At 63.5% G+C, this 57,671-nt stretch carries 37 protein-coding genes, 6 tRNA genes, 3 rRNA genes and 2 pseudogenes (2 of these 48 only partly in view); 31 read left to right on the top strand and 17 right to left on the bottom strand.

Features of this window, described 5'->3' with window-relative positions; translation table 11 throughout:
• Window positions 1-1,601: the 3' portion of a mechanosensitive ion channel family protein gene (locus tag ACN9M1_RS15000; protein ID WP_426395542.1), read on the top strand. It extends 670 nt beyond the left edge of the window; only the last 1,601 of its 2,271 coding nucleotides appear in the window; the start codon falls outside the window, past its left edge; the stop codon is at window positions 1,599-1,601.
• A gap of 281 nt (window positions 1,602-1,882) precedes the next feature.
• On the opposite strand, the gene ACN9M1_RS14995 is transcribed toward ACN9M1_RS15000, so the two are convergent.
• Window positions 1,883-2,932 (bottom strand): porin, encoded by a 1,050-nt coding sequence (locus ACN9M1_RS14995; RefSeq protein WP_426395540.1) that lies wholly within the window; start codon window positions 2,930-2,932, stop codon window positions 1,883-1,885.
• 265 nt (window positions 2,933-3,197) lie between these two features.
• Between ACN9M1_RS14995 and ACN9M1_RS14990 the strand changes: the two genes are divergently transcribed.
• On the top strand, window positions 3,198-4,061 hold the full coding sequence (locus tag ACN9M1_RS14990) for a MurR/RpiR family transcriptional regulator (protein WP_426395538.1): 864 nt from the start codon (window positions 3,198-3,200) through the stop codon (window positions 4,059-4,061).
• Between the two features lie 117 nt (window positions 4,062-4,178).
• Here the strand turns inward: ACN9M1_RS14990 and ACN9M1_RS14985 are convergent, their stop codons facing one another.
• Window positions 4,179-4,931, bottom strand: a complete 753-nt coding sequence (locus ACN9M1_RS14985; protein ID WP_426395536.1) for a PepSY-associated TM helix domain-containing protein — start codon at window positions 4,929-4,931, stop codon at window positions 4,179-4,181.
• Between the two features lie 90 nt (window positions 4,932-5,021).
• Window positions 5,022-5,921 (bottom strand): helix-turn-helix domain-containing protein, encoded by a 900-nt coding sequence (locus ACN9M1_RS14980; protein WP_426398880.1) that lies wholly within the window; start codon window positions 5,919-5,921, stop codon window positions 5,022-5,024.
• A 137-nt stretch (window positions 5,922-6,058) separates the two neighbouring features.
• Here ACN9M1_RS14980 and ACN9M1_RS14975 point away from each other — a divergent pair, with 137 nt between their 5' ends.
• Window positions 6,059-7,003 carry a serine aminopeptidase domain-containing protein gene (locus tag ACN9M1_RS14975; RefSeq protein ID WP_426395534.1) on the top strand — a complete coding sequence of 315 codons (945 nt, stop codon included), beginning with the start codon at window positions 6,059-6,061 and terminating at the stop codon, window positions 7,001-7,003.
• Here the strand turns inward: ACN9M1_RS14975 and ACN9M1_RS14970 are convergent.
• The gene (locus ACN9M1_RS14970; protein ID WP_426395532.1) at window positions 6,991-7,800 is read right to left on the bottom strand and encodes a MipA/OmpV family protein; all 810 of its coding nucleotides are present in this window, start codon (window positions 7,798-7,800) and stop codon (window positions 6,991-6,993) included. The genes ACN9M1_RS14975 and ACN9M1_RS14970 overlap by 13 nt on opposite strands.
• Before the next feature lie 202 nt (window positions 7,801-8,002).
• Here ACN9M1_RS14970 and ACN9M1_RS14965 point away from each other — a divergent pair, with 202 nt between their 5' ends.
• Window positions 8,003-8,734: a response regulator gene (locus ACN9M1_RS14965; protein WP_426398879.1), complete on the top strand. Its 732-nt coding sequence runs from the start codon at window positions 8,003-8,005 to the stop codon at window positions 8,732-8,734.
• A gap of 3 nt (window positions 8,735-8,737) precedes the next feature.
• On the top strand, window positions 8,738-10,036 hold the full coding sequence (locus ACN9M1_RS14960; RefSeq protein ID WP_426395530.1) for an ATP-binding protein: 1,299 nt from the start codon (window positions 8,738-8,740) through the stop codon (window positions 10,034-10,036).
• Here ACN9M1_RS14960 and ACN9M1_RS14955 read toward each other — a convergent pair.
• Window positions 10,022-10,846 (bottom strand): AraC family transcriptional regulator, encoded by an 825-nt coding sequence (locus ACN9M1_RS14955; RefSeq protein ID WP_426395527.1) that lies wholly within the window; start codon window positions 10,844-10,846, stop codon window positions 10,022-10,024. The two genes, ACN9M1_RS14960 and ACN9M1_RS14955, sit on opposite strands and share 15 nt — an antisense overlap.
• A gap of 219 nt (window positions 10,847-11,065) precedes the next feature.
• On the opposite strand from ACN9M1_RS14955, the gene ACN9M1_RS14950 reads away from it, so the two are divergent.
• The gene (locus tag ACN9M1_RS14950) at window positions 11,066-12,229 is read left to right on the top strand and encodes an ABC transporter substrate-binding protein (RefSeq protein WP_426395526.1); all 1,164 of its coding nucleotides are present in this window, start codon (window positions 11,066-11,068) and stop codon (window positions 12,227-12,229) included.
• Between the two features lie 665 nt (window positions 12,230-12,894).
• Here the strand turns inward: ACN9M1_RS14950 and ACN9M1_RS14945 are convergent.
• Both ACN9M1_RS14945 and ACN9M1_RS14940 read right to left on the bottom strand, forming a co-directional pair.
• Window positions 12,895-14,196 (bottom strand): MFS transporter, encoded by a 1,302-nt coding sequence (locus ACN9M1_RS14945; protein ID WP_426395524.1) that lies wholly within the window; start codon window positions 14,194-14,196, stop codon window positions 12,895-12,897.
• A gap of 8 nt (window positions 14,197-14,204) precedes the next feature.
• Window positions 14,205-15,459, bottom strand: a pseudogene (locus ACN9M1_RS14940) (AGE family epimerase/isomerase).
• A gap of 215 nt (window positions 15,460-15,674) precedes the next feature.
• Between ACN9M1_RS14940 and ACN9M1_RS14935 the strand changes: the two are divergent.
• On the top strand, window positions 15,675-17,300 hold the full coding sequence (locus ACN9M1_RS14935) for a glucan biosynthesis protein (RefSeq protein WP_426395522.1): 1,626 nt from the start codon (window positions 15,675-15,677) through the stop codon (window positions 17,298-17,300).
• Window positions 17,301-17,578: 278 nt separating this feature from the next.
• On the opposite strand, the gene ACN9M1_RS14930 is transcribed toward ACN9M1_RS14935, so the two are convergent.
• Window positions 17,579-18,205, bottom strand: a complete 627-nt coding sequence (locus ACN9M1_RS14930; RefSeq protein WP_426395521.1) for a DUF1415 domain-containing protein — start codon at window positions 18,203-18,205, stop codon at window positions 17,579-17,581.
• Between the two features lie 196 nt (window positions 18,206-18,401).
• Between ACN9M1_RS14930 and ACN9M1_RS14925 the strand changes: the two genes are divergently transcribed.
• Window positions 18,402-18,767: a hypothetical protein gene (locus ACN9M1_RS14925; protein ID WP_426395519.1), complete on the top strand. Its 366-nt coding sequence runs from the start codon at window positions 18,402-18,404 to the stop codon at window positions 18,765-18,767.
• A 67-nt stretch (window positions 18,768-18,834) separates the two neighbouring features.
• On the opposite strand, the gene glpK is transcribed toward ACN9M1_RS14925, so the two are convergent.
• From glpK to glpD, 8 genes are all read right to left on the bottom strand, one after another.
• Window positions 18,835-20,331 carry a glycerol kinase GlpK gene (gene glpK, locus ACN9M1_RS14920; protein ID WP_426395517.1) on the bottom strand — a complete coding sequence of 499 codons (1,497 nt, stop codon included), beginning with the start codon at window positions 20,329-20,331 and terminating at the stop codon, window positions 18,835-18,837.
• 109 nt (window positions 20,332-20,440) lie between these two features.
• Window positions 20,441-22,183 carry an ABC transporter substrate-binding protein gene (locus tag ACN9M1_RS14915; RefSeq protein WP_426395515.1) on the bottom strand — a complete coding sequence of 581 codons (1,743 nt, stop codon included), beginning with the start codon at window positions 22,181-22,183 and terminating at the stop codon, window positions 20,441-20,443.
• Between the two features lie 192 nt (window positions 22,184-22,375).
• The gene (locus tag ACN9M1_RS14910; protein ID WP_426395514.1) at window positions 22,376-22,657 is read right to left on the bottom strand and encodes a DUF2160 domain-containing protein; all 282 of its coding nucleotides are present in this window, start codon (window positions 22,655-22,657) and stop codon (window positions 22,376-22,378) included.
• A 28-nt stretch (window positions 22,658-22,685) separates the two neighbouring features.
• Window positions 22,686-23,513 carry a carbohydrate ABC transporter permease gene (locus ACN9M1_RS14905; protein WP_426395512.1) on the bottom strand — a complete coding sequence of 276 codons (828 nt, stop codon included), beginning with the start codon at window positions 23,511-23,513 and terminating at the stop codon, window positions 22,686-22,688.
• Window positions 23,506-24,396, bottom strand: coding sequence for a carbohydrate ABC transporter permease (locus tag ACN9M1_RS14900; RefSeq protein ID WP_426395510.1), 891 nt, complete (start codon window positions 24,394-24,396; stop codon window positions 23,506-23,508). The genes ACN9M1_RS14905 and ACN9M1_RS14900 overlap by 8 nt, the downstream gene beginning before the upstream one ends.
• Window positions 24,393-25,502: an ABC transporter ATP-binding protein gene (locus ACN9M1_RS14895; RefSeq protein ID WP_426395509.1), complete on the bottom strand. Its 1,110-nt coding sequence runs from the start codon at window positions 25,500-25,502 to the stop codon at window positions 24,393-24,395. Before ACN9M1_RS14895 ends, ACN9M1_RS14900 begins: the two co-directional genes overlap by 4 nt.
• Complete coding sequence (locus ACN9M1_RS14890; RefSeq protein WP_426395505.1) at window positions 25,489-26,607, bottom strand: ABC transporter ATP-binding protein; 1,119 nt, start codon at window positions 26,605-26,607, stop codon at window positions 25,489-25,491. The genes ACN9M1_RS14895 and ACN9M1_RS14890 overlap by 14 nt, the downstream gene beginning before the upstream one ends.
• Before the next feature lie 86 nt (window positions 26,608-26,693).
• On the bottom strand, window positions 26,694-28,271 hold the full coding sequence (gene glpD / locus ACN9M1_RS14885; protein WP_426395503.1) for a glycerol-3-phosphate dehydrogenase: 1,578 nt from the start codon (window positions 28,269-28,271) through the stop codon (window positions 26,694-26,696).
• 141 nt (window positions 28,272-28,412) lie between these two features.
• Between glpD and ACN9M1_RS14880 the strand changes: the two genes are divergently transcribed.
• From ACN9M1_RS14880 to rrf, 7 genes are all read left to right on the top strand, one after another.
• Entirely contained in the window at window positions 28,413-29,177 is a 765-nt protein-coding gene (locus tag ACN9M1_RS14880; protein ID WP_426395501.1) for a DeoR/GlpR family DNA-binding transcription regulator, read from the top strand.
• A 106-nt stretch (window positions 29,178-29,283) separates the two neighbouring features.
• A complete protein-coding gene (locus ACN9M1_RS14875) occupies window positions 29,284-30,144 on the top strand; it encodes a CHAD domain-containing protein (RefSeq protein WP_426398878.1) in 861 nt (286 codons plus the stop codon).
• Between the two features lie 498 nt (window positions 30,145-30,642).
• Window positions 30,643-32,180: ribosomal RNA gene (locus tag ACN9M1_RS14870) — 16S ribosomal RNA — on the top strand.
• A 60-nt stretch (window positions 32,181-32,240) separates the two neighbouring features.
• Window positions 32,241-32,317: transfer RNA gene (locus ACN9M1_RS14865), tRNA-Ile, on the top strand.
• Between the two features lie 34 nt (window positions 32,318-32,351).
• A tRNA-Ala gene (locus ACN9M1_RS14860) sits at window positions 32,352-32,427 on the top strand.
• Window positions 32,428-32,691: 264 nt separating this feature from the next.
• Window positions 32,692-35,570, top strand: a 23S ribosomal RNA gene (locus ACN9M1_RS14855).
• A gap of 116 nt (window positions 35,571-35,686) precedes the next feature.
• Window positions 35,687-35,799: ribosomal RNA gene (gene rrf, locus ACN9M1_RS14850) — 5S ribosomal RNA — on the top strand.
• The 16S, 23S and 5S rRNA genes sit together here with 2 tRNA genes alongside, the layout of an rRNA operon.
• 149 nt (window positions 35,800-35,948) lie before the next feature.
• Here rrf and ACN9M1_RS14845 read toward each other — a convergent pair.
• Window positions 35,949-36,158 (bottom strand): annotated as a pseudogene (locus tag ACN9M1_RS14845) (amidohydrolase); the annotation flags it as partial.
• Between the two features lie 214 nt (window positions 36,159-36,372).
• Here ACN9M1_RS14845 and ACN9M1_RS14840 point away from each other — a divergent pair.
• The 16 genes from ACN9M1_RS14840 to ACN9M1_RS14765 form a co-directional block, all read left to right on the top strand.
• Window positions 36,373-36,458: transfer RNA gene (locus ACN9M1_RS14840), tRNA-Tyr, on the top strand.
• Between the two features lie 60 nt (window positions 36,459-36,518).
• Window positions 36,519-36,592: transfer RNA gene (locus ACN9M1_RS14835), tRNA-Gly, on the top strand.
• A gap of 19 nt (window positions 36,593-36,611) precedes the next feature.
• Window positions 36,612-36,686, top strand: a tRNA-Thr gene (locus tag ACN9M1_RS14830).
• Between the two features lie 43 nt (window positions 36,687-36,729).
• Window positions 36,730-37,938: an elongation factor Tu gene (gene tuf, locus ACN9M1_RS14825; RefSeq protein WP_104658052.1), complete on the top strand. Its 1,209-nt coding sequence runs from the start codon at window positions 36,730-36,732 to the stop codon at window positions 37,936-37,938.
• Window positions 37,939-38,027: 89 nt separating this feature from the next.
• Window positions 38,028-38,103, top strand: a tRNA-Trp gene (locus ACN9M1_RS14820).
• Between the two features lie 59 nt (window positions 38,104-38,162).
• On the top strand, window positions 38,163-38,543 hold the full coding sequence (gene secE, locus ACN9M1_RS14815) for a preprotein translocase subunit SecE (RefSeq protein ID WP_426395499.1): 381 nt from the start codon (window positions 38,163-38,165) through the stop codon (window positions 38,541-38,543).
• Between the two features lie 12 nt (window positions 38,544-38,555).
• Window positions 38,556-39,140 (top strand): transcription termination/antitermination protein NusG, encoded by a 585-nt coding sequence (nusG, locus tag ACN9M1_RS14810; RefSeq protein ID WP_426395497.1) that lies wholly within the window; start codon window positions 38,556-38,558, stop codon window positions 39,138-39,140.
• A gap of 184 nt (window positions 39,141-39,324) precedes the next feature.
• Window positions 39,325-39,756 (top strand): 50S ribosomal protein L11, encoded by a 432-nt coding sequence (gene rplK, locus ACN9M1_RS14805; protein ID WP_004634453.1) that lies wholly within the window; start codon window positions 39,325-39,327, stop codon window positions 39,754-39,756.
• A gap of 2 nt (window positions 39,757-39,758) precedes the next feature.
• Window positions 39,759-40,454 (top strand): 50S ribosomal protein L1, encoded by a 696-nt coding sequence (gene rplA, locus ACN9M1_RS14800; RefSeq protein WP_039599765.1) that lies wholly within the window; start codon window positions 39,759-39,761, stop codon window positions 40,452-40,454.
• 372 nt (window positions 40,455-40,826) lie between these two features.
• Entirely contained in the window at window positions 40,827-41,333 is a 507-nt protein-coding gene (gene rplJ / locus ACN9M1_RS14795) for a 50S ribosomal protein L10 (protein ID WP_426395495.1), read from the top strand.
• A 75-nt stretch (window positions 41,334-41,408) separates the two neighbouring features.
• Window positions 41,409-41,783, top strand: coding sequence for a 50S ribosomal protein L7/L12 (gene rplL / locus ACN9M1_RS14790; protein ID WP_426395494.1), 375 nt, complete (start codon window positions 41,409-41,411; stop codon window positions 41,781-41,783).
• A 459-nt stretch (window positions 41,784-42,242) separates the two neighbouring features.
• Window positions 42,243-46,349 (top strand): DNA-directed RNA polymerase subunit beta, encoded by a 4,107-nt coding sequence (gene rpoB / locus ACN9M1_RS14785; RefSeq protein WP_426395492.1) that lies wholly within the window; start codon window positions 42,243-42,245, stop codon window positions 46,347-46,349.
• 130 nt (window positions 46,350-46,479) lie between these two features.
• Window positions 46,480-50,715, top strand: a complete 4,236-nt coding sequence (rpoC, locus tag ACN9M1_RS14780) for a DNA-directed RNA polymerase subunit beta' (RefSeq protein WP_426395490.1) — start codon at window positions 46,480-46,482, stop codon at window positions 50,713-50,715.
• A gap of 226 nt (window positions 50,716-50,941) precedes the next feature.
• Entirely contained in the window at window positions 50,942-52,786 is a 1,845-nt protein-coding gene (locus tag ACN9M1_RS14775) for a DUF2138 domain-containing protein (RefSeq protein ID WP_426395488.1), read from the top strand.
• Window positions 52,783-53,487, top strand: a complete 705-nt coding sequence (locus ACN9M1_RS14770) for a DUF1175 domain-containing protein (protein WP_426395486.1) — start codon at window positions 52,783-52,785, stop codon at window positions 53,485-53,487. Before ACN9M1_RS14775 ends, ACN9M1_RS14770 begins: the two co-directional genes overlap by 4 nt.
• A gap of 8 nt (window positions 53,488-53,495) precedes the next feature.
• On the top strand, window positions 53,496-57,671 hold the 5' portion of the coding sequence (locus ACN9M1_RS14765; protein WP_426398877.1) for an alpha-2-macroglobulin family protein. 588 nt of this gene lie beyond the right edge of the window; only the first 4,176 of its 4,764 coding nucleotides appear in the window; it begins with the start codon at window positions 53,496-53,498; the stop codon falls past the right edge of the window.

Genomic DNA, 57,671 nt, shown 5'->3' with positions numbered 1-57,671 from the left:
TTGTGCTGGCGCTGGTGCTGGCCTACGCCATCGTGTGGGGGGCGATCATCACCGCGGCGGTGGCGATGCTGTTCTCGTTGTTTGCCGGCAGCGCGCACCGGCGTGTGGCGGTGGAGTACCTGCTCAAGCACGGCATGTGGCCGATCTTCCTGACCGCCACACTCGGCGCGTGCGGCGACGCGCTGCTGGACCCGCGCGTTGCGCTGGTGCTTGGCGGTTCGCTCAGCCTGTTGCTCTCTACGGTGTGCAATGCGGTCTCGTCGATGATGCTGGCGGTGGGTGCGCTGTGGGCGCGTCGCCCGGTCGGCCAGTTGATTGCCAATCGGCCGCTGGAGACGCGCCAGGGTGAGCATGCCGGCAACCAGGTGCGCCATGTGATTGCCGCGCTGTGGCCGGTGCCGGTGCTGGTATTGGCGGGCGTGACGGTGCTGGCCACATTGACCATGCCGGACAACGTCGACGTGGTGTCGCGCCGCGCGGTGATGACCTCGCTGCTGCTGGTGGCGGCGCTCTTTCTGACGGCGGTGGTGCGGCCGCGCAAGAGCTGGCGCCGGCATTTGCGGCTCGCGCGCAGCTCGCCGTACGTGGAGCGGCTCAAGCATTTCTTCACGGCGCTGGTGCAGCTCGGCATCTGGGTCGTCTTTGTCGAGCTGGTGCTACGCGTGTGGGGCCATACGCTGGTGGAGGTCACGCACAGCTCCGTCAACGGCAAGCGCATTGCCGATGCGCTGGTCGGCCTGATCAGCACCGTGTTTGCCACGTGGCTGGTGTGGATCCTGCTGGACACGGCGATCCTGCGGGCGCTGTCGCCGGCCTCGGCGCGCGCGCAGCCGAGCACGCGTGCGCTCACCATCCTGCCGCTGCTGCGCAATGGCCTGAAGGTGACGCTGGTGGTGACGGCCAGCATCGGCGTGCTCGCCAATCTGGGCGTCAATGTGACCCCGCTGGTGGCGGGCGCCGGGGTGGTGGGCCTGGCGGTGGGGTTTGGCGCGCAGTCGCTGGCGCAGGATCTGATTACCGGCATCTTCATCCTGATGGAAGACACCATCAGCGTGGGCGATACGGTGGATGTGGGTGTGGCGACCGGTACGGTGGTCAACCTGACCATCCGCACGGTGCGGCTGCGTGACGGCACGGGGGCAGTGCTGTCGATTCCGTTCAGCCAGATCAAGACGGTGCGGAACCTCTCGCGCGATTACTCGTTTGCCGATTTTGAGGTGCGGGTGGCGATGGATGCTGAGCCGCAGCGGGCGATTGATCTCGTGCGCACGGCCGCCGACCAGGTTGCCAGCGAGCCGCGTTTCATGGCGACGCTGCTGGGCAGCGCGGAGGTGTTTGGGCTGGATCGCTTTGAGGGTGGGGCGATGGTGGTCAAGGGGCGGTTCCGGACGCGGCCGCAGAAGCAGGCGGATGTGCTGCGGACGTTCAATGTTGTGTTGAAGGATGCGTTTGATCAGGCGGGTGTGCCGCTGGCGACGCCGGGGACGGTGTTGCGGACTTCTGCGGCGTTTGAGGAATGGATGACGCGGGTTTCGCCGGGTGGGGAGAAGGCTCAGGACGTATCGCCGTCGGGCGAGCCGCCTGGGGCTGCGCCTGCTTAGGAGCGTTGATGGTTTGCTGATGTTTCGTCCCCTGCCGGGGCCGACTCAATTTCTCTGTCTCGCCAGAGAAAGTAAGCAAAGAGAGGCGCGCCCGAGATGGCGAAAGCCTCCTTGAATTTCTGTCGCAGAGAGGGGAAGGGGAAAACTCGCTGCGCTCAAACAGTTCCCCTTCCTTTTTCCTCTCTGCAACAGAAATTCAAGGCGCCATCTAGGGCAGGGTACGGCCACACCGTCTGAGCGCGGGTCTTTGCGCCCAGTGTTGGGGTGGCCGTATTGCCTGCTCAGAACCCGTGGCGCATGCCGACCATGACGCCGGTCTGCGACGATTTCGGCAATGCGGCGGCCAGGACGGTGCCGGCGTCTTTCTGGTGCGTATAGTCCATGCCGACGTATAGCCACGTGCGCTTGCTGACGACGTAATTCATGATCGCGTAGCCGGTGTAGCGCAGGCCATCGGGGTCACGCTGGCGGGTGGCCATGCCGCCGACCACCAGGTTGTATTGGCTGCTGAAGTCGTACTTCACGCCGCCGAGGATAAGGTCGTTTTTGGTGGGGGTGCCGTCGCGGTAATTGATGTAGCCGAGCATCAGCTTGGCGGGGCCCAGTTGTACGCTGCCGCCTGTGGTCCATGTGCGGGTGCCGACGGATTGCAGGTCTTTCTGCTGTTCCCATGCGCCGCCGAAGGTGAACGGGCCGTTGGCGTAGTTGAGCGATAGCGCACTGTAGTTGCCCGCGGAGAACGCGCCGGCCTGTTCGCCCATGCCGACCATCACACCGGGGCGCCAGCCGTTGAAATCGCCCACGTACTTGATCGCGTTGTCGATGCGCACGCCGGTGGCGGTGACGTGCCAGGCGGTGGCGCCCAGGTTGCCGATGGAAAGCGCGTCGTACTGGCCGGCGGTGTTGAAGACGAGGTTCTCTTGCCGGCCGAACGTCAGCGCGCCGAAGCCGCCTTCCAGGCCAACGTACGCCTGACGACCGAACAGGCGTGACGAAGCGGCCGTGGTGGGCTTGTAGCCGCCCAGGCCCATGTCGTTGGTAGAGCCCACCCCGGTGTCTGGCGCGAAGCCGCTGACGAGGTGAAACACGGCCTTCAGCCCGTTGCCGAGATCTTCCGAGCCGCGCAGGCCGAAACGGCTGCCGCTGTAGTAACCGCCGGCCATCTCGGCCTTGCCGTGGCCGGCGGCGTCATTGTTGGTGCTGTAGCGCAGGCCGGTTTCCATCACGCCGTATAGCGTAACGCTTGATTGCGCGTGGGCCGCGCTGCAGGCAAGCAGTGCCGCCAGCGCAGCGACTGACGGTGGAATGGAACGGATCGAAACGGTGGTCATGTGGCTCCCCTCTTGTCGTAATGGCCGGAATGGGTTTCCGGGATGGCTCGGGGGCGACTGTCGATCAACTCGTGCGTGTAAGGGTTGAAGTTACGCGTGCACCGGTAAAGCGCCGAGCACGCCGCGCTGGACCGGGTGGCGCACGCGGCCGGTGCATCAAGCGTAAACCGCGCACTTACAGTTTCTTGGGGGTTTTCCCTCGGCCGGCGCGGCGGGAGGGCGCCGCTACACTGGCGGACGCTCCTGACTGTCATCCGTCGCCGCCATGCCTTCGCCTTCCGTTCCTGTGCTCAACGCCTTGCGTGACAAGTTGCCCGCGCTCTCGCCGGCGCAGCAGGGCGTGGCGCGGCTGATCCTGGAGGCGCCGGAGTTGTCGCTTGAGCAATCGGTCGAGACGCTGGCCGTGCGTGCCGGTGTGTCGATGCCGACCATCGTGCGGATGTGCCAGGCGCTCGGCTTCGAGGGCCTGCGTGAGTTCAAGGCCACGCTGGCTGCGGAGTTGGCGCACGCGCAGCCGACCTTGCCGGGCCATGTCGGCCGGGCGGACCCGCCGGCGCTGGTGGCCAGCAAGGTTATCGACGGTGCGACACGGGCGCTGGCCAAGCTGCGCGAATCCTTGTCGACCACGCAGGTTGATGCGGCCGCCGAGCGCATCGCCCGCGCACGGCGGGTCGATTGTTACGCGGCGGGCGCGGCCTCTTCGTTCATGGCGAACGACATGCAGGCGCGGTTGATGCGGCTCGGGCTGGCGTCCAACGCCTACTTTGATGCGCACCTGCAGCTCGTCTCGGCGGCGATGCTCGGTGCGTCGGACGTGGTGGTGGCGTTCTCGCACGTGGGGCGCATGCCGTATCTGCTGGAGTCGATTGGCTATGCGGCGGAGCAGGGCGCTTGCGTGATCGCCATCACCCAGGCGGGCACGCCGCTGGCCGAGCGGGCACATGTCGCGCTCACGGTGGATGTGCCCGAAGATGCGGTGATGCGCGTGGGCACCGAGGCGTACCTGGTGCACCTGACCGTCATCGAGATCCTGATGACGTGCGTGGCGCAGCGCCGCGACGAGATGGTGCGCTCGCGCATGCGGGCGATCCAGCGGCTGCTCACCGAGCGCAGCGTCGACCGCCCATAGAAACGCGATCAGGACGATTCTGGCGGTCCGGCGACGCCTTGCCGTACGACTTGTAATGTCTGCGGCGCCGCCAAACCGCCAGAACCGCTGCGCTTCGCCCTGATCGCGTTTCTGAAATCAGAGCCGCGAGACCGCCAACCCGATCGCCAGCAGACTCCCCAGCCCAAAGATCGTCCAGCCGACCGTGCGGCGCTTGGTGGTCATGACCCACAGGCCCAGACCCGAGAGCGACAGGAAGATCAGACAGCCGGCCAGCGTATCCACCAGCAGAATCCACGGCACCGTCATGCCGGTGCCCTTGTGCAGGTTCATCAGCGTGCCGAGGAAACCGCTATCCGTTTGCCGGATCGACACCGAGCGGTTGCCGGCCCAGTACTCGGCCTGGATCTGCCGGGTGGGGCCGCCAAAGTTGAAGGTCCACTGCTCGGGTTGCATCAGGGGCTTGGCGTTGCCTGCTTCGCCTTTCTCGTTGCTCTTCTCCTCGCCCTTGGCGGGGCGTTCGGCCCACGCGACCGGTTTGGCTTTTTCCACGCGCACGCGGTTGGCGGGTTCGGGCAGGCTCAACGCCTGCTGCAGCCAGGTGTTCATGGCCTCGGGCGTGGCGGGCAGTGGATCGGGCAGGACGATCTGCGTGTTGGTGCGCTCTTGTGCCACGGGCAGCTTCAGCACCGCGCGATGGTTCAGCCAGATGCCCGACACACCAAAGATCAGCCCCATCACCGCGCCCCACAGGCCGAACCAGCCGTGCGTCTTGCGCAGCCACCGCACTGCTGTGGCACGGCGGTTGACCGGGTGCTGGGCAGGGGCTCGCGCAGGGCGAGCGGGTGTGGCGGGCTCGGCTGAACGTGGGGGCTGGGACAGGTCGGTCATGAAGCACAAGGCGGCGCAGCGGCCGCGGCTGGAGGGCAAATCGACCGGCCAATATAGATGAGAATAATTCTCGTTGCAACGAAGGGGCCGTTACAACGTAATACGCTCCAGCGCCGCGCGTGACGCCTCATCCGCCGGATAGAAGCACTCGATGCGCATCTCCTGCAGCCCGGCATCACGCGGGGTACCCAAGGTGGTGATGGTGGTGAACAGCGAGATCGTCACGCCATCGCGCTGCAGCGTCACGGGCAGGAACGGAGGCGGATCGTCCGCCTCGTGCGCCGACGTGGGGCGCGCGGCCAGTTCACTGGTGTCGAACAACGTGGGCTGCAACGCACGAATATCCTGCAGCAACCGCTGCGTGGCTGGATCGATGGCGTACAGGGCCAGTTCCTGCCGTACGCGCCGGGCCAGGTAGCGGCCGACGGCATCGCGGTTGACGATCGCAGGCCACAGCCCGGTCGGATCGAACACCAGCTTCATCATGTTGACGGCGCCTGGCGTTCCTTCGGCGCGATCATCGCCGATAGCCCAGCGCATCAGCCGGCGGTGCGCGGCATTGGCATCGAGCACATGCCAGAAGCGATCGAGCACGATGGCCGGATAGGGCGCCTGCTTGTCGAGGATCAGCTTGACCGCATGGCGCACGGCCTGCCGCATGGGCGAGCCCTCGTCGGTCGGCGCACTCAAGCCCTGCTCGGGGTACGCGGGGGCAAAGCCGGCGGCCAGCAGCATCTGGTTGCGGTGGCGCAGCGGCACGCCCAGCTCTTCGGCCAGCTGCAGGATCATGTTGCGGCTCGGCGCGGCGCGTGCCGACTCCAGAAAACTCACGTGCCGCTGCGACACGCCCGCTGCCAGTGCCAGGGCCAACTGGCTGTAACCCCGGCGCGTGCGCCAGAAGCGCAGCAATTGCGGGAAGCGGGCAATGGGCGGGACGGCGGCTTCGGGCGGTTCACCTGCCACCTGGGTGGTATCGGCTTCATCAAGCATGGTCATCCGTCACGTCATCGATCACGTCATCTATTGAAGCAGAGCGAGGTAGGTGCGGCGATTACCTGTGGCGTTATTGTGAGCCCGCCGGCCGCCGCCAATACTGCCTCCATCCCGACACCGGAGCGGAGTGCCTCATGCAGCGCGAGCCGATCGACTACCCCGCCGACGCCCTTCCCACCCGCGAAGACCATGTCCGTACCGCCGACGGCTGGACGCTGCCCGTCACGGTCACCAGCCCTGGCCTGGGCTCGCACGGCACGGTGGTGATCTGTTCGGCGCTGGGCGTGCCGCGCCAGTTCTACGCCGCCTTTGCGCGGGCGCTGTGCCTAGCGGGCTGGCGCACCGTCACGTTCGACTATCGCGGCATTGGCGAGGCACAGGCCAGCGGCCCGGGCACCCCGCGCTTTGCCAACTGGGGCCGGCAGGACATCGACGCGGTGCTGAAGTGGGTCCACGACACGCTCGTCCCCGAAGGTTGCGACGGCCGCAAGCTGGTGGCGCTCGGTCACAGCGCGGGCGGGCAACTGGCCGGCCTGGCGCCGCATATCGTGCATGCGGATGCGCTGGTGCAGGTGGCCTCGCCGCTGGCGAACGTCCGTGGCTGGCCGTGGCAGGGCGCCTTGGGGCGGCTGCCGTTTGCGTGGCTGCTGCACGTGCGGATTCCCCTGGCGGTCGCACGCGCGCGCGGCGGCATGGTGCCGCTGGCGGCCGTTGGCATGGGGCCGATGTCGATTCCCGCCACCATCCTCGGCGACTGGGCCGGCTTGGCTCGCCGGCGCGGCTATCTGTTTGCGCCACGGGCCGGGCTGGACACCCGTCGTTATGCACGCCTCAATGTGCCGTTGCTTGCCTGGGGGTTTGACGATGACCCGCTGGCGCCCGCCCAAGCCATCGACGCGCTGGTGGCGCGCTTTCCTGCCGCGCGCGTCACGCGGCGGCAGATCGGCGGCGCCGCGCTGGGCAGCAAGGGTGTCGGCCACATGGGCTTTTTCCGGGCATCATCCGGGGCGCCATGGTGGCGCGAAACCGTGGCGTGGCTCGATGCCCGCGTCCGCACTCAGAACGCTCAGAACGTATAGGCGATGCCTGTGCCGACGAAGTAGCCCTGCTTGTTCTGCACAATCGGGCTCTTGGCGGCATTGCCGAGCAGGCGCGACGTACCGACGGACGTGCGCAACGCCCAGTGGCTGGAGAAGGTGTGGGTCCACGCCATCGTGACGGACGCGGCCTGCAAGCCACCGTTGGTCGAATACTCCGCAAAACCGCTGTTGGCCGATTGCTCCGCCGTCACCCCGAAGTACGTCTGCATGTACTTGCGCGAACCGAATTGCAGGCTCGGGTTCACGGTGATCTTGTTGGAGCCCCAGCTGACCACCGGCGTGTTCAGGTCAATGTGGCCGGACCAGCCGCGCTCGCGGTGCGTCAGCGGCACCTCCAGCGTGGCGCTGGCCGTGGTTTCGCCGACGATCTTGCTGCCCACCGTAAAGACGCCCAGCAGCGAGCCCTTGACGTTGCCCATGCCCTTCAGATGGTCGGAGCCGGGGCGGCCGAAGCTGTTGTGGTCGGTACGGCCGGGGTCATAGGCCAGCGCCCCCGACGCGAACATGCCATTCAGAAAGCGGATCGCATAGCCGGCGCCGCCTTGCAGCGGATCAATGAACCAGCCGTTGCCGAAATCCGCCCGCACGCCGGGGCCGGCGATCAAGGTGCTCTGGCTGCTGCCGGCATAGCGCGGACGCGCGCCCACGTTGAGTGACACCGTATACGAAGCCTCCTCGGCATGCACCGGAGAGGGCGCCCACCACAGCGCAGACAGCAGGGCGAGAGACGAAACCGTCAGGCGTGACGCCAGACGCAGGGGGAGACGTAGATGCACGTTGGACCTCTTGTTGGACCTCTGGAGAGAGAGCCAGCAGTCTGGCGAGATCCGCCGCGCACGTCTGTCTGCAAATTGCCGGGAAGTTGTGCGTAAGTGTGCGCGAGTGTTTTCAAGTTTCTGCGCAGCATCCGTTGGCAAGCCAGTCCGCATACACTGCGCGCCATCAGAAAAACAACGGGGCGAATGGACGATGACGGCGATGACCGAGGGGCCGCCTAAGACCAAGGTGCTGCTGATCGAAGACGACGACCGCCTGGCGCAGCTCGTCAGCGAATACCTGGGCAACTACGAATTTGCAGTCGAGGTGGTGCGCCGTGGCGACATTGCCGTGGCGGCCGTGCGCGAGCATCAGCCGGCGCTGGTGATCCTGGACCTGATGCTGCCGCACATGGACGGCATGGAAGTGTGCCGGCGCATCCGCGCGTTTTCGCGCGTGCCGGTGCTGATCCTGACTGCGCGGGTGGATACGTACGACCAGGTGGCGGGGCTGGAGATCGGCGCCGATGATTACGTGCTCAAGCCCATCGAGCCGCGCCTGCTGGTGGCGCGCGCCCGGGCGCTGTTGCGTCGCGCGTTGCCGACCATGTCAACGTCGGAGCCCACCACGCCGCGAGACGACACGCTCGTCTTCGGTGAGCTCACCATCTCGCCGCCGAACCGCGCCGTGACATGGCGCGGGCAGTCGGTGGATCTGAAGACGGCCGAGTTCAACCTGCTGGTGATCCTGGCGCGTGCCGCCGGCACCGTGCTCAGCCGCGACGACATCCTCAAGCAACTGCGCGGCATCGAGTTCGACGGGCTGGACCGCACGGTCGATTCCGGCATCTCGCGCCTGCGCCGCCGCTTTGGCGACGCCTCGCCCGAGCCGCACAAGATCAAGACGATCTGGGGACGCGGCTATCTCTTCAGCCCATCGGCGTGGGAGGAATGAACGATGATCCGTTCCCTCATCAAGCTCTACGCGATGGTGCTGCTGGCCGCCGCGCTGGCACTGTTCGCCGTCAACCGATCTTTTGTCTGGATGTTCCACGACACCCTCACGCAGGGTGAGCGCGAGGTGCGCAAGGGCTATGCCTTCGTGTTGCAGGACTATCTGGACCGCGCCCCCGGAGGTGACCGCGCAGCGGCCATCGCGCGGCTGAACCAGCACGCCTGGGAGCGGTTCGACTTCGTCGATCCGGCTGCGGTGCCCACGCTGTCGACCCGGCAGCGTGACGACCTGGCCCACGGCAAGATGGTGTTGCAGACCAACGGGCGCGATTACTACCTGCCCCTGCGCGACGGCAGCGTGCTGCACGCCTACAGCGCCGACATCGACTACGGCCGCATCCGGGCCATCGCCTATGCGCTGATCGCCATTGCCGCGCTGCTGCCGCTGCTGCTCTGGGTGTGGCTGCACTGGCGTGATCTGCGCACGCTGGAAGACGCCGCACGCGGCTTTGGCGCGGGCAAGCTCACCACGCGTGCCCGCCTGAGCAAGCGTTCCAACGTGTACGGCCTGGCGCGCCAGTTCAACGAGATGGCTGAGCGCATCCAGGGTTCGATCCAGCACCAGCGCGAGATGATGAACGGCATCTCGCACGAGCTCAAAACGCCGATCGCGCGCCTGGAGTTCGGCATCGCGCTGCTGCAGACGCCCGTGCCCGACGCCCAGCGCACGCAGCGTCTGGACGCCCTGCGTCGCGATGTGCGCGAGCTGGACGAACTGGTGAGCGAACTGTTGGCCCTGAGCCGCCTGGAACAAGGCGCCACCCACCTCGTGCTGATGCGCGTGGCGGTGGGGGAGTGGCTCGACAGCGTGGTCGCCAGCGTGGCCAACGACGTGGCCGACCGCCAACTCAGCCTGACCGTACATACGGATGCCGCGCCCGCGCACCACGTGTGCGACCCACGCCTGGTGGCACGCGCGCTGCTCAACCTGATCCGCAATGCCGCGCGCTATGCGCGCAACACCATCACCTTGCGGATTGAAGCCGGCCAAGCAGGCGCGCTGTGCGTGGTGGTGGAAGACGATGGCCCTGGCATCCCGGTGCCCGACCGCGCCCGCGTGTTCGAACCCTTCCTGCGCTTGGATGCCAGCCGTGACCGGCACACCGGTGGGTTTGGCCTGGGCCTGGCGATCGTGCGGCGCATTGCGCTCGTGCATGGCGGCGACGTCCAGTTGGATGCCGCGCCCAGCGGCGGCGCCCGCTTTACCGTATCGCTGCCGGCGATGTCCCTACCGCTGATCTAGCGGCGCTGCGGCCTGGGCATGCTCCGCGCCTGGCCGATGCAGGAACGCGCTGGGGCTTTGTCCAAACGCTCGCCGGAACATCGCGGAAAACGCGCTCTGGCTGTTGTAGCCCAGCGTTTGCGCCACCTGCGCCAGCGGCATCCCCTGCGACATCATCGGGATGGCGCTGGCCAGCACGGCCTGCTGGCGCCATTGTGAAAAGCTCACGCCCAACTCGTCTCGAAAACGCCGCGCCAGCGTGCGCGTGCTGGCGCCCACGTCGCGTGCCAGATCATCGAACGTGAGCGCTGAACCTGGGTCGGCCATTACGCGTTCGCACAGGGTGCGCAGGCGTTTGTCGGCGGGCATGGGCAGATCGAGCGGCAGCGGGGCGCTGCGGCGCAGCTCATCCAGGATGAGCGCGGCCAGCGCCTGCTCGCGCGCGGGCGGCAGGGGCTGGCGCACGTCCATCGCGGCAATCAACTCGCGCAGCAGCGGCGAGACCTCCATGACGCGGCATTCGGCCAGCGTGCCCGTCACCACGGACGGGTCGGCATACAGCGTGCGCAGGAACGCCGCCTCCACCACCCACACCTCGTGCTCGATGCCGGGCGGAATCCAGATTGCCCGGGAGGGCGGCACCACCCAGGCCGTATCGCCCGCCTGCACGCGCAGCACGCTGTTGTGGCTGTACGCCACCTGCGCCCACGGGTGTGTGTGACGCGGAAAGCGCGTGTTGGCCTCCATCTGCCGCGTGTACAGCCGCACGGGGTGCGCGAGCGATGGCGGCGTGCGGCCTTCGACATCGGTGGGCAGAATGCGCTGCGGCATGGTGGTGGGGGGTGGCGTGGGAGGTTTGCGACAGAACGATCGAGCGAGTCTAAAACGCGCCCGCCAGGACTTGTCGAAGCCCCTGCCCGGTGGCAGGCTATCGACCTCGCGGGCAATGTCTCGCGCGACCAGAACAACAAAAGTGAGCCGCCATTGGCATGGCCAGGTGGGCTCGACAAAACGCCGCCGCCCACGAGGCCGCGGTGAAGGGTGCCAGAAATGCAAACGGGAAATCACGCGCGCTGCCGGGGTGCGCGCTGGCGTCGGCCGCTGGCCGCCGCATTGACGCTGTGCGCGGTGCTCGCAGCGCCGGCCGTGCGCGCCGATATCAGCATCATCCAGTCATTGCCGCTGACGGGCTCGCAGGCCGCCACGGGGCGCGCGCTCAATGCCGGCGCGCGGCTGTACTTCGACTGGCTCAACCTCGACGGCGGCATCAACGGCGAAACCATCCGCCTGGTCGCCCGCGATGACGAGCAGAAAGTCGAGCAGACCCTGCGCAACGTGCGCGACATGGCCAAGATCGACAACCCCGTGGCCGTGCTGACCGTCGTCGGCACTGCCAACGTGGAAGCGCTCATGCGCAATGGCGTGCTGGCCGAAGCCGGTCTGCCGCTGGTCGGCCCCGCCACGGGCGCCTCCAGCATGACGAGCGACCCGCTGGTCTTCCCCATCAAGGCCAGCTACCAGCAGGAGATCGACAAGATGGTCGGCGCGCTGGTCACGATTGGCGTGACGCGCATCGGTGTGCTGTATCAGAACGACGCGCTGGGCAACGAGGCGCTGGGCGGGGTGGACCGCACGCTCAAGGCGCACAAGCTGGCGATTGCCGCCACGGCTTCGTACCCGCGCAACACGGCGGCGGTCGGGCCGGCGGTGGACAAGCTGCTCGGCGCTGATGTGCAGGCGATCTTTCTGGGCGCCACGGCGGAGCCGGCCGCGCAGTTCGTCAAGCAATACCGGGCGCGCGGCGGCGGTGCGCAATTGCTTGGGCTGTCGTCGATCGATCCCACCATCCTGCTCAAAGTGGCCGGCATCGACGCTGTGCGCGGCTACTCGCTGGCGATGGTGATGCCCAACCCGGGCAAGAGCGTCAACCCCGTCATCCGCGAATTCAACCGGGCGCGTACCGCCGTGGGGGCCAGGGACGTGGAGTTGTCGTTCCGCGCGATCGAAGGGTTTGTCGCCGCCAAGGTGCTGGCCGAAGCGGTGCGCCGCGCCGGTCCCAAGCCCACGCGCGAACAGGTACGCCGTGAACTTGCCCGGCTGCGCAACTTTGATGTGGGCGGCGGGTTTATGGTCGATTTCTCTGATCGGACGCGGCCGGGCTCGCACTATGTGGAGCTGGGCGTGGTGGGGCCGAACGGGCTGGTGATTCAGTAACGCTGCGTGTGCCGGGTGGGATTGTTTTTGGTGTTGGTCCATCCCCGGTATCGTCCCCTGCCGGGACCGACTCACTTTTCTTTGTCTTGCCAAAGAAAAGTAAGCAAAAGAAAGGCGCGCCCGAGATGGCGACCCCCTCCTTGAATTTGCGTAACCGGGCGGAGGCCGGGAAAACTCGCTTCGCTCAGACAGTTCCCGGCCTTTTTTCCGCCCGCTTACGAAAATTCAAGGCGCCATCAAGGGCTCAACGTCAAAAGAAAAAGGCCAACCCATCGTGATGGTTGGCCTTTGTCGTTCTGGCTAGCGCACAGACGGTTTGCTTTTCCCTGCCCTATGCGGCGCCTTGAATTTCTGTTGCAAGGAGGAAAAAGAGGGGAGGCTTGTCTGAGCGAAGCGAGTTTGCCTCCCCTCCCTCCTTGCGACAGAAATTCAAGGAGGTTGTCGCCGCATCGGGCGCGCCTTTCTTTGCTTACTTTCTTTGGCAAGACAAAGAAAGTGAGTCGCCCCCGGCAGGGGGTGAAAAGGAAGTGCACCACCAAGCCCCGCCCCGGCAGGGGATGAAACAAGGGATGCACCACCGCAAGAAAATCCCTCCAGAAAGCCCAAAGCAAAACGCCCCTCAGAGGAAACCCTCCGAGAGGCGTTCATTCATACAAGAGGCTTAGTTAAGCAGCGCGAGCAGCGTCCGCACCATGCACGTGCTTGCCGGCCGGCTTGACGATGGCCAGCGTGGCCACCAGACCGCACAGCGCGGCAAACGACACCCACACGCCCGGCATCGCCTTGTTGCCCGTCTCGTGAATCAGCCACGTGGCAATCGCCGGGGTGAAGCCGCCGAAGATGGCCGTGGCTAGGCTGTACGCCAGCGAGAAGCCGGTGGTGCGCACTTCCGGCGGCATGATCTCGGTGAGCGTGACGACCATCGCTCCGTTATAGCTGCCGTACAGGAACGACAGCCACAGCAGCACGATCAGCATGTGGGAGAACGACGGTGCCGCCACCAGCCACTGCATGGCCGGGTAGGCGGTCAGCAGCATCAGCACGGTAAAGAGAATCAGCAGCGGACGGCGGCCGACGCGGTCAGACACCGCGCCCATCACCGGCAGCCAGAAGAAGTTCGACGCACCCACGCACAGCGTGACGATCAGGCTGTCGAAATCCGACAGGTGCAACACGCTCTTGCCGAAGGTCGGCGTGTAGGCGGTGATCAGGTAGAACGACACCGTGGTCATCACCACCATCAGCGTGCCGGCACCCACCAGGCGCCAGTTCTGGCCCATCGAGCGGAACACGGCGGCCAGGTCGGGGCGGTGCTTGCGCTTCTGGAACTCTTCCGTTTCTTGCAGCGAGCGGCGGATGATGAACAGGAACGGCACGATCAGGCAGCCGACGAGGAACGGCACGCGCCAGCCCCAGGCGCTCATCTCAGACGGCGGCAGCAGCGACGACATCAGCACGCCCAGCAGCGCGGCAAACATCACCGCCACCTGCTGGCTGGCCGATTGCCAGCTCACGAAGAAGCCTTTCTTGCCCGGGGTGGAAATCTCGGCCAGGTAGACCGACACCCCGCCCAGTTCCACGCCGGCCGAGAAGCCCTGCAGCAACCGGCCGATCAGCACCAGCAGTGGCGCGGCCAGCCCGATGGTGGCGTAGCCCGGCACCAGCGCGATCAGCAAGGTGCCGCACGCCATCAGCGCCAGCGTCACGATCAGGCCCACGCGGCGGCCGTGGCGGTCGATGTAGGCGCCGAGGAAGATCGCGCCCAGCGGCCGCATCAGGAAGCCGGCGCCAAACGTCACCAGCGACAGCATCAGCGAGAGGAACTCGTTGCCGGCAGGGAAGAAGGTGTCGGCAATGGCCTTGGCGTAATAGCCGTAGACCATGAAGTCGTACATCTCCAGGAAGTTACCGCTGACCACCCGGAAGATGGCGCGGGCCTTGGATTCGTTGGGGTTGTGGTTATGCATGATGTGTCTCACTCAACAGCTTGGGGTATTGCATGAAGATGAGGCGGACAGCGTTGCGCGGGCTGCCTCATAGAACGTGGTGATGTGGTACGGGGTGCTCGACGGCATGTCGGTGCGCAGGCGCTGGCCGGTGGCGTCGATGACTTCATGCCAGCCGTGGGCGTGCAGGAAACGCGCCGACCAGGCCGGCAGCAGGCGCGCAACCATGGCGCCCTGCGTTTCGGTGCACAGCGCGAGTGCCCGGCCGTATTCGGTCTGGGCCCAGATGCGCTGGGTGGTATCGCGCGGCGTGCCGTCCAGGTTCAGCGACAGGCAGACGCCTTGCGTCTCGGCATCCACGCCCAGGCGGCAGGCGGCATCCACCGCCCGGCCGAGGGTGTCGGCCAGTTGCCGGCCGGCTTCCGAGCGGGTGAACACGTCGGCATGCGCACGCACGAGGTAGAACCACTCGAACTGGTGGCCGGGCTCGATGCGGTTGTCCGCGTTCGGCTCATCGATCGGCAACTCGGTGATGCTGCCCGTGCGCGGGTCGATGAAGCGCGCCAGGATGCCCTCGGCCAGGGTACGCACGCCGGCCTCGGCCCAGATGGGCGCCTCGTCCAGCGCGGCGGCGGCCAGGTAGGCCTCGGTCAGGTGCATCACCGGGTTCTGTGCGACACCGCCCCGGGTCTCGGTAAAGGTGGCGTCCATGGCGGCCACCGGCAGCGGTGTTGTGCCCGATTCACCAGCGGCGCGGACAAAGCGCTGCGCGATCACGTCATGTGCGTCGTGCATCAGCGCGGCGGCGCGTGGGTCGTCGCTGACGGCCAGCCAGTGCGCAGCAGCAAACAGCACGAAGGCGTGCGTATACAGGTCTTTGCTGGTGTCTTGGGGCGCCAGGGCGCTGTCGATGGAGAACACCCAGCCGCCGTGGAGCGTGTCGCGAAAGCGCGTATCCAGCGCATGGCACAGCGCAGCGGCGCGCTCGGCGCAGAGATCGCGGTGTTTGGCGGAAAGCTGCGTCGCGCGCGCAAATGTATACAGCTGGCGGGCGCAGGCCATGGCGCGGTAGCGGGCCGTGGAGGCGGGCACCAGCGCGTCGTTTTCCACGACGAGTGCCTCGTAGCAGAGACCCGCCTGCGCGTTCCAGCCCGGCCCGAGCCACATGGGCAGCAGGATGTCGTTGTAATAGCGGGAAAACGCCTCCAGGGCCGTGGCCGCCGCAGTCGCGGGAGACGGTTCGGCAACGCCGGCAAGCGGTAGCGTGGAAGACAGTGGAAACATGTGCCCCGTGAGAATCGTGGCGGAATGGGCCGGAATCTGGGCCCCCCGGGCCCGATAGGGCGTAGATTGTGCGCCAATTGAAGGATAGGCGCCACGCAGGGTGCGTGGAATCCCAATTGCGCCGCAGGGTTGTGGGTCCAATGAAAGCTTTCTGTCGGATGCTGCCCGGGCGGGGGATGTGCCACACTGCATGGACTCTGGCTCCGCCTTGATCCATGCATCGTCGCGACCTGCTCAAGCAGTTGGCCGCCGGGCTGCTCGCCCTGGCGCCCGGTGTCCCCTATAGCGCCACATCCAGCGCCACATCCAGCGCCACGCCCGGCGCGCCGGAACCCTTTGATGAGACCCGCCTGCTGGCGCGCGCGCGGTCTCTGGCGGATCGGCCATATCGGCGATGCAGCACGCAGTTGCCGCCACCGCTGGCCGCGCTCGACTGGGACGGCTATCAATCCATCGGCTATCGCGCCGATCACGCCTTGTGGGCCGGGCAGCACCTGCCGTTCGAGGCCCGCTTCTTCCACCTTGGGCTGTTCTTCAAATCGCCGGTGCGCATGCACGAAGTCGTGGACGGGCAGGCGCGCCTGATCGCCTACGACCCAGCCATGTTCGATTACGGCCGTAGTGGGCTGGACCACCAGTCGCTGCCGGCCGATCTCGGTTTTGCTGGCTTTCGGCTGACCACCAGGGCTGATCCGACGCGTGATGTGGCCGCGTTCCTGGGCGCGAGCTACTTCCGCGCGGTGGGCGGGCAGTGGCAATACGGCATGTCGGCGCGGGGCTTGGCCATCGACACCGGCTTGCCTCGCGCCGAGGAGTTTCCCGATTTCACCGAATTCTGGTTGGTGCGCCCACCGGCGGATGCCGAGGTGTTGCGTGTCTATGCCTTGCTCGATTCACCCAGCGTGGCGGGCGTCTACCGCTTTGACATCCGCCCGGGCGACATGCTGGTGATGGACGTGCGCACCACGCTCTACGTGCGCAAGCCGATCGAGCGGCTGGGCATTGCGCCGCTGACCAGCATGTTCCTCTATGGCGAGAACGACCGCACCGACCGCGCCGGTGAAAACCGCAGCGCCACCCGCCGCTGGCGCGCGGCGGACTGGCGCCCGGAAATTCACGATTCCGATGGGCTCGCCATTTGGCGCGGCTCGGGCGAGTGGATCTGGCGGCCGCTGGCTAACCCGCCAGCGCTGCGCAGCCAGCGTTTTGCCGACGACAGCCCGCGTGGCTTCGGCCTGCTGCAGCGCGATCGCAATCCCGATCACTATCAGGATGACGGCGTGTTCTATGAGAAGCGCCCGAGCGTGTGGGTCGAGCCTACGCATGACTGGGGGGAGGGGGCGGTTGAGTTGGTTGAGCTGTCGGCCAATGACGAGACCTTCGACAACATCGTGGCGTTCTGGCGGCCGGTGGTTGCGCCGCGTGCGGGGCAGGAACTGGCGTTCGGCTATCGGCTGACGTGGGGGGCGCAGCCGGCGGCGGCTTCGCCGTTGGCGCGTGTTGTTGCCACGCGCACGGGCATTGGCGGCATCGTGGGGCAGCCTCGGAAGTACTTTTCCTGGCGGTTTGTGGTGGATTTTGCGGGCGGGGAACTGTCGCGCTTGGGGCGCAGTACCGCTGGGTCCACCGTGGAGCCGGTCATTCGCGCCTCGCGGGGGCGGGTGGAGATTGCTTCGGCGCGGCCGCTGGCCAGTATTGATGGCGTGCGGGCGATGTTTGATGTGGTGCCGGATGCGAGCAACGCGCCGATTGAGTTGTCGCTGACGTTGCAGTCGGGGGAGCGGTTGCTTTCGGAGACTTGGGTGTATCAGTGGACGCCGCCGGGGGATCGGGCGGTTTGATGCTGTTGTTTGCTGGTGGTGCATCCCGGGTTTCGTCCCCTGCCGGGGCCGACTCACTTTCTCTGTCTTGCCAGAGAAAGTAAGCAAAGAGAGGCGCGCCCGAGATGGCGACCCATCCCTTGAATTTCTGTCGCAGGGAGGGGAAGGGAAAAACTCGCTTCGCTCAAACAGTTTCCCTTCCTTTTTCCTCCCTGCAACAGAAATTCAAGGCGCCATCTAGGGCAGGGTATGGCCACACCGTCGGAATGCGTGAGCTGGCGCTAGTGGGGGCGTCGAGGTCAATCGCCAGACGGCTTCTCGCTGAACTTCTCTGCCATCGCTGCCCAACCTTCCGGGCCTAGCTTCTCCATCGTTGCGATGTTCCGTTCGTAGATGTCCGCTGCATCGGGTACGGCGGCTGCGGCGCGGGCGATGCTGTCTTCGCGCAGCAGATGCAGGATGGGGGCGGGGGCGCGGTTGGTGGCGTTGGCGATGTCGTCTGGCGAGGCATCGGCAAAGACGAAGTCGGGGTGGAAGCTCGCCAGTTGCAGTTCGCCTTCGTAGCCGGCTTTGGCGAGTAGGGCTTCGGCGCGGTCGGTGAGGGTGTGGAAATCGAAGAAGTCGGCCAGGGCGGGGACGATCAGCAGGGTGGTGTCGATTTCGCTGGCGGGGGTGGTGTGCAGCAGGTCGGCTTCGGCGCGCAGGTGGTCGAGCACGTCGCCGTCCATGGTGGCGCGGCTGACAACGTAGCGGACCTGGCGCTTGACGTGCACGGCCTTGGCAAAGGGGCACAGGTTCAGGCCAATGACGGCGTCTTCGAGCCAGCGCTGTACGCGGGTGAGGTGGTCGGCGGCGGCGTCCTGGCTGAGGGGCAGTGCATCAGCAGGCGGGTCGAGCAGGGTGAAATCGGGGGTGGAATCAGGCACGGCGCAGCATCCTGAGAGAAACAGCGCGCAGTGTAGTGCATGGCCCGGGAGCGCTTCTTGCGCCACCAAGGGTGTTGTCTCTTGCAACGCTCCGGCACGTGATCTTTGATGCGCGCCGAGACCGTTTTTGTGGTGCGTTGCGCGCCGCTTTAGTGGTCAGACATTCCCGTGACTGTGTAAAAGAAGGAGCCCAACCATGATTGAACTGCGCCTGAAAACCGCCCTCGCCGTGGCCGCCACGCTTGCTGCGTCGGCTGCTTTCGCACAGATGACGCCGGCGCCGCAGACTTCGCCGCAGACGACCGGCACTGTGCAGGCCGCACCGCAAGGTGGACCGGCCACTTCGTCGTCCGACCCGCTGGTCCAGAAACGCATAGAGGACAAAGCGGCCAGCGATGAATACAAGGCCCGCAAGTCCGACGCCAAGGCTGCGTACAAGGAAGAAAAGAAGGCCGCGAAGGCCAACCGCAAGGCCGAGCGGAAGGAGGCCCGGGCCGAGCGCAAGGAAGCCATGAAGGAACAAGGCGGCCCTGCGCAGACGCCGAATAGCGAAGGCAAGTAAGCCCTTCGCTGCACCATGAAAAAGGCGACCCTCGGGGTCGCCTTTTTTCGGGCCGCTACGTTGGGTGTCAGTGCCCGCGCGTGGTCGGCAGGCGGACCTGCGCGACGGCCATTTCCCACTGCGCGATGCGGTGCGCGGCCTCATCCCGGCTGATGACGGGGTGGAACGTACGCGAGGCGCGCCATTGCTGCGCGACTTCGTCCTCGCCTTTGTAGAAGCCGGTGGCGATGCCAGCCAGGTAGGCGGCGCCGAGCGCGGTGGTCTCGATGATCTCGGGGCGCACAACCGGGATGCCCAGCAGGTCCGCCTGGAATTGCAGCAGCAGGTTGTTGGCCGAAGCACCGCCGTCCACGCGCAGCTCCGAGATGGTGGAGACGGCATCGCGGGTCATGGCTTGCAGCAGCGCAGTGCTCTGGAAGGCGATCGACTCCAGCGCCGCCCGTGCGATATGGCCGATGGTCGTGCCGCGCGACAGGCCGACGATGGCGCCTTGCGCGGTCGGGTCCCAGTACGGTGCGCCGAGGCCGGTGAACGACGGCACGAACACCACGCCGCCGGAATCGGGCACCGAGGCGGCCAGCCCTTCCACATCGGCCGAGCGCTGGATGGCGCGCAGGCCGTCACGCAGCCACTGCACCACTGCGCCGCCGACGAACACGCTGCCCTCCAGCGCATAGCTGCGCTTCGTGCTGCTCTGGCAGGCGGCCGTGCTGATCAGGCCGTTGTGCGACTGCACCGCCTTGTCGCCCGTATTGAGCAGCATGAAGCAGCCGGTGCCGTAGGTGTTCTTGGCCATGCCGGGTTTGAAGCAGGCCTGGCCGAACAGGGCCGATTGCTGGTCGCCGGCAATGCCGCCGATGGTGAGCGAGGCGCCGAGCCAGTCGGCATCGGTCTGCCCGAACTGGTACGCCGACGGATGCACCTCCGGCAGCAGGCTCGGGTGAATGTCGAGCGCGCGCATCAGGTCCGCATCCCACTCGCCAGTGTGGATGTTCCACAGCATCGTGCGCGAGGCGTTGGACACATCCGTCACGTGCAGGCGGCCGCGCGTGAGCTGCCACACGAGCCAGCTGTCGATGGTGCCGAAGGCGAGTTCGCCACGCGCGGCGCGCTCGCGGGCGCCGTCCACATGGTCGAGAATCCAGCGCAGCTTGGTGGCGGAGAAATACGGGTCGATGATCAGGCCGGTGCGCTTGCGTACTTCGTCTTCCAGGCCTTCGGCGCGCAGGCGCTCGCAGATGCGCTCGGTGCGGCGGTCCTGCCACACGATCGCGTTGAAGATGGGTTTGCCCGTGGCGCGTTCCCACACCAGGGTGGTTTCGCGCTGGTTGGTGATGCCGAGCGCAGCCATGTCGGCAGCCGTCAACTTGGCTTGTTCGAGTGCGGCGCGGCAGGTGGCGAGCTGGCTGTTCCAGATGTCGAACGGGTCGTGCTCAACCCAGCCGGGCTGCGGAAAATGCTGCGGAAACTCCTGCTGGGCGCTCGCGACGATCTGGCCGGCGCGGTTGAAGACGATGGCGCGTGAACTGGACGTGCCCTGGTCGAGTGCGAGGAGGTATTCCATAAGACTGAATCAGGTGACCGCCGGGCCGGAGCCAGCACGGCGGTAGGTAAAACGGAAGCAGGCATGGTAGCCCGCCGGCCGACGGTTGGTCGACCGGCAGACACGCGAATTAACGCACCTTGCCAGCCTTCCAGGCGGCGAGCAGCTTGTCGTAAGCCACCGTCTCGCCCTTCGGACGCTCGTTGTCGAGCTTCTTCCACGGGGCGTGTTCGGTCGACAGCCACTTGTTCGGATCGCTTTCCGGGTTCAGCTTGGGCGCGCAGTTCTTCATGCCGGCGCGCTGCAGGCGGCCCATCACCTGGTCCATTTCCTTGGCCAGGTTGTCCATGGCGGCTTGCGGGGTCTTCTCCGCAGTCACGGCCGTGGCGACGTTCTTCCACCAGAGCTGGGCCAGCTTCGGATAGTCGGGCACGTTGTTGCCGGTTGGCGTCCAGGCCACGCGGGCCGGGCTGCGGTAGAACTCGATCAGGCCGCCGTACTTGGCCGCGTTCTTGGTGAAGTAGTCGCTGTGGATGTCGGAGTCACGAATGAACGTGAGGCCGGTGATCGACTTCTTGAGCGACACGGTCTTCGACGTGACGAACTGGGCGTACAGCCAGGCAGCCGAGCGGCGCTCGAACGGGGTGGACTTGAAGAACGTCCACGAGCCGACGTCCTGGTAGCCGTTCTGCATGCCGTCCTTCCAGTACGGGCCGTGCGGCGACGGGGCCATGCGCCACTTGGGCGAGCCGTCGGTGTTCACGACCGGGCCCGGCTTGGTCATCGGCGCGGTGAAGGCGCTGTACCAGAACACCTGCTGGGCGATGTGGCCTTGTGCGGGCACCGGGCCAGCTTCGTTGAAGGTCATGCCGGTCGCCTCGGGCGGGGCGAACTTCTTCATCCAGTCGATGTACTTGGTGAGGGCGTACACGGCAGCCGGGCTATTGGTGGCACCGCCGCGCGAGACCGATGCGCCCACCGGGGTGCACTTGTCGTCGGCCACGCGGATACCCCATTCGTCCACGGGCAGACCGTTCGGGATGCCCTTGTCGGCGGAGCCGGCCATCGACAGCCACGCATCGGTAAAGCGCCAGCCCAGCGACGGGTCTTTCTTGCCGTAGTCCATGTGGCCGTAGACGCGCTTGCCGTCAAGTTCCTTCACGTCGTTGGTGAAGAAGTTGGCGATGTCTTCATAGGCCGTCCAGTTGACGGGCACGCCCAGGTCGTAGCCGTACTTGGCCTTGAACTTGTCTTGCAGGTCCTTGCGGGCGAACCAGTCGGCGCGGAACCAGTACAGGTTGGCGAACTGCTGGTCGGGCAACTGGTACAGCTTGCCGTCCGATGCGGTGGTGAAGCTGGTGCCGATGAAGTCTTTCAGATCCAGGCCCGGGTTGGTGAACTCCTTGCCTTCGCCGGTCATGTAGTCCGACAGCGGCATGATCACGCCGTAGCGGTAGTGCGTGCCGATCAGGTCGGAGTCGGAGATCCAGCCGTCGTAGATGCTCTTGCCGGACTGCATCGAGGTCTGCAGTTTTTCGACGACATCGCCTTCCTGCATGATGTCGTGCTTGACCTTGATGCCGGTGATTTCTTCGAAGGCCTTGGCCAGCGTCTTCGATTCATACGCGTGCGTGTCGAGCGTTTCCGACACGACGTGGATCTCGGTCACGCCCTTGGCCTTGAGCTTGGCCGCGGCGTCGATGAACCATTTCATTTCCGCCATCTGCTTGTCTTGCGACAGCGTGCTGGGCTGGAATTCGCTGCTGATCCACTTCTTGGCTTCGGCCTCGCCGGCGTGTGCTGCGCCGACAGCCAGGGCGCTTGCCAGTGCGATGGCACTGATCTGAAGCGTCATGCGCCAGGATGTTTTCATCGGTATCTCCTCGTGCTTTTTGTTCTCCCCGCAGCGAAAACATCCGACATTCCGACGCGGGGAGCGTGGTGGAATGCGTGTGCCCGTAAGTCAATTCGGGCGTGGAAGCGTCAGCCCGTGCTGGTGCTTCCGAACCTGCAAATACAAAGACAAATATGAACGCGAATGCAGCGGCGCCTCAATCGCGCCACATCAACCGCGCCACATCACAATCACCAGCACCACCATCGAGGCGATGAACCCACCCCAGGCGCTGGTCTCTTCCGACGTGAAACCGACCCACGCCAGGTTGATGTAGGCCGCGGTTAGCAGCCCAATGAAAAGGCGGTCGCCGCGCGTGGTGGCAATGGGCAGAAAGCCTTTGCGCTCCACGGTCGGTCGGGCCACTTCCCACACCGTCATGCTGGCCAGCATCAAGGCGATGCAGCCAAAGAAAGTCGCCACTTCGGGCGTCCAGGCCATCCAGCTGAACATGGCTGTGTCTCCTGTTCTTTTCGTTCTTTTAGACGCGGCCCATCGCGAAGCCCTTCGCGATGTAGTTCCGCACAAACCAGATCACCAGCGCGCCGGGAATGATCGTCAGCACACCGGCTGCGGCCAGCACGCCCCAGTCCATGCCCGAGGCCGACACCGTGCGCGTCATCACCGCCGTGATGGGTTTTGCATCGACCGAGGTGAGCGTGCGTGCGAGCAGCAGCTCCACCCAGCTGAACATGAAGCAGAAGAACGCGGTCACGCCCACGCCCGCCTTGATCAGCGGCAGGAAGATCTTCAGGAAGAACGCGGGGAAGCGGTAGCCGTCGATGTAGGCCGTCTCGTCGATCTCGCGCGGGATGCCCGACATGAAGCCTTCGAGAATCCACACCGCCAGCGGCACGTTGAACAGCATGTGCGCCAGCGCCACGCCCAGGTGGGTGTCCATCAGGCCGACCGTCGAATACAGCTGGAAGAACGGCAGCAGGAACACCGCGGGCGGCGTCATGCGGTTGGTCAGCAGCCAGAAGAACATGTGCTTGTCGCCCAGGAAGCGGTAGCGCGAGAAGGCGTAGGCCGCCGGCAGGGCCACCACGGTCGAGAGCACCGTGTTCATCGTCACGTAGATGATGGAGTTGATGTAACCCCAGTACCACGACGGGTCGGTGAAGATGATCTTGTAGTTGTCGAACGTGACGAGTTTCGGCCAGAACGAGAAGCCGGCGAGCGTCTCCTCGTTGGTCTTGAGCGACATGCTCAACATCCAATACAGCGGCAGCACGGCAAAGGCCACGTACACGACGAGTGTGATGGCGCGGGCGATCTTGCGCTGGCGTTCGTTGTTTTGATTACGCATGGTCGTCTCCCACGGCCGCGCTGGCGCTGCCCACGCGCTGCATCCAGTTGTAGAGGACGAAGCAGAACAGCAGGATGATGAGGAAGTACACGATCGAGAACGCTGCCGCCGGGCCCAGATCGAACTGGCCGACCGCCTTCTGCGTCAGGTACTGCGACAAGAAGGTCGTCGCATTGCCGGGGCCACCGCCGGTGAGCACGAACGGCTCGGTGTAGATCATGAAGCTGTCCATGAAGCGCAGCAGCACGCCGATCATCAGCACGCCGCGCATCTTCGGCAACTGGATGTAGCGGAACACGGCCAGGCGGCTCGCGCCGTCAATCTCTGCCGCCTGGTAGAACGCATCCGGAATCGAGCGCAGGCCGGCATAGGCCAGCAGCGCCACCAGCGGCGTCCAGTGCCACACGTCCATGATCAGCACGGTGATCCACGCGTCGAACGAATGCGACGTGTAGTTGTAGTCGATGCCCAGTTGGTTGAGCCAGTAGCCGGCCAGGCCGATGTCCGAGCGCCCGAAGATCTGCCAGATCGTGCCGACCACGTTCCAGGGAATCAGCAACGGCATGGCGAGCACCACCAGCGCCGCCGAGGCCTTCCAGCCCTTGGACGGCATCGACAGGGCCAGGCCGATGCCCAGCGGAATCTCCACCGCCAGCACGCACAGCGAGAAGATCAGCTGACGGGTGAGGGCGTCCTGCAGATCGCCATCACGCAGGATCTGGCGGAACCAGTCCACGCCCACGAACACGTGCTGCTCGGGGCTGATGATGTCCTGCACCGAGTAGTTCACCACCGTCATCAACGGCAGGATGGCGGAGAACGCCACGCACAGGAACACCGGCAGGATCAGAAACCACGCCTTGTTGTTGAGCGGCTTGTTCATCGGCCGATCCTCTCGTCATTGCTGTAGTACAGCGTCTGCGGCGCATCGAGGCGCAGCCACACGCGCGATTCGGTCACGCTCACTTCGTTCGGCAGCTTGGCCTTGATTGGCAGGCCAACCGTGCCGTCACCATTGCCACCAAGACTGGCCGTCAACAATTGGTGCGTACCAAGCTGCTGCACCTGGTGCACGTCAGCCGCCACGGTGCCAACTTCGCCCGGCGCGGCCAGTTGCACGAACTCCGGACGGATGCCCAGCTTGAGCGAACCGTTTGCGTTCTTGAGCGTGGCCAGCGTGTCAGTGCTCACGGACAGGCGCTGGTCGCCCAGCGCAATCACGTCGCCAGCCACCGTCACCGGGTAGAGGTTCATGCCCGGGCTGCCGATGAAGTAGCCGACGAAGGTGTGGTCCGGCCGCTCGAACAGCGCTTCCGGCCCACCTTGCTGCACCACCTTGCCTTCGGTCATGACGACCACCTCATCGGCAAAGGTCAGCGCTTCCACCTGATCGTGCGTCACGTAAATCAGCGTGAGCTTCAGTTGCTGGTGAATCTTCTTGAGCTGGCGGCGCAGTTGCCACTTCAGGTGCGGATCAATGACGGTGAGCGGCTCATCGAACAGGATGGCCGCCACGTCCTTGCGCACCAGGCCGCGACCGAGCGAGATCTTCTGCTTGGCGTCCGCCGCCAGACCGGAGGCGCGGCGCTTGAGCGCGTGCTGCAGTTCAAGAATCTCGGCCACTTCCTCCACGCGCTTCTTCACTTCGGCTTCCGGCGTCTTGCGGTTGCGCAGCGGGAAGGCGAGGTTGTCGAACACGGTCATCGTGTCGTAGATGACCGGGAACTGGAACACCTGCGCGATGTTGCGCTCGCGCGGGCTGGCGTGCGTCACGTCCTGGCCGTCAAACAGCACCTGGCCCTCAGACGGCACCAGCAGCCCCGAGATGATGTTCAGCAGCGTGGACTTGCCGCAGCCCGACGGGCCCAGCAGTGCATAGGCACCGCCGTCACGCCACGTCATGTTCATCGGCTGCAGCGCGTAATCCGATAGCGATTGCGGATTGGGGCGGTAGCTGTGCCCCAGGTTGCGGAATTCAATGCGCGCCATGGGCGTCTCCCTGCTTGGGCGCGCTCACCAGCTTGCCCGCGTCATCGAACAGGAACAGCTCGGCCGGATCGACAAACACATCCAGCGCCGCACCCAGCTCGAACTCATGCACGCCCGGCAACTGCGCGACCAGGCCGATGCTGCTTGGCTGGCCGGCGGCATGCGCGCGCACGTGCAGATAGGTTTCCGAACCCGACAGCTCGGCCAGTTCCACCGTGCCCGGCAGCGCGACGGCGCCACCGTTGCGGGGTGCCAGGCGGATGTGGCTTGGGCGCAGGCCGATGCGGCAGCGTGTGCCAGCCGCCATCGGCAGCGGGCGCGTCCACGGCACATCGATCCCTTGCGGAAGGCGGATGTGGTTGCCTTCGGCCACGGTGGCATCCAGCACGTTCATCGGCGGGTCGTTGAAGATGGCGGCGGCGTTCACCGACACGGGCACTTCATACATGTCGAGCGTTGGGCCGTCCTGCAGCACGCGGCCTTCGTGCATGACGACGGTGTGGCCGCCCAGCAGCAGCGCTTCCTGCGGTTCGGTGGTGGCGTACACCACCGTCGTGCCGCCGTCGGCGAAGAGCGAGGCCAGCTCGGCGCGCAGTTCTTCGCGCAGCTTGTAGTCGAGGTTGACCAGCGGCTCATCAAGCAGCACCAGCGGCGCGCGCTTGACCAGCGCCCGCGCCAGCGCGCAACGCTGCTGCTGGCCGCCCGACAGCTCGGCCGGCAGGCGCTGCAGCAGATGTTCGATGTGCAGCTTGGCAGCGACCGCGCGAACGCGCGTATCGATCTCGCCCTTGTTGGTGCCCTGCAAGCGCAGCGGCGACGCGATGTTGTCGAACACCGTCATCGCCGGGTAGTTGATGAATTGCTGGTACACCATCGCCAGATTGCGATCGCGTACACCGACGCCCGTCACGTCCTTGCCATCGACCAGCACGCGGCCGGTGGTCGGCCGGTCCAGCCCGGCCATGATGCGCATCAGCGTGGTCTTGCCGGCCTGCGTGGGCCCGAGCAGCACGTTGATCGCGCCGGGCGCCAGCCGCAGGCTGGTCGGGTACAGATGTGTCTGCGCCCCGACCACGGCCGTAACCTGGTCCAGTTCCAGAATCAATTGTGTCTCCCGTCTTTGTACTTCTCTACAGCTTGATCTTTCGGGCCCCCCGGCCCGTGTGCTGCTTTGTCGCCAACCTCTGAGGATCAGGGGGCTTGTTCTGCAGCCGGGGCGGCTTCGTTGTCCGGCAGATGCCGCATCAGCCAGCCCTCCAGCCGGCTGCGATCGGCATCGCTCGCATGCAACCCCAGCTTGGTCCGCCGCCACAGGATGTCCTGCGCCGTGCGGGCCCATTCGTGTTCGATCAGGTAGCGGATTTCCGCTTCGTACAGGCCAGGCGTCACCTCAGCGCCAAGCTCTTCCAGCCGTGTCGCGCCGGCCAGCAGCGTGTTCACGCGCGTGCCGTATTGGTGCGCATAGCGCACCGCCAGCTTGGTCGGCAGCCACGGCAAACGTTTTTGCAGGCGCGCCACAAAATCGTCGAAGGTGTATTCGGCAACCAGCTGCCCCGGCGCTTCCAGATCGCCCCCCGGCAGCGATGCGGTGGCCGTCCACGATGGCTTGCCGGCTGCGGGCAGATGCGGCGCCAGTTGGTCCAGCGCTTCTTCGGCCAGCTTGCGGTAGGTCGTGATCTTGCCGCCCCACACGTTGATGAGCGGGGCGCTGTTGCCGTCGGCGCCGGTCTCGCATTCGACCAGGTAGTCGCGCGTGATGGCCGAGGCGTTGGCGGCGCTGTCATCCAGCAGGGGGCGCACGCCCGAGTACGTCCACACCACATCGGCTGGCGTGAGCTGCTGTGTGAAATAGCGACTCGCCATGTCGCACAGGTACTGAATTTCGCCGGCGTCGATGGCCACCTGATCCACCGAGCCCTTGTATTCCAGGTCGGTCGTGCCGATCAGCGTGAAATCGTTCTGGTACGGGATCGCAAACACGATCCGCCCGTCCGGGTTCTGGAAGATATAGGCGAACGGGTGGTCGAACATCCGCCGCACAACAATATGGCTGCCCTTGATCAGGCGCAGGCCGCGCGTGCTGGGCAGCGCGTGTGCCGCACGGGCGAATTCCGCCGCCCACGGGCCGGCCGCGTTGACCACCGCCTTGGCGCGCACCGAGCGGATGCCGTCCGGCCCCGCCAGCGAGGCATGCCAGCCATCGGCGCGGCGCTCGGCGTTCAGGCAGCGCGTGCGGGTGAGGATGTGCGCGCCGCGGTCGGCCGCGTCACGTGCGTTGAGCACCACCAGGCGAGCGTCGTCGACCCAGCCGTCGGAATAGACGAAGCCCCGCGTATAGCCAGGCTTGAGCGGTTTGCCTGCCGGATGCCGCCCCAGTTTGATCGACTCCGAACCCGGCAGAAAGCGTCGGTGCGCCAGATGGTCATATAGGAACAGACCCGCGCGGATCATCCAGGCTGGACGTTGCGCGGCATCGTGCGGCATCACGAAGCGCAGCGGCCACATGATGTGCGGCGCCATGCGCAGCAGCACTTCCCGCTCCTGCAGCGCCTTGCGCACGAGGCTGAATTCGTAATATTCGAGGTAACGCAGCCCGCCGTGGATCAGCTTGGTCGAGGCCGAGGAGGTGTGCTGGGCCAGGTCGTCCTTTTCACACAGGACGACTGACAGGCCCCGCCCGACAGCGTCGCGCGCAATGCCGACGCCGTTGATGCCGCCTCCGACCACCAGCAGATCACAGTCCAGATGCGACGCATCGGTGTGTTGCATGGGTTTGGGTTGGATTCTGTTGGTTTGCGCGCCTTTTCTTGCGAACTGCAACGCGTTCGCGGATAGTGTAGTGAAAGGCGAAAATAAAGCAACGTAGGGAATCGCCTAATTCGATCATATGTGTTCGTTTATGTTCATTTGATGCTTCCGCGACACCGCCAAATTCTTGAGTACGTTCGCCAGCACGGCGATGCTTCGGTCGACGCCCTTGCCCGCGTGCTCGGCGTGACCACCCAGACTATTCGCCGCGACATCCGCCAGCTCGAAGACGAGCGGCTGCTTGCGCGTTATCACGGCGGTGTTGGCTTGCCGTCCTCGGTGGAGAACATCGACTACGACCAGCGCCAGGTCCTGCACATCGACGCCAAGCGCCGCATTGCCGAAGTCGTCGCCCGCCACGTCGAGCCCGGTCGCTCCCTCATCATCAACATCGGAACGACCACCGAAGAGATCTCCAAGGCGCTCGTCGGTCGCAAGGGGTTGCGCGTCATCACCAACAACCTGAACGTGGCGTCGATCCTCTCGGGCAGCCCGGATGCCGAAGTCATCGTCGCCGGCGGCCTGGTGCGCAACCGCGACCGCGGCATCGTCGGCGAGGCCACGATCGACTTCATGAAGCAGTTCCGCGTCGACATCGGCATCATCGGCGTCTCCAGCATCGACGAAGACGGCACACTGCTCGATTACGACTACCGCGAGGTGCGCGTGGCGCAAGCCATCGTCGAGCAGTCGCGCGAAGTCTGGCTCGCCGCCGACCACTCCAAGTTCGGCCGCCGCGCCGTCGTCCGCCTCGGCCACATCTCGCAGATCGACAAATTCTTCACCGACGTGCCCGTGCCCGAGGCCATGACGGAAGTCTTCCGCGCGGCTGAGGTCGACGTCGTTGTCGCAAGCGAAGCGCGCTGAGGCTGGATCGGCCCCGCCAAAGTTTCTTCCCCGTCGCCTACAGTGAAATGCAGGGCGCGCACCTTGCGTGCCTGTTGGCTATCGAATCAATCCAGCGGGGAGCATCGTGAGCCAGCACTCACATGCCGAAATTCTTTCTGTCTTCGCCAACATCGTCATCCAGCACGTTGCGGCACTGCGCGATGCGCTCGCCAAGCTGGGTCGGCCCGATGCCAGTAACGAGGACCTCCATCAGTTCCGCGTGACGTTGCGGCGGCTGCGGTCCGCGTGGGTGACGTTCGCTCCAGTGCTGCCGCCTGCGTTCACTACGGAATGGAAGCCACGCCTGCGCACGCTGGCGGGCGCGACCGGCCCCGTGCGTGAGTGGGACGTTTTACTCACAGACTGGCTCCCGGACGCCCAGGCCGCGCTTACAGAAGGCGATGACGCGGGCCGCACATGGCTCGCCGCCGCAGTTGAGCGGGCAAAGCAAGCCCGCCATCGCGCCTGGCAAACACTGCGTGCGGAGTTGGCGTCGCCCGGCGTCATGAGCGCGCTGACGGAGTTGGAGGGCGCCGTGGCTGCGTTCCGTTTGTCCGGTAAGCCTTCGCGGCGAGCACGCTTCGCACATGCACGAGCCGCCGCTCTCCGGAAGAAGGTGCTGCGCCGCGGGCGCCATCCCAAGCGGGCCTCTGCTGCACGTTTGCACCGCGCGCGCATTGCGGCCAAGCAGTGGCGCTATCTATATGAAGCGTTTTACCCCGCCCTCGGGGCACGGGCCGCCAAGCGCTATCGGAAGCGCCTCCGCAAGCTCCAGGACGCCTTGGGCGAGATTCATGACGCCACCGTCTCATTAGAGCGAGCGGTCTCGCTTGTGAACGAGGCTCCGCCCACCTCCGTAGTGAATGCCTTTCACATGCGAGCGCGGGCGGCCAGAAAGCGCACCGCTAAAGGGCTGCATTGGATGCGCGGCCATGCAGCGGTTTGAGCGCATAAAAAGGGGCGAAAGACCCTACCAAAAGAAAGGGCTTGCCAAGTCCGCCAAAGATGCCTATAGTTCGCCCCTCGCTGCAAACGACAGCGCCGAAACGAAAGCGACGGCGGGGTGGTTAAGGCGGTGGAGAAGTAGAAGTGGTGCGGGTTTGCGGGTTGTTGAGTGGTTGGCGATGGCTCGAAGTTGCAGTGAAGTTAGCGACGCGTTGAACGATAAAAATTCTTCAGCAAGTTGTTGACAGCGGCGAAAAAGCTCTGCATAATCTCATTTCTCTGCTGCAGCAAACGCAGCGACGCGGTGAACAAAGTTGATCGCGCAGTTCTTTAACAAGCAAACAGCCGATAAGTGTGGGCGCTTAATACTGGGTGCGACGAGATTCGTCTCGTTAGCTAACAAGTAATGAAGTGCTCGCACAGAAGTAAGGTTTGAACGAAAGTTCAAGTCAGATTCTGAGAGTGAGCGACCGCTCGTAAAGAGCGAAAACAGCAGATTGAACTGAAGAGTTTGATCCTGGCTCAGATTGAACGCTGGCGGCATGCCTTACACATGCAAGTCGAACGGCAGCATGATCTAGCTTGCTAGATTGATGGCGAGTGGCGAACGGGTGAGTAATACATCGGAACGTGCCCTGTAGTGGGGGATAACTAGTCGAAAGATTAGCTAATACCGCATACGACCTGAGGGTGAAAGTGGGGGACCGCAAGGCCTCATGCTATAGGAGCGGCCGATGTCTGATTAGCTAGTTGGTGAGGTAAAGGCTCACCAAGGCGACGATCAGTAGCTGGTCTGAGAGGACGATCAGCCACACTGGGACTGAGACACGGCCCAGACTCCTACGGGAGGCAGCAGTGGGGAATTTTGGACAATGGGCGAAAGCCTGATCCAGCAATGCCGCGTGTGTGAAGAAGGCCTTCGGGTTGTAAAGCACTTTTGTCCGGAAAGAAATGGCTCTGGTTAATACCTGGGGTCGATGACGGTACCGGAAGAATAAGGACCGGCTAACTACGTGCCAGCAGCCGCGGTAATACGTAGGGTCCAAGCGTTAATCGGAATTACTGGGCGTAAAGCGTGCGCAGGCGGTTGTGCAAGACCGATGTGAAATCCCCGGGCTTAACCTGGGAATTGCATTGGTGACTGCACGGCTAGAGTGTGTCAGAGGGGGGTAGAATTCCACGTGTAGCAGTGAAATGCGTAGAGATGTGGAGGAATACCGATGGCGAAGGCAGCCCCCTGGGATAACACTGACGCTCATGCACGAAAGCGTGGGGAGCAAACAGGATTAGATACCCTGGTAGTCCACGCCCTAAACGATGTCAACTAGTTGTTGGGGATTCATTTCCTTAGTAACGTAGCTAACGCGTGAAGTTGACCGCCTGGGGAGTACGGTCGCAAGATTAAAACTCAAAGGAATTGACGGGGACCCGCACAAGCGGTGGATGATGTGGATTAATTCGATGCAACGCGAAAAACCTTACCTACCCTTGACATGCCACTAACGAAGCAGAGATGCATTAGGTGCTCGAAAGAGAAAGTGGACACAGGTGCTGCATGGCTGTCGTCAGCTCGTGTCGTGAGATGTTGGGTTAAGTCCCGCAACGAGCGCAACCCTTGTCTCTAGTTGCTACGAAAGGGCACTCTAGAGAGACTGCCGGTGACAAACCGGAGGAAGGTGGGGATGACGTCAAGTCCTCATGGCCCTTATGGGTAGGGCTTCACACGTCATACAATGGTGCATACAGAGGGTTGCCAAGCCGCGAGGTGGAGCTAATCCCAGAAAATGCATCGTAGTCCGGATCGTAGTCTGCAACTCGACTACGTGAAGCTGGAATCGCTAGTAATCGCGGATCAGCATGCCGCGGTGAATACGTTCCCGGGTCTTGTACACACCGCCCGTCACACCATGGGAGTGGGCTTTACCAGAAGTAGTTAGCCTAACCGCAAGGAGGGCGATTACCACGGTAGGGTTCATGACTGGGGTGAAGTCGTAACAAGGTAGCCGTATCGGAAGGTGCGGCTGGATCACCTCCTTTAAGAGCGTGCATCCGACGTTAGGCGTCCACACTTATCGGTTTGTTTGATGTTACAGCCAAGGGTCTGTAGCTCAGGTGGTTAGAGCACCGTCTTGATAAGGCGGGGGTCGTAGGTTCAAGTCCTACCAGACCCACCAAGTTACGGACGGTGGAAGTATCTCTGCCGTGACTGGGGGATTAGCTCAGCTGGGAGAGCACCTGCTTTGCAAGCAGGGGGTCGTCGGTTCGATCCCGTCATCCTCCACCAATACCTTTTGGTTACCAAACGCAAGCATCGACGCGGTGTCGATGGTGTTTGCGTTTGGCCTAGCCAAGACGAGCGTAAAAGTTCGGCTGTTCTTTAACAATATGGAATGTAGTAAAGGTGTCGCGGTGCGTTGATGAGACGCACATTCAAACGCGACACTGGGTTGTGATTGTATCAACCAGTATTACCAGAGCAATCGAAAGATTGTCTTGGAATACGGCACAACGCGAGAACTCAGCCTATAGCGAGACATACTCGTTATAGGGTCAAGCGAATAAGTGCATGTGGTGGATGCCTTGGCGATTACAGGCGATGAAGGACGTAGTAGCCTGCGAAAAGCTGCGGGGAGCTGGCAAACAAGCTTTGATCCGCAGATGTCCGAATGGGGAAACCCGGCCCGCATGGGTCATCCCTGACTGAATACATAGGTCAGGGAAGCGAACGCAGTGAACTGAAACATCTAAGTAGCTGCAGGAACAGAAATCAACCGAGATTCCCAAAGTAGTGGCGAGCGAAATGGGATCAGCCTTGTACTCTTTAGCAGTATTGCTAGCAGAACGGAATGGAAAGTCCGGCCATAGTGGGTGATAGCCCCGTATGCGAAAGCAGTATTGTGGAACTAGGTGTACGACAAGTAGGGCGGGACACGTGAAATCCTGTCTGAAGATGGGGGGACCATCCTCCAAGGCTAAATACTCGTAATCGACCGATAGTGAACCAGTACCGTGAGGGAAAGGCGAAAAGAACCCCGGGAGGGGAGTGAAATAGATCCTGAAACCGCATGCATACAAACAGTCGGAGCCTGGAAACGGGTGACGGCGTACCTTTTGTATAATGGGTCAGCGACTTACATTCAGTGGCAAGCTTAACCGATTAGGGAAGGCGTAGCGAAAGCGAGTCCGAATAGGGCGTTCAGTCGCTGGGTGTAGACCCGAAACCAAGTGATCTATCCATGGCCAGGTTGAAGGTGCGGTAACACGTACTGGAGGACCGAACCCACTAACGTTGAAAAGTTAGGGGATGAGCTGTGGATAGGGGTGAAAGGCTAAACAAACTTGGAAATAGCTGGTTCTCTCCGAAAACTATTTAGGTAGTGCCTCGTGTCTCACCTTCGGGGGTAGAGCACTGTCATGGTTGGGGGGTCTATTGCTGATTACCCCGCCATAGCAAACTCCGAATACCGAAGAGTGCAATCACGGGAGACAGACATCGGGTGCTAACGTCCGGTGTCAAGAGGGAAACAACCCAGACCGCCAGCTAAGGTCCCTAAATATGGCTAAGTGGGAAACGAAGTGGGAAGGCTAAAACAGTCAGGAGGTTGGCTTAGAAGCAGCCACCCTTTAAAGAAAGCGTAATAGCTCACTGATCGAGTCGTCCTGCGCGGAAGATGTAACGGGGCTAAGCCATATACCGAAGCTGCGGATGCACGTAAGTGCATGGTAGGAGAGCGTTCTGTAAGCCTGTGAAGGTGTCTTGTAAAGGATGCTGGAGGTATCAGAAGTGCGAATGCTGACATGAGTAGCGATAAAGGGGGTGAAAGGCCCCCTCGCCGTAAGCCCAAGGTTTCCTACGCAACGTTCATCGGCGTAGGGTGAGTCGGCCCCTAAGGCGAGGCAGAGATGCGTAGCTGATGGGAAGCAGGTTAATATTCCTGCACCGTCGTATGATGCGATGGGGGGACGGATCGCGGAAGGTTGTCCGGGTGTTGGATGTCCCGGTCCCTGCATTGGAGATGGCACTTAGGCAAATCCGGGTGCGTGATTCAAGGGTGTGGGGCGAGCGACTTTAGGTCGCGAAGCAATTGGAAGTGGTTCCAAGAAAAGCCTCTAAGCTTCAGTCATACGAGACCGTACCGCAAACCGACACAGGTGGGCGAGATGAGTATTCTAAGGCGCTTGAGAGAACTCGGGAGAAGGAACTCGGCAAATTGGTACCGTAACTTCGGGATAAGGTACGCCCTTGTAGTTTGACTGGCTCGCGCCAGAAGGACGAAGGGGTTGCAATAAAATGGTGGCTGCGACTGTTTAATAAAAACACAGCACTCTGCAAACACGAAAGTGGACGTATAGGGTGTGACGCCTGCCCGGTGCCGGAAGATTAAATGATGGGGTGCAAGCTCTTGATTGAAGTCCCGGTAAACGGCGGCCGTAACTATAACGGTCCTAAGGTAGCGAAATTCCTTGTCGGGTAAGTTCCGACCTGCACGAATGGCGTAACGATGGCCACACTGTCTCCTCCCGAGACTCAGCGAAGTTGAAGTGTTTGTGATGATGCAATCTCCCCGCGGCTAGACGGAAAGACCCCATGAACCTTTACTGTAGCTTTGCATTGGACTTTGAACCGATCTGTGTAGGATAGGTGGGAGGCTTTGAAACCGGGACGCTAGTTTCGGTGGAGCCGACCTTGAAATACCACCCTGGTTTGTTTGAGGTTCTAACCTTGGCCCGTGAATCCGGGTCGGGGACAGTGCATGGTAGGCAGTTTGACTGGGGCGGTCTCCTCCCAAAGTGTAACGGAGGAGTTCGAAGGTACGCTTGGTACGGTCGGACATCGTACCTAAAGTGCAATGGCAAAAGCGTGCTTAACTGCGAGACCGACAAGTCGAGCAGGTGCGAAAGCAGGACATAGTGATCCGGTGGTTCTGTATGGAAGGGCCATCGCTCAACGGATAAAAGGTACTCTGGGGATAACAGGCTGATACCGCCCAAGAGTTCATATCGACGGCGGTGTTTGGCACCTCGATGTCGGCTCATCTCATCCTGGGGCTGTAGCCGGTCCCAAGGGTATGGCTGTTCGCCATTTAAAGAGGTACGTGAGCTGGGTTTAAAACGTCGTGAGACAGTTTGGTCCCTATCTGCCGTGGGCGTTGGAATCTTGACGGGGGCTGCTCCTAGTACGAGAGGACCGGAGTGGACGTACCGCTGGTGTACCTGTTGTCTCGCCAGAGGCATCGCAGGGTAGCTATGTACGGAAGAGATAACCGCTGAAAGCATCTAAGCGGGAAACTTGCCTGAAGATGAGGATTCCCTGGAGACTTGATCTCCCTGAAGGGTCGTTCGAGACCAGGACGTTGATAGGCTGGGTGTGGAAGCGCAGTAATGCGTTCAGCTAACCAGTACTAATTGCCCGTGCGGCTTGATCCTATAACCGGTATGTTTCCGGCTGGGTCTGCCTTGTGCCTGATACATAAGTCACAACCTAAACTACATTCCCATATTGGCGACGTTGCCCACAAACGCAACGACGCGACAAGTCATAGCCTGGTGACCATAGCGAGTCGGTACCACCCCTTCCCATCCCGAACAGGACCGTGAAACGACTCCGCGCCGATGATAGTGCGGATTCCCGTGTGAAAGTAGGTCATCGCCAGGCTCTCCCATAAAACACCCCAGCTCCACACCGAGCTGGGGTGTTTGCTTTTAGGCGGCTGCAAACACGAATCCCTCAAAGCTCCGCTCACTCCAAAACAAAAGCCACCGAACCCGGTGGCTTTTACGCTTCCTCAAGCGACACTACCCGGCTCAACTCCGTGCCAGGTACTTCTCCACCAGCCGTACCCAGTACGTCGCCCCCAATGGCAGCAACTCGTCGTTGAAGTCGTAACTCGGGTTGTGCAGCATGCACGGGCCTAAACCATGGCCTTGCTCCCGGTGGTCGCCATCACCGTTGCCGATGAACGCGAAGCACCCAGGCTTCTCGATCAGCATGAAAGAGAAATCCTCCGCTCCCATGAGCCTCTAAGAAGGCAGGGCGGCGTTCAAGTGTGTTGCTAGCGGCCTGTGGTTACCTTCCACCCAAGTTGGCTGTGTCGCTGAGCGCTTGATGGCGGCCCGTTTGGCGTGCGTCGACTAAAGAGCGGGAGTGTCTACACTCGAAAATCTAGCGATTTCATCACGCACTGCTTGACAAGGTGCCTCGATGGTCCCATAATCGCAAGTTCTCTTCGGAGAGGTGCCCGAGTGGCTAAAGGGGGCAGACTGTAAATCTGTTGGCTTACGCCTACGCTGGTTCGAATCCAGCCCTCTCCACCAGAATTAAGCAGTGAGTTCGGTCCTTAGCCAGGGCCGGCGGCAAGGGAAGAAGTAACCCGGGCGGGTGTAGCTCAATGGTAGAGCAGAAGCCTTCCAAGCTTACGACGAGGGTTCGATTCCCTTCACCCGCTCCATTCACTGTTCGCAAGTTTTGCCCATGTGGCTCAGTGGTAGAGCACTCCCTTGGTAAGGGAGAGGTCGGCAGTTCGATCCTGCCCATGGGCACCACGCATCCACCAACGCAAATCGCTACCGAGACAGGAGTCGCGACATGGCAAAGGAAAAGTTCGAGCGGACCAAGCCGCACGTGAACGTTGGGACGATTGGTCACGTTGACCACGGCAAGACGACGCTGACCGCAGCGATCGCGACCGTGCTGTCCGCCAAGTTTGGTGGCGAAGCGAAGAAGTACGACGAAATCGACGCTGCACCGGAAGAAAAGGCACGCGGCATCACGATCAACACCGCGCACATCGAGTACGAAACGGCCAACCGCCACTACGCACACGTTGACTGCCCGGGCCACGCCGACTACGTCAAGAACATGATCACCGGTGCCGCCCAGATGGACGGCGCCATCCTGGTGTGCTCGGCCGCTGACGGCCCGATGCCGCAAACGCGTGAGCACATCCTGCTGGCCCGCCAGGTTGGCGTGCCGTACATCATCGTCTTCCTGAACAAGTGCGACATGGTGGACGACGCTGAGCTGCTGGAACTGGTCGAGATGGAAGTGCGCGAACTTCTGTCGAAGTACGACTTCCCGGGCGACGACACCCCGATCATCAAGGGTTCGGCCAAGCTGGCGCTGGAAGGCGACAAGGGCGAGCTGGGCGAAGTGGCCATCATGAACCTGGCCGACGCACTGGACACCTACATCCCGACGCCGGAGCGTGCTGTTGACGGCACGTTCCTGATGCCGGTGGAAGACGTGTTCTCGATCTCGGGTCGCGGCACCGTGGTGACCGGCCGTATCGAGCGTGGCGTGATCAAGGTCGGCGAAGAAATCGAAATCGTCGGTATCGCCATGGACGGCGACAAGCCGAAGATCGACAAGACCACCTGCACGGGCGTGGAAATGTTCCGCAAGCTGCTCGACCAAGGTCAAGCAGGCGACAACGTAGGTATTCTGCTGCGCGGCACCAAGCGTGAAGACGTTCAGCGTGGCCAAGTGCTGGCCAAGCCGGGCTCGATCAAGCCGCACACGGAATTCACGGGCGAGGTCTACATCCTGTCGAAGGACGAAGGCGGCCGTCACACCCCGTTCTTCAACAATTACCGCCCGCAGTTCTACTTCCGTACGACGGACGTGACTGGCTCGATCGCCCTGCCGGAAGGCAAGGAAATGGTCATGCCGGGTGACAACGTGTCGATCACCGTCAAGCTGATCGCCCCGATCGCCATGGAAGAAGGTCTGCGCTTCGCAATCCGCGAAGGCGGCCGTACCGTGGGCGCTGGCGTCGTTGCCAAGATCCTGAAGTAAATGCTGTAACTCTTCCGTGCGGCTGCCAACCGGCCGCACGTGAAGTGCCAGAGTGGGGTTGACCAAAGTGGCAACCCCAATGCTGTTTTAGGGGTATAGCTCAACTGGCAGAGCGTCGGTCTCCAAAACCGAAGGTTGGGGGTTCGATTCCCTCTGCCCCTGCCAATTCATCAGCCGCGTCGCGCAGGAAAACGCGCCACGCGGCTTAGTCTCGTTTGGGAAATATGGCCAATCCGAACGTCGAAACCGTCAACACCGCCAGCGGCAAGTGGCTGCTGGTCGTGGCGTTCCTGCTGGTGGTCGCCGGGGTGATCGGTTTTTACCTGCTGGCGCAACAGCCGAGCTACGTCCGTGCTGCCTCGCTGATCGGCGGGCTGGTGCTGGGTGCGGGTGCCGCACTGGTGTCTGCTCCGGGGCAGAGCTTCATCGAGTTCGCACGCGAGTCGTACCGCGAAGTTCGCAAGGTGGTGTGGCCGACGCGCAAGGAAGCTGGTCAGATGACCGGTCTGGTGTTTGCGTTCGTGGTGATCATGGCCCTGTTCCTGTGGTCTGCAGACAAGCTCATCGAGTGGGTAATTTTCTCGCTCGTGCTGGGCTGGAAATAATCGGGTGAAGCCATGACGGATAACGTAGCGAACGATACGCCCACGGATTCGTCCGCGCCGGCCTCTAAGAAGCGCTGGTATATCGTGCATGCCTACTCGGGCATGGAAAAAAGCGTGCAACGCGCGCTGCAGGAACGCATTGAGCGTGAGGCTCTGCAACATCTGTTCGGCGAAATTCTGGTGCCGTCGGAGGAAGTGATGGAGAGCAAGAACGGAACCAAGAAGGTGACCGAGCGTCGTCTTTACCCCGGTTACGTTTTTGTCGAAATGGAGATGACCGACGAGACCTGGCACTTGGTGAAGAACACGCCGAAGGTGACCGGGTTCATCGGTGGTACGGCTAACCGGCCGGCACCGATGTCCAGCCGCGAAGTCGAAGGGCTAAAGGCGCAGATCCAGGAAGGGATCGAGAAACCGCGTCCGAAGACGCTGTTCGAAGTGGGCGAAATGGTGCGTGTGAAGGAAGGCCCGTTCACCGACTTCAATGGCAACGTCGAGGAAGTGAACTACGAGAAATCGCGCTTGCGCGTTTCCGTGACCATCTTCGGGCGTGCAACGCCGGTCGAACTCGAGTTCGGTCAGGTCGAGAAGGTGTAGGGAATTCGGCGTGGCGGTGCAAGCCGTCGCGCCAGTCGCCCTGTCCATTGGACTTGGCGGGCAACGGTGGCGCAAGTAATTGCGCGCCCGCGCCAACAGAGGAGCGTCAGCCTCGCGCTGATGCGTTACCACTCAATAGGATTGCCCTAGTTACTGAAGCTGGGCAATCCGGATTGGAGTCAAGATGGCCAAGAAAATTATTGGCTTTATCAAGCTGCAAATTCCGGCTGGTAAAGCAAATCCGTCCCCGCCCGTCGGCCCGGCCCTGGGTCAGCGCGGTCTGAACATCATGGAGTTCTGCAAGGCGTTCAACGCGCAGACTCAAGGCATGGAACCGGGCCTGCCGGTGCCGGTGGTGATCACCGCCTTCGCCGACAAGAGCTTCACCTTCGTGATGAAGTCGCCGCCGGCGACCGTGCTCATCAAGAAGGCAGCCGGTATCCAGAAGGGTTCGGCCAAGCCGCATACCGACAAGGTTGGCAAGATCACCCGCGCCCAGGCTGAAGAAATCGCCAAGGCAAAGAACGCTGACCTGACCGCAGCCGATCTGGACGCCGCCGTGCGTACGATCGCCGGTAGCGCCCGTTCGATGGGTATCACGGTGGAGGGCCTGTAATCATGGCAAAGATTTCGAAGCGCGTGGCCGCGAACAAGGCCAAGGTCGAGCGCACCAAGTTCTACCCGATCGACGAAGCTCTGAGCCTCGTTAAGGAATGCGCCAGCGCCAAGTTCGATGAGTCCATCGACGTGGCCGTGCAACTGGGCATCGATGCAAAGAAGTCGGACCAAGTGGTTCGTGGTTCGGTGGTGCTGCCTGCCGGTACCGGCAAGTCGGTCCGTGTGGCCGTGTTCGCCCAAGGCGACAAGGCTGAGCAAGCCAAGGCTGCCGGCGCTGAGATCGTCGGCATGGAAGACCTGGCTGAGCAGATCAAGGCCGGCAAGATGGACTTCGATGTCGTGATCGCTTCGCCGGACACGATGCGCGTGGTCGGTACGTTGGGTCAGATCCTGGGCCCGCGCGGCCTGATGCCGAACCCGAAGGTCGGCACCGTGACGCCGGACGTCGCCACGGCTGTGAAGAACGCCAAGGCGGGTCAGGTGCAATTCCGTGTCGACAAGGCCGGTATCATCCACGCCACCATCGGCCGCCGCTCGTTCGAGCCGGCAGCGCTGAAGAGCAACTTGGCCGCACTGCTGGACGCACTGACCAAGGCCAAACCGGCCTCGAGCAAGGGCGTGTACCTGCGCAAGGTCGCCGTTTCGTCGACCATGGGCGTTGGCGTGCGTGTGGACCAGGCGACCCTGGCTGCCTGATCGTTTTCGATCATTTGCGCTGGGTGGCCCGATAACCATCCCGGCGTTAGCAGTTTTCTCTCGCGTGGCCTCGGCCGCGCGAACCCTTGAAGCTTGAGGGACAGACTTTGGGCAGTGGCAGACGGATGCGTGAGCATGCCGATGCCGCTGGTTATCAAAGACCGTTGGCGGTGAAGGGCTCCTCGGAGCCAACACCTTAATCGCAGCGCCATCCGGCAACGGGGCGCGCCGGCCAACGCAGATGGCGCCCCCGAAGGGAATAAGTGACTTTGGTATTGCCGAAGTGATTTGTGCCAATCGGACGCCGTACTTTTGGACTGACTGAGGTGAGCGCAGCATCTGCGCAAGCCAAAGTCGTTTTGGAGCTTAACCGTGGCACTCAATCTCGAAGATAAGAAGGCCGTCGTGGCCGAGGTAACGGCGCAAGTCGCCAAGGCCTCGACCATCGTCGTTGCTGAATATCGCGGTATCACGGTTGGCGATCTGACCAAGCTGCGCGCGCAAGCGCGCCAGCAAGGCGTCTACCTGCGCGTTCTGAAGAACACGCTGGCACGCCGCGCTGTGGAAGGCACGCCGTTTGCCGAACTCGCCGAGCAACTGACCGGTCCGCTGATCTACGGTATTTCCGAAGATGCAGTGGCCTCGGCCAAGGTGCTGAACGATTTCGCCAAGGGCAATGACAAGCTGGTGCTGCGCGCTGGTTCGTACGACGGCAAGGTTCTCGATGTCAACGGCGTGAAGGCCCTGGCAACGATCCCGAGCCGCGAAGAACTGCTCAGCAAGCTGCTGTTCGTCATGCAGGCACCGGTGTCGGGCTTCGCCCGCGCCCTGGGTGCTCTGGCTGCCAAGCAAGGCGAAGGCGAGGCCGCTGCAGCCTGATCGGCCGCCGTCCCTCCCCCCTGCGCCCGTACAGATCGCACGATCGATACCGAATCACATTCTGGAGTTATTCAAATGGCAATCACCAAAGACGACATCCTGGAAGCCGTTGGCGCGATGTCCGTGATGGAACTGAACGACCTGGTCAAGGCGTTCGAAGAGAAGTTTGGCGTGTCGGCAGCTGCTGTGGCAGTGGCTGGCCCGGCAGCTGGCGGCGCTGCTGCCGCTGCTGAAGAGCAAACCGAATTCACCGTGACGCTGAAGAGCGCCGGCGCGAACAAGGTTGGCGTCATCAAGGCCGTGCGTGAAATCACCGGCCTGGGCCTGAAGGAAGCCAAGGACCTGGTCGATGGCGCACCGAAGCCCGTGAAGGAAGGCGTCGACAAGAAGACCGCCGACGAGCTGGTGAAGAAGCTGGTGGAAGCCGGCGCGGAAGCCGAAGCCAAGTAAGTGCAGGTCTCGCGTGCCGTGCTCGGTACGCGATAGAGGCTGGCAAAGGGAGATTTCCCGGCGCCAGCCTTTTTGCGCTTGTGGGACCGGTTGTTGAGCGATCCCGCAATCACGCTGTGATGACGTATTAAGTATCGTTGTCGTCTCTTCGCCGGATTTTTCCGGCAGCCGGCCGAGGTAAGGCCAGCAGAGGCCAAACATCAGTGGCACACTAAGCAGTTCGCAGTCCGCTGATGTTTGTCTTCTGAACCGACTGCAGAAGGCAAGTTTGGTCGGGTACTCCCCCGTCCGTGGCATGGGCTCCATGGGCTCATGTGCGAGCGGCGCGCGCAGTACCGTCAGCCAGAGGTTGGTAGCGGCCAACCGCCAAATCCCGTCACCAGTCGCTGAACACCTCAAGTGTCAGGCGTGGCTTTTCGCCCAGCCCGTCGCGCGCACTTGCGATGATTCGGAGATCCCATGGCGTACAGCTTTACCGAGAAAAAGCGTATTCGCAAGAGTTTCGCGAAACGCGCAACGGTTCATCAGGTTCCCTTCCTGCTTGCGACCCAGATTCAATCGTATACCCAGTTCTTGCAGGAAAACGTGCCCGTGGCACAACGCAAGACCGAAGGTCTGCAAGCGGCGTTCAACGCCATTTTCCCCATCGTGTCGCACAACGGTCTGGCACGCATGGAGTTCGTGTCGTACCACCTGTCCCACCCGCCGTTTGACGTCAAGGAATGTCAGCAGCGTGGTCTGACCTTCCACTCGGCGCTGCGCGCAAAAGTGCGCTTGATCATCAACGACCGCGAGAATCCCACCAAGGTCAAGGAGATCAAGGAGCAGGAAGTCTACATGGGCGAAATTCCGCTCATGACCTCCACCGGTTCGTTCGTGATCAACGGTACGGAACGTGTGATCGTGTCCCAGCTGCATCGCTCGCCGGGCGTGTTCTTCGAGCACGACAAGGGCAAGACGCACAGCTCGGGCAAGCTGCTGTTCTCGGCGCGGATTATTCCGTACCGCGGCTCGTGGCTCGACTTCGAATTCGATCCGAAGGACATCTTGTACTTCCGCGTCGACCGCCGCCGCAAGATGCCGGTGACGATCCTGCTGAAGTCGATCGGTCTGACGCCGGAACAGATCCTGGCGCACTTCTTCGTGTTCGACAACTTCACGCTCAAGAGCGAAGGCGCACTGATGGAGTTCGTGCCCGAGCGCCTGCGCGGTGAAGTCGCTCGCTTCGACATTGCTGACAAGAACGGCAAGGTCGTCGTCGAGAAGGACAAGCGCATCAACGCCAAGCACATCCGCGACCTGGACTCGGCTGGCACCAAGTTGATCAGCGTGCCGGAAGACTACCTGCTGGGCCGCGTGCTGGCGAAGAACATCGTCGACCCGGATACCGGTGAAGTCCTGGCCAACGCCAACGAGGAACTGACCGAAGGCGTGCTCGAAAAGCTGCGTGACGCCGACGTGAAGGAAATCCAGACGCTGTACACGAACGATCTGGATCAAGGTCCGTACATCTCGTCCACGCTGCGCACGGACGACACGGCTGACCAGACCGCCGCGCGTATCGCGATCTACCGCATGATGCGCCCGGGCGAGCCGCCGACCGAAGACGCCGTCGAAGCGCTGTTCCAGCGTCTGTTCTACAGCGAAGACTCGTACGACCTGTCGCGCGTGGGCCGCATGAAGGTCAACAGCCGCCTGAACCGCTCGGAAGGTACGGGCCCGATGGTGCTGACGGATGACGACATCCTCGACACGATCAAGCTGCTGGTGAACCTGCGTAACGGCAAGGGCGAAGTGGACGATATCGACCACCTCGGCAACCGTCGCGTGCGTTGCGTCGGCGAACTGGCGGAAAACCAATTCCGTGCGGGTCTGTCGCGCGTTGAGCGTGCTGTGAAGGAACGTCTGGGCCAAGCCGAGACGGAAAACCTGATGCCGCACGACCTGATCAACTCGAAGCCGATTTCGTCGGCGATTCGCGAGTTCTTCGGTTCGTCGCAGCTGTCGCAGTTCATGGACCAGACCAACCCGCTGTCGGAAGTCACGCACAAGCGTCGTATTTCGGCACTGGGCCCGGGCGGTCTGACGCGCGAGCGCGCGGGCTTTGAAGTCCGCGACGTGCACCCGACCCACTATGGCCGTGTGTGCCCGATCGAAACGCCGGAAGGTCCGAACATTGGTCTGATCAACTCGCTGGCACTGTACGCACAGCTCAACGACTACGGCTTCCTGGAAACGCCGTACCGCAAGGTTGAGAACAGCAAGCTGACCGACGAAGTGCACTACCTGTCGGCCATCGAAGAAGGCAAGTACGTGGTGGCGCAGGCCAACGCGACGGTGGACAAGGACGGCAACCTGATTGACGAACTGGTCTCCGCCCGTGAAGGCAGCGAGCGTGAAACGCGTATGGTCACGCCGGACCGCGTGCAGTACATCGACGTGGCACCGTCGCAGATCGTGTCGGCCGCAGCTTCGCTGGTGCCGTTCCTCGAGCACGATGATGCAAACCGTGCACTGATGGGCGCCAACATGCAGCGTCAGGCCGTGCCTTGCCTGCGTGCAGACAAGCCGCTGGTGGGTACCGGCGTCGAGCGCACCGTGGCAGTGGACTCGGGTACGGCTGTGCAGGCCACCCGTGGCGGCGTGGTCGACTATGTTGACGCGAACCGCGTGGTGATCCGCGTGAACGACGACGAAGCCGTTGCCGGTGAAGTCGGCGTCGACATCTACAACCTGATCAAGTACACGCGTTCGAACCAGAACACGAACATCAACCAGCGTCCGATGGTCAAGGTGGGCGATATCGTTGCCCGCGGCGACGTGATCGCCGACGGCGCCTCGACCGACATGGGCGAGCTCGCGCTCGGCCAGAACATGCTGGTCGCGTTCATGCCCTGGAACGGCTACAACTTCGAGGATTCGATCCTGATCTCAGAGCGTGTGGTTGCGGAAGACCGCTACACCTCGATCCACATCGAGGAACTGTCGGTTGTTGCTCGCGACACCAAGCTCGGGCCGGAAGAAATCACGCGCGATATCTCGAACCTGGCTGAAGCCCAACTGGCTCGCCTGGACGAATCGGGCATCACGTACATCGGCGCAGAAGTTGAAGCCGGCGACGTGCTGGTCGGCAAGGTCACGCCGAAGGGCGAAACCCAGCTGACGCCGGAAGAGAAGCTGCTGCGTGCGATCTTCGGTGAGAAGGCGTCCGACGTGAAGGACACCTCGCTACGCGTGCCCTCGGGCATGACGGGTACCGTGATCGACGTGCAGGTCTTCACGCGTGAAGGCGTGACGCGCGACAAGCGCGCCCAGTCGATCATCGACGAAGAACTGAAGCGCTACCGTCTGGACCTGAACGACCAGCTGCGTATCGTGGAAGGCGATGCCTTCCAGCGTCTGGAGCGTCTGCTGGTGGGCAAGGTGGCCAACGGCGGTCCGAAGAAGCTGGCCAAGGGCACTGCGCTCACGAAGGAATACCTGGACGACCTCGACAAGTGGCACTGGTTCGACATCCGCCCGTCGGATGACGAAGTGGCCACGCAGCTCGAAGCCGTGAAGGAAGCCATCGAGCAGAAGCGTCACGAGTTCGACCTCGCGTTCGAAGAGAAGCGCAAGAAGCTCACGCAAGGCGACGAACTGCCGCCGGGCGTGATCAAGATGGTCAAGGTGTACCTGGCCGTGAAGCGTCGCCTGCAGCCTGGCGACAAGATGGCCGGTCGTCACGGTAACAAGGGTGTCGTGTCGAAGATCACCCCGATCGAAGACATGCCGTACATGGCTGACGGTACGCCGGCAGACATCGTGCTGAACCCGCTGGGCGTGCCTTCGCGGATGAACGTGGGTCAGATTCTCGAAACCCACCTGGGCTGGGCCGCGCGCGGTCTGGGCGAGCGCATCGGCAACATGCTCAAGGCGCAAGCCAAGGCAGCCGAAGTGCGCAAGCTGCTGGGTCAGATCTACAACGAGAGCGGCAAGATCGAAGATCTGGACAGCCTGTCCGACGCCGAGATCCTGGAGCTGGCCGAGAACCTGAAGAAGGGTGTGCCGTTCGCGACGCCGGTGTTCGATGGTGCGCATGAGGACGAAATCCGCCGCATGCTGGACCTCGCCTATCCGGAAGACATCGCGAAGGAGAAGGGCCTGACCGCTTCCAAGCAGCAGGTCACGCTGTTCGACGGCCGCACCGGTGAAGCCTTCGAGCGTCCGGTCACGCTGGGCGTGATGCACATGCTGAAGCTGCACCACTTGGTCGACGACAAGATGCACGCGCGTTCGACCGGTCCGTACTCGCTGGTGACGCAGCAGCCGCTGGGCGGTAAGGCCCAGTTCGGTGGCCAGCGTTTCGGTGAAATGGAAGTGTGGGCACTCGAAGCGTACGGCGCGTCCTACGTGCTGCAGGAAATGCTGACCGTGAAGTCCGATGACGTGAACGGCCGGACCAAGGTGTACGAGAACATCGTCAAGGGCGAGCACTCGATCGATGCCGGCATGCCGGAATCGTTCAACGTGCTGGTGAAGGAAATCCGCTCGCTGGGTATCGACATCGACCTCGAGCGCAACTAAGCGCCCGTGCGATGGGGGCGTGGCCGGCAACTCGCCACGCTCCGGTAACAGCAGCCATTGACGAAGATTTAGGGCCGGTGTCTTTGGTCAGTAACACCAGGGCGCCAGCCTCAAACTCAAGGAGTTTGGAATGAAAGCATTGCTCGACCTATTCCGTCAGGTACAGCAAGAAGAGCAGTTTGACGCGATCAAGATTGGTCTCGCGTCGCCGGAGAAAATCCGCTCGTGGTCGTACGGCGAAGTCAAGAAGCCCGAGACCATCAACTACCGCACGTTCAAGCCTGAGCGTGACGGTCTGTTCTGCGCCAAGATCTTCGGCCCGATCAAGGACTACGAGTGCCTGTGCGGCAAGTACAAGCGCCTGAAGCACCGTGGCGTGATCTGCGAGAAGTGCGGCGTGGAAGTGACGCTGGCCAAGGTGCGCCGTGAGCGCATGGGCCACATCGAACTGGCTGCGCCGACCGCGCACATCTGGTTCCTGAAGTCGCTGCCGTCGCGTCTGGGCATGGTGCTCGACATGACGCTGCGCGACATCGAGCGCGTGCTGTACTTCGAAGCATTCGTCGTGGTTGAGCCGGGCATGACCCCGCTCAAGAAGAGCCAGATCATGTCGGAAGACGACTACCTGGCTAAGTGCGACGAGTACGGCGAGGGTGAATTCGTCGCCATGATGGGCGCCGAAGGCATTCGCGAGCTGCTGCGCGGCATCGACATCGAGAAGCAGATCGAGACGATCCGCGCCGAGCTGCAGGCCACGGGTTCGGAAGCCAAGATCAAGAAGTTCGCCAAGCGCCTGAAGGTGCTCGAGGCCTTCCAGCGTTCGGGCATCAAGCCGGACTGGATGATCCTCGAAGTGCTGCCGGTGCTGCCGCCCGAGCTGCGTCCGCTGGTGCCGCTGGACGGCGGCCGTTTCGCCACGTCGGACCTGAACGACCTGTATCGCCGCGTGATCAACCGGAACAACCGTCTGAAGCGTCTGCTCGAGCTGAAGGCGCCGGAGATCATCGTGCGCAACGAAAAGCGCATGCTGCAGGAAGCGGTGGACTCGCTGCTGGACAACGGCCGTCGCGGCAAGGCGATGACCGGCGCCAACAAGCGTCCGCTGAAGTCGCTGGCTGAAATGATCAAGGGTAAGGGCGGCCGTTTCCGTCAGAACCTGTTGGGCAAGCGCGTGGACTACTCGGGCCGTTCGGTCATCGTGGTGGGCCCGACGCTCAAGCTGCACCAGTGCGGCCTGCCCAAGCTGATGGCGCTCGAGCTGTTCAAGCCGTTCATCTTCCACAAGCTGGAAACGATGGGCATCGCCACCACGATCAAGGCGGCGAAGAAGGAAGTGGAAAGCCAGACGCCGGTGGTGTGGGACATCTTGGAAGAGGTGATCCGCGAGCACCCGGTGATGCTGAACCGTGCACCGACGCTGCACCGTCTGGGTATCCAGGCGTTCGAGCCGGTGCTGATCGAAGGCAAGGCCATCCAGCTGCACCCGCTGGTCTGCGCGGCGTTCAACGCCGACTTCGACGGTGACCAGATGGCTGTTCACGTTCCGCTGTCGCTCGAAGCGCAGATGGAAGCGCGTACGCTGATGCTGGCGTCGAACAACGTGCTGTTCCCGGCCAACGGCGATCCGTCGATCGTGCCGTCGCAAGACGTGGTGCTGGGTCTGTACTACACGACCCGCGACAAGATCAACGGCCGCGGTGAAGGCATGACGTTCGCCGACATCTCGGAAGTCATCCGCGCCTACGAGAACAAGGAAGTCGAGCTGGCTTCGCGCGTGAACGTGCGGATCACCGAGTATGAGCTGGTGAACCCGGAAGCCGACGGCGACGCCCGTTTTGCCCCGAAGATCACGCTGCAGGCCACCACGGTCGGCCGCGCGATCCTGTCGGAGATCCTGCCGAAGGGTCTGCCGTTCTCGGTGCTGAACAAGCCGCTGAAGAAGAAGGAAATCTCGCGCCTGATCAACACGGCATTCCGCAAGTGCGGTCTGCGCGAAACCGTGATCTTTGCTGACAAGCTGCTGCAGTCGGGCTTCCGCTTGGCAACGCGCGCCGGTATCTCGATCGCCATCGACGACATGCTGGTGCCGCCGGCCAAGGAGAAGATCATCTCCGAGGCCGCCGCCAAGGTGAAGGAATACGACAAGCAGTACATGTCGGGTCTGGTGACGGACCAGGAGCGTTACAACAACGTCGTGGACATCTGGGGCGCCGCTGGTGACCAGGTGGGCAAGGCGATGATGGAGCAGCTCCAGACCGAAGACGTGGTCGACCGCAACGGCAACACCGTCAAGCAAGAGTCGTTCAACTCCATCTACATGATGGCCGACTCGGGCGCACGGGGTTCCGCCGCGCAGATCCGTCAGCTGGCAGGGATGCGTGGCCTGATGGCCAAGCCGGACGGCTCGATTATTGAAACGCCGATTACCGCGAACTTCCGCGAAGGCCTGAACGTTCTGCAGTACTTCATCTCGACCCACGGTGCACGTAAGGGTCTGGCGGATACGGCACTGAAGACCGCGAACTCGGGTTACCTGACCCGTCGTCTGGTCGACGTGACGCAGGATCTGGTTGTGGTGGAAGACGATTGCGGCACGACCAACGGCGTCCTGATGAAGGCGCTGGTGGAAGGCGGTGAAGTGATCGAAGCCCTGCGCGACCGTATCCTGGGCCGCGTGGTCATTGGCGACGTGGTGAACCCGGAGACGCAGGAAACTGCGATCGAAAACGGCACGCTGCTGGACGAAGACCTGGTCGAGCTGATCGATTCGATCGGCGTGGACGAAGTCAAGGTCCGCACGCCGCTGACCTGCGACACGCGCTACGGCCTGTGCGCCAAGTGCTACGGCCGTGACCTCGGCCGCGGTGTGCTGGTGAACTCGGGCGAAGCGGTGGGTGTGATTGCCGCGCAGTCGATCGGTGAGCCGGGCACGCAGCTGACGATGCGTACGTTCCACATCGGTGGTGCGGCATCGCGTGCGGCAGTGGCATCGAGCGTGGAAGCGAAGGCAACCGGTACCGTGCGTTTCACGGCGACCATGCGTTACGTTACCAACGCGAAGGGCGAGCAGATCGTCATCTCGCGTTCGGGCGAAGCGCTGATCACCGACGACCACGGCCGCGAGCGCGAGCGCCACAAGATCGTCTACGGTGCAACGCTGCTGGTGAAGGATGGCCAGGCCATCAAGGCCGGCACGCAGCTCGCCACGTGGGATCCGCTGACGCGTCCGATCATCTCGGAGTACTCGGGCACCATCAAGTTCGAGAACGTCGAAGAAGGCGTGACCGTTGCCAAGCAGATGGACGAAGTGACCGGTCTGTCGACGCTGGTGGTGATCGATGCCAAGCGTCGTACCACGGCTTCGAAGGGCATCCGTCCGCAGGTGAAGCTGCTCGACTCGTCGGGCGCCGAAGTGAAGATCCCGGGCACGGACCACTCCGTGACCATCGGCTTCCAGGTGGGCGCGCTGATCACCGTGAAGGACGGTCAGCAAGTGCACGTGGGTGAAGTGCTGGCACGTATCCCGACCGAATCGCAGAAGACGCGTGACATTACCGGTGGTCTGCCGCGTGTGGCCGAACTGTTCGAAGCGCGTTCGCCGAAGGACGCCGCCGTGCTGGCGGAAGTCACCGGTACGACTTCGTTCGGTAAGGACACCAAGGGCAAGCAGCGCCTGGTGATTACGGACCTCGACGGCAATGCCCACGAGTTCCTGATCGCCAAGGAAAAGCAGGTGCTGGTGCACGACGGCCAAGTGGTCAACAAGGGCGAAATGATCGTCGAAGGCCCGGCCGACCCGCACGACATCCTGCGTCTGAAGGGCGTGGAAGAGCTGGCGACGTACATCGTCGACGAAGTGCAGGACGTGTACCGTCTGCAAGGCGTGAAGATCAACGACAAGCACATCGAAGTGATTGTTCGTCAGATGCTGCGCCGCGTGCAGATCGCAGACACGGGCGACACCAAGTTCATCCCGGGTGAACAGGTGGAGCGCTCGGAACTGCTGGACGAAAACGACCGCGTGATCGCGGAAGGCAAGCGTCCGGCAACCTACGAGAACCTGCTGCTGGGTATCACGAAGGCATCGTTGTCGACCGACAGCTTCATCTCGGCGGCGTCGTTCCAGGAAACCACGCGCGTGCTGACCGAAGCCGCCATCATGGGCAAGGTCGACGACCTGCGTGGTCTGAAGGAAAACGTCATCGTCGGCCGTCTGATCCCGGCGGGTACCGGTCTGGCTTACCACCGCGCCCGCAAGGCGAAGGAAGCCGCCGACCGCGACCGCGCCGCAGCGATTGCCGAGGAAGAAGCCGCTTCGATCTTCGAGACGCCTGTGGCGCATCAAGAGGAAGGCGGCGCCGCCTGAAGTTAGGCAGCGTTCTCCGCATCAAAACCCGGCCCCCTTCGTGGGGTGCCGGGTTTTTTTTCGTCCGCCCGCTGGCGCGGAAGCATTGATGCCCCACGTCAGCGGGTTCTGATTTTCTCCAAACGTTAACCCGTCTTAACATGCCAAACGCTATGATCTCGCGGTTATAGACCGGCAATTTCTACAAATCGCCGGCTCCCTCTCCAGTCTTGCCGACGATTCCTCCATGAAGCTCACACGCAAGCAGATCGCCGTTGGCGCGGTCGCCCTGGCGGTTGCCGGCGCGGCGGTGGTCCAGATGATCTGGCACCCGTTCGGCCGCACGCGTGCCTTGCACGCCCGCCAGGTCCAGCTCGACCTCACGTACCCCGACGCCCTGATCGACAGCCAGAGCCTGTCGCAACTGCCGCGCGACGTGCTGCGCGTGCCGTTGCTGCGCGACGTGCTGACCGAAGACTTCGTCGCCTACTACGAGGGCAATGAAGACCGCCTTTCGGTGGCCGGCGCGCTGCGGCGCTTGGCGTACGAGCAGAAGCTGGACCTCGCCGAGACCGTGCTCAAACACGTGTTCGACGAGCCGGCCCGCGTGATGCTGTGGCGCGGCGCCGACGACAAGCTGCGTTACTGGGTGCTCTCCATGCAGCGCAATGGCCTGGCGAAGGCACTGGAAGCCGTCGCCACCGTGGCCACGAGCGACACGCAACTCACCAAGGTCGCCGATGCGTTGGGGGATTCCGGCGCGCCGGTCTACGCGCTGCGGTTGTCGGCCACGCGCTCGATCCTGATTGCCAGCAAGGGTGACCGGCTGATCGCGTTGTCGGAGCCGGGCATCCTGCTGGACAAGGACGGCAAGCCCGTTTCCAAGCAGGCAAACGCCCTGGCTGCACTGCTGTCGGATGATGCCGGCAAGCGCAATGTGCAAGGCAATGCGTATGCGCTGCCGACCGCAGAAACGACCGGCCATCACGTTGTGGTGAGTGCCAACTATCTGTCGTTCGGTTATCAGCAGTATTTCCCGGGGATCGAGGCGTTGCGCTTTGATTTCGGTGCAGGTGCGTCCGGCAACGGCTGGCAGAGCGCGGCGCTGATCGACCCGGCGCGCCTGTCCGGCAAGTGGGATAACGCCGCGTTGTGGCACGCGTTGCCTGCGGACCCCGCTGCCTGCGCCACGTTGCCGATCGACTGGAAGGCCGCCGGCGCGCTGCTGCGCAATGTGGCTGGCGATGCGAAGGAAGTGACCGAAGCCGCCGCGCATGTTGGCGATGCGTTTGCCGGTCCGGCGGCCGCGTGCTGGTACGGCAAGTCTTCGCTGGTGGCCCCGCTGTTTGTCGCCAAGCTGTCCTCGCCTGCGCAAGCCGAAGCGGTGAAGCCCGCGCTGGCTGCGCTGTTCGGTCAGATCGTCGGTTCGTACGAAGCCAAGGCGCAGGCCGACGACAAAGCCGGTCCCTACAAGCGCCTGCCGGTGACGACGAAGTCGGGCCCCGCCAATGCCACCCTATGGCAGCGCCCGGTGAGCGCGCGCTACGGCACGGCGCAGTCGGCCGGCGCACCGTTCGCGGCGCAACTCTCGTCGGATCGCTACTTCCCGGTCACGCTGGCGATTGCGGGCGACGTGGTGGTGTTCTCGCCCGACGCGCGCCTCGTTGACGACGCGCTGGCCGTGCCCGCCAAGCGCTTCCCGGCGGTGGCCGACAACCTGCCGCGTGACAAGACCGGCCGCGTTGTGCTGACCATGACGCCCGCATCGCTCGCGCCGCTGGTTCGTCGCGAAGCCGGCGCAGCACTGCCCGCCGATCAGGAAGCCGTCTTCCTGAATGCCGCGCAGACGCACCTGTTCCCGAAGCTCAAAGCGCTGGCACGGTATGCGCCGGTGTCGCTGGCGCTGGATGGTGGTGTGCCATCGTCGCGCGGCTGGGTGCCGGTGACGTGGCTGTCGAGTGGGCGCGGGTTGCCTGCAGGCGGTGACGGTTCGCCGCCGCCGGCTGACACGGCCGCGGCATCGGCTCCGTCGGCTGCGCCGGCTACCGAGGCCGCTGCTCCGGTTCCCGCTGACAACACCAGCACACAATGAGGCTGCATTTGCAGGCTGCCGCGCTGAACCGCCGCCGTTGGTTGGCGGCGGCCGGCGCTTGCCTGCTCGCGCCGTCTGCCTATGCCTTGTCGGGCTGGGCCGATGCCGCACCGGCGGACGCAGATGCGCTCACGCCGGATCAATCGAGCGTGTTCCGCGCCTGGTTCGTGCGCATCGTCAACGAGCAGCTCCGCCAGGGCCCGACGCCGCGCTGGACGCATCGCGATTGCGCAGGCCTCGTGCGCTTTGCCGCCGGCGAGGCGCTGCGTACGCACGATGCCCGCTGGCTGCGCGCCAACGGCATGCGCGATGCGGAATCCGCACGCCAATTGCCGCCCGAGCTCAACCTCACGCCCGCGCAGCGCACGCTCACGCAGCGTTGGGCACGCATTGATGGCAGCACCGGCGCGTACGTCTCTGCGCTCGGGCTCATCCAGCAGAACAGCCGCTTCATCGCCAAGGACGTCAACCAGGCGCTCCCGGGCGATCTGCTCTTCTTCGATCAAGGCGACGACCAGCATCTGATGATCTGGATGGATCGCTACATCGCTTACCACACCGGCACCGTCACCCGCACCGACAACGGCCTGCGCGCGGTCCCGGTTTCTGAACTGATGCAATGGAAAGACTCGCGCTGGCAGCCGCAGAGCGGCAACCCCAACTTCATCGGCGTGTTTCGTCTGGCCTTTTTGACACGGTAAAAAACATGATGCGCAACCGCTGGCGTTCGTTCAATCTGGTCGCTGCCGTCTGCCTGACGGTGCTGGCGCTGGTCGGCCACGCACGGGCCGCAGATGCGCCTGAAGCGCCGAACCCAACGCTGTTCGATGTGCCCGCCAGTGGCTATGAGCCGTTCAAGGGCCAGCCGTTCTTCCTGCTGTCGGATGCGAGCTACGGCACCGACCAGGAAGCGATGGTCCGCCTTGAAGCGCCGGGCCGCGAATACAAGGACGAACTCTCCCGCTATGGCGGTGCGGACATCCTCGTCTACCGCGTGCCGCAGCCGCTCGAATTTTTGAAGGCGCAGAAGAACCTGCACCGTATCGACGTCAAGGCCAACTACACGGGCGAAGGCCTGGCCAACACGCTGGCCTATCTGTGGGACAACTGGACGCGCCAGGCCCGCCGTGCCTGGCAGCGCGTGCTGTCGTTCGCCACGCGCAGCAAGGCCGTGGAGACGGCGCCGCAATTCAGCATGGGCGATCAGATGACGGCGCCCACGCGCTTCTCGAACAACCCGCAGTACGCGCCGCTCAAGGGCTATGAGCTGCTCGGCCGTTTCCGCTACCCAATCTGGGATGCCAAGCCGATTGCGCCGCCCAAGGACGTGAAGCTTGAGGGCAGCAGCAGCGAATGGATGCCGCAGAACGCCGGCAACGTGATGATCCCGGTGGGCAAGCTGCCGGCGGGTTTGTACATCGTGGAAGCCGTGATTGGTGCGTACCGTGCGCACACGCTGCTGTTTGTGTCGGACACCGTGGCCGTGACCAAAGGCACCTCGCAGGGGATGATGGTGTGGACGGCTGAGCGCAAGAGCGGTAAGCCGGTTAGCGGGGCATCCGTGAGCTGGACCGACGGCGTGGGCGTACTGGCTTCGGGCACCACGGAGAGCGACGGCACGGCCGATCTGCGCCATGTCTCGCCGGAACGCAGCTACGTGATCGGCAGCGACCGCGCGGGCGGCGTGTTCATCTCCGAGAATTTCTATTACGACAGCGAGATCTACAACACCAAGCTGTACGCCTTCACCGATCGCCCGCTCTATCGCCCGGGCGACGAGGTGAACGTCAAGTTCATCGGCCGCAACTTCAAGAACGCGACCGAATCGACGGTGCCCGCTGCGGGCGACATCAAGCTGCAGGTGCTCGATCCGAACGGCGCGCCGGTGGCCACGACCACGACGCGCTTGGCCGGTGAGACCGGTGCGGACACGCGCTTCACGCTGCCCGCCAATGCGCCGGCCGGGGGCTACTCGCTGCGCTTCGATTACAACGGCAGCACGTACGGCGGCGCCTTCCGCGTCGCCGAATACATCAAGCCGCACTTTGACGTGAACCTGTCGCTCGACAAGGCCAGCTACGGCACGGGCGAGGCGGTCAAGGGCAAGATCAGCCTGCGCTATCCGGACGGCAAGCCGGTCAAGGACGGCAAGGTGTCGGTCAGCCTGCGCGCGCAGCAGGTGACGATGGTGGAGGGCGAGTTGCGTTATGCGGGCCTGTTCCCCGTCAAGCTGGAGCAGCAGGAACTGACCACCGACAGCGACGGCAACGCCAAGCTGGAACTGCCCGCCGCCAAGGAACCGAGCCGTTATGTGGTGACGGTGTTCGCCAACGATGGCGCAGCGTACCGCGTGAAGGTCACGCGCGAACTGCTGATCGCGCGCGGCGCCACGCCGTACAAGCTGTCGACCACGTCGAACTTCACGACGCCGGGGCAGAACGTGTCGTTCACCCTCACGCCGATGCCGGTGGTGGCGGGTACGACCGGGCCGACGGCACCGCCGGCCAAGTGGGACCTCGTTCGCTTGGAAACCCGCACCCGCACCGAAGGCACGCTGGCGCCGGATGCCAAGGGCAACGCCACGTTCCCGGTCAAGTTTGACCAGCCCGGTTCGTACACCCTGTCGGTGCGCGATGCGGCCGGCAACCTGCTCGCCGCATCGAGCCACTGGGTGGCGGGCGATGGCGTGCAGACCGTGCCCGGCAACATCGAAATGGTGTTCGACCGTGACCGCTATCAAATCGGTGATACGGCCGAAGCGCTGATCACCTTCCCGCAGCCGGTGGACGACGCGCTGCTCACGCTGGAGCGCGACAAGGTGGAGCGCCACGCGCTGCTGTCGCATGGCGGCGAATGGCTGAGCCTGCAGAAGGTCACGCCGTCGCAATACCGCGCGCGCATCAAGATCGGTGCGGAGTTCGCGCCGAACATGACGTTCTCGGTGCTGTACGTGCGAGACGGCGACATGGTGTTCCAGAACGCCGGCATCGTCGTCACGCAACCGACGCTGGACCTGACCGTGCATGCCGACAAAGCCGTCTATGCACCGGGCGAAACCGTCACGCTGGATCTGACCAGCGCGCTGGCGGGTAAGGCCGTGCCGGCCAACCTGACCGTGTCGGTGGTCGACGAGATGATCTACGTGCTGCAGCCCGAAGTGGCGCCCAGCATCGTTGACTTCTTCTATCACCCGCGCCGCAACAGCGTGCGCACCACGTCGAGCCAGAGCTTCATCAGCTATGACCTGGCGCTCGCGTCGCTGCCGGGCAAGCCGGGCGGCACATATGGCCGCCACAACGAGCGCGGCGTGAAAGTGCTGGAGCGCCCGCGTCGTGACGAGAAGGACACCGCCGCCTGGGTCGCCAACCTGCAGACCGGCGCCGAGGGCCGCGCGCGCATGACGTTCAAGATGCCGGATTCGCTGGCGCGCTGGCGCATCACGGTGCGCGCTGTGTCCACGACCGGCGCATCGGACGGCATCGTCGGCCAACGCACGGCCAACATCCGTTCGGACAAGCCGCTGTACTTGAAGTGGACCGGCCCGCAACGCTTCCGCGAGACCGACCAGCCGCGTCTGGACATGGTCGCCTTCAACCAGACCGACAAGGACATCACCGCCGACTGGATCGTCTCGGGCGCCGGCCTGAACATCAACCAGCGCGTGACGCTCAAGCGCGGTGCCAACTACCTGCGTGCGCCGGTCACTGCGTTGCAGGCGGGTGTGGTCAATGCCGAGCTGAAGCAGGGCGATGCCGTGTCGGACCGACTGCAGACCACGCTCAAGCTGGACGCCACCGGCTGGTTGGCGGACCGCGAAAACGTCGTCCCGCTCACGCAGTTGCAAGGCACTCGCCTGCCGCTGGGCCTGCCCGCTGATGCGCGCGACGTGCGCCTGCGCGTGGTCGGTAACACGGCCAGCCAGTTCGCCCGCGTGGCCGATGACCTGATCGAGTACCCGTACGGTTGCGCTGAACAGACCGCCAGCCGCCTGATCCCGCTGGCACTCGCCCAGCAGAGCCTGGCCGCCACCGGCACGCGCCTGGGCGATAGCGGCCCGGCCGGCACGCAAGGCGTCGATGCGCTGTTGCGCACGCAGCGTCAGCGTCTGGCACTGCTGGCCGGCACCAACGGCACCTTCGGCTGGTGGGGCGAGTTGACCACCAGCAGCGCGCTGATCACGTCGTACGCCTATTACGCAGATTGGCTTGCCAGCCGCTCGGTCGGCATCAGCCTGCCGGCCGACAACTGGAAGCAGGTGCTTGAAGCCTACAAACGCACCAGCGCGAACGAGCCGCTGCTGCACCGTGCGCTGGCACTGTGGTTTGCCAACGAGATGGGCTTGCCCGTGGCAACGCCGCTGTCGGGCGTGGCCAACGAGTTGGCTCGCAACGCCAAAGCCCCGGCTGACGCCGAACCTGCAGCGGGCGATAGCCTGATCTTCGTCGCGCCGGATTCCGCGCGCGGCCGCCAGGTGGCGACGGTGCTGACCGCGCAATTGATGCGTCAGATCGGCCAGCCGTTGCCGGAAGCGCTGGTCTCCGCCGACATCGCTGCACGCAATGCGCTGGCTGCCGACAACTCGCCGCTGGTGCAGAGCCTGCTGCTGATGGGCGGTGGCCGTTCGGCTGCGGACCCGGCACCGCTGCTGGCCCGCGCCAGCGCGTCCATGCCGACGATGGACCGCGCCGTTGCGCTGGTCTGGCTGCAGAAGGGCCTGGGCGGCCTGCAAGGTGCGAGCGTTGCGGTTATCCAACCGACCGTTTCCGCGGGCGGCTGGCAGGTGACGCGCTCGCCGGTGGGCGTGCCGACGTGGCGCTGGACGGGGGCTCAGGTGCCCGCCGCGCTGGACCTGACGACCGCCCCGACCGACGTGACCACACAGTCC

Source organism: Ralstonia sp. R-29, assembly GCF_049913345.1.
Taxonomy (GTDB): Bacteria; Pseudomonadota; Gammaproteobacteria; order Burkholderiales; family Burkholderiaceae; genus Ralstonia.
This window is presented reverse-complemented; position numbering and strand designations above follow the sequence as displayed.

Coding starts and splice junctions, on each gene's coding strand:
- ACN9M1_RS14995 (WP_426395540.1), bottom strand. CDS start 2,932: ATGACCACCGTTTCGATCCGTTCCATTCCACCGTCAGTCGCTGCGCTG.
- ACN9M1_RS14990 (WP_426395538.1), top strand. CDS start 3,198: ATGCCTTCGCCTTCCGTTCCTGTGCTCAACGCCTTGCGTGACAAGTTG.
- ACN9M1_RS14985 (WP_426395536.1), bottom strand. CDS start 4,931: ATGACCGACCTGTCCCAGCCCCCACGTTCAGCCGAGCCCGCCACACCC.
- ACN9M1_RS14980 (WP_426398880.1), bottom strand. CDS start 5,921: ATGCTTGATGAAGCCGATACCACCCAGGTGGCAGGTGAACCGCCCGAA.
- ACN9M1_RS14975 (WP_426395534.1), top strand. CDS start 6,059: ATGCAGCGCGAGCCGATCGACTACCCCGCCGACGCCCTTCCCACCCGC.
- ACN9M1_RS14965 (WP_426398879.1), top strand. CDS start 8,003: ATGACCGAGGGGCCGCCTAAGACCAAGGTGCTGCTGATCGAAGACGAC.
- ACN9M1_RS14960 (WP_426395530.1), top strand. CDS start 8,738: ATGATCCGTTCCCTCATCAAGCTCTACGCGATGGTGCTGCTGGCCGCC.
- ACN9M1_RS14955 (WP_426395527.1), bottom strand. CDS start 10,846: ATGCCGCAGCGCATTCTGCCCACCGATGTCGAAGGCCGCACGCCGCCA.
- ACN9M1_RS14950 (WP_426395526.1), top strand. CDS start 11,066: ATGCAAACGGGAAATCACGCGCGCTGCCGGGGTGCGCGCTGGCGTCGG.
- ACN9M1_RS14945 (WP_426395524.1), bottom strand. CDS start 14,196: ATGCATAACCACAACCCCAACGAATCCAAGGCCCGCGCCATCTTCCGG.
- ACN9M1_RS14935 (WP_426395522.1), top strand. CDS start 15,675: ATGCATCGTCGCGACCTGCTCAAGCAGTTGGCCGCCGGGCTGCTCGCC.
- ACN9M1_RS14925 (WP_426395519.1), top strand. CDS start 18,402: ATGATTGAACTGCGCCTGAAAACCGCCCTCGCCGTGGCCGCCACGCTT.
- glpK (WP_426395517.1), bottom strand. CDS start 20,331: ATGGAATACCTCCTCGCACTCGACCAGGGCACGTCCAGTTCACGCGCC.
- ACN9M1_RS14915 (WP_426395515.1), bottom strand. CDS start 22,183: ATGAAAACATCCTGGCGCATGACGCTTCAGATCAGTGCCATCGCACTG.
- ACN9M1_RS14910 (WP_426395514.1), bottom strand. CDS start 22,657: ATGTTCAGCTGGATGGCCTGGACGCCCGAAGTGGCGACTTTCTTTGGC.
- ACN9M1_RS14905 (WP_426395512.1), bottom strand. CDS start 23,513: ATGCGTAATCAAAACAACGAACGCCAGCGCAAGATCGCCCGCGCCATC.
- ACN9M1_RS14900 (WP_426395510.1), bottom strand. CDS start 24,396: ATGAACAAGCCGCTCAACAACAAGGCGTGGTTTCTGATCCTGCCGGTG.
- ACN9M1_RS14895 (WP_426395509.1), bottom strand. CDS start 25,502: ATGGCGCGCATTGAATTCCGCAACCTGGGGCACAGCTACCGCCCCAAT.
- glpD (WP_426395503.1), bottom strand. CDS start 28,271: ATGCAACACACCGATGCGTCGCATCTGGACTGTGATCTGCTGGTGGTC.
- ACN9M1_RS14880 (WP_426395501.1), top strand. CDS start 28,413: ATGCTTCCGCGACACCGCCAAATTCTTGAGTACGTTCGCCAGCACGGC.
- tuf (WP_104658052.1), top strand. CDS start 36,730: ATGGCAAAGGAAAAGTTCGAGCGGACCAAGCCGCACGTGAACGTTGGG.
- secE (WP_426395499.1), top strand. CDS start 38,163: ATGGCCAATCCGAACGTCGAAACCGTCAACACCGCCAGCGGCAAGTGG.
- nusG (WP_426395497.1), top strand. CDS start 38,556: ATGACGGATAACGTAGCGAACGATACGCCCACGGATTCGTCCGCGCCG.
- rplK (WP_004634453.1), top strand. CDS start 39,325: ATGGCCAAGAAAATTATTGGCTTTATCAAGCTGCAAATTCCGGCTGGT.
- rplA (WP_039599765.1), top strand. CDS start 39,759: ATGGCAAAGATTTCGAAGCGCGTGGCCGCGAACAAGGCCAAGGTCGAG.
- rplL (WP_426395494.1), top strand. CDS start 41,409: ATGGCAATCACCAAAGACGACATCCTGGAAGCCGTTGGCGCGATGTCC.
- rpoB (WP_426395492.1), top strand. CDS start 42,243: ATGGCGTACAGCTTTACCGAGAAAAAGCGTATTCGCAAGAGTTTCGCG.
- rpoC (WP_426395490.1), top strand. CDS start 46,480: ATGAAAGCATTGCTCGACCTATTCCGTCAGGTACAGCAAGAAGAGCAG.
- ACN9M1_RS14775 (WP_426395488.1), top strand. CDS start 50,942: ATGAAGCTCACACGCAAGCAGATCGCCGTTGGCGCGGTCGCCCTGGCG.
- ACN9M1_RS14770 (WP_426395486.1), top strand. CDS start 52,783: ATGAGGCTGCATTTGCAGGCTGCCGCGCTGAACCGCCGCCGTTGGTTG.